Source organism: Limnohabitans sp. TEGF004, assembly GCF_027924965.1.
Lineage (GTDB): Bacteria > Pseudomonadota > Gammaproteobacteria > Burkholderiales > Burkholderiaceae_C > Limnohabitans.
In genome coordinates this window covers 1,982,295-2,036,686 of the sequence record NZ_AP027056.1, presented here as the reverse complement: position 1 = coordinate 2,036,686, position 54,392 = coordinate 1,982,295, and the positions used below count along the sequence as shown (strand labels likewise).

The 54,392-nt window shown below is 55.2% G+C and carries 59 protein-coding genes and 1 tRNA gene (2 of these 60 cut by a window edge); 34 read left to right on the top strand and 26 right to left on the bottom strand.

The features are described 5' to 3' along the window. Together soxB and LINBF2_RS09870 are read left to right on the top strand one after the other, a co-directional pair. Positions 1–1,685, top strand: the 3' portion of a protein-coding gene (gene soxB, locus LINBF2_RS09875; protein ID WP_281888534.1) for a thiosulfohydrolase SoxB. Its footprint begins 52 nt before the window's first position; only the last 1,685 of its 1,737 coding nucleotides appear in the window; the start codon falls outside the window, past its left edge; the stop codon is at positions 1,683–1,685. A gap of 22 nt (positions 1,686–1,707) precedes the next feature. Continuing rightward, positions 1,708–1,935 (top strand): DUF2892 domain-containing protein, encoded by a 228-nt coding sequence (locus tag LINBF2_RS09870; protein WP_281888532.1) that lies wholly within the window; start codon positions 1,708–1,710, stop codon positions 1,933–1,935. A gap of 7 nt (positions 1,936–1,942) precedes the next feature. Here LINBF2_RS09870 and LINBF2_RS09865 read toward each other — a convergent pair whose 3' ends face one another. Genes LINBF2_RS09865 through LINBF2_RS09855 form a run of 3 tightly spaced genes read right to left on the bottom strand, consistent with a single transcriptional unit; the run spans position 1,943 to position 3,903 of the window. Then, positions 1,943–3,004 carry a YeeE/YedE family protein gene (locus LINBF2_RS09865; RefSeq protein ID WP_281888530.1) on the bottom strand — a complete coding sequence of 354 codons (1,062 nt, stop codon included), beginning with the start codon at positions 3,002–3,004 and terminating at the stop codon, positions 1,943–1,945. Between the two features lie 34 nt (positions 3,005–3,038). Then, positions 3,039–3,455 carry a YeeE/YedE family protein gene (locus tag LINBF2_RS09860; protein ID WP_281888528.1) on the bottom strand — a complete coding sequence of 139 codons (417 nt, stop codon included), beginning with the start codon at positions 3,453–3,455 and terminating at the stop codon, positions 3,039–3,041. A gap of 10 nt (positions 3,456–3,465) precedes the next feature. Then, a complete protein-coding gene (locus LINBF2_RS09855) occupies positions 3,466–3,903 on the bottom strand; it encodes a YeeE/YedE thiosulfate transporter family protein (RefSeq protein ID WP_104801408.1) in 438 nt (145 codons plus the stop codon). Positions 3,904–3,964: 61 nt separating this feature from the next. Between LINBF2_RS09855 and LINBF2_RS09850 the strand changes: the two genes are divergently transcribed. The 6 genes from LINBF2_RS09850 to LINBF2_RS09825 all read left to right on the top strand — a co-directional run bounded on the left by LINBF2_RS09850 (position 3,965) and on the right by LINBF2_RS09825 (position 9,927). Continuing rightward, entirely contained in the window at positions 3,965–4,837 is an 873-nt protein-coding gene (locus LINBF2_RS09850; RefSeq protein WP_281888525.1) for an MBL fold metallo-hydrolase, read from the top strand. Positions 4,838–4,950: 113 nt separating this feature from the next. Then, positions 4,951–5,964, top strand: coding sequence for a sulfate ABC transporter substrate-binding protein (locus LINBF2_RS09845; RefSeq protein WP_281888523.1), 1,014 nt, complete (start codon positions 4,951–4,953; stop codon positions 5,962–5,964). A gap of 113 nt (positions 5,965–6,077) precedes the next feature. Further along, the gene (locus tag LINBF2_RS09840; protein ID WP_281888521.1) at positions 6,078–7,070 is read left to right on the top strand and encodes a sulfate ABC transporter substrate-binding protein; all 993 of its coding nucleotides are present in this window, start codon (positions 6,078–6,080) and stop codon (positions 7,068–7,070) included. Between the two features lie 6 nt (positions 7,071–7,076). Beyond that, on the top strand, positions 7,077–7,931 hold the full coding sequence (gene cysT, locus LINBF2_RS09835; RefSeq protein WP_281888519.1) for a sulfate ABC transporter permease subunit CysT: 855 nt from the start codon (positions 7,077–7,079) through the stop codon (positions 7,929–7,931). Then, positions 7,928–8,824: a sulfate ABC transporter permease subunit CysW gene (gene cysW / locus LINBF2_RS09830; RefSeq protein ID WP_281888517.1), complete on the top strand. Its 897-nt coding sequence runs from the start codon at positions 7,928–7,930 to the stop codon at positions 8,822–8,824. Before cysT ends, cysW begins: the two co-directional genes overlap by 4 nt. Positions 8,825–8,841: 17 nt before the next feature. Beyond that, on the top strand, positions 8,842–9,927 hold the full coding sequence (locus tag LINBF2_RS09825) for a sulfate ABC transporter ATP-binding protein (RefSeq protein WP_281888515.1): 1,086 nt from the start codon (positions 8,842–8,844) through the stop codon (positions 9,925–9,927). A 9-nt stretch (positions 9,928–9,936) separates the two neighbouring features. Here LINBF2_RS09825 and LINBF2_RS09820 read toward each other — a convergent pair whose 3' ends face one another. The 5 genes from LINBF2_RS09820 to LINBF2_RS09800 all read right to left on the bottom strand — a co-directional run bounded on the left by LINBF2_RS09820 (position 9,937) and on the right by LINBF2_RS09800 (position 16,497). Continuing rightward, the gene (locus LINBF2_RS09820; RefSeq protein ID WP_281888512.1) at positions 9,937–10,836 is read right to left on the bottom strand and encodes a dienelactone hydrolase family protein; all 900 of its coding nucleotides are present in this window, start codon (positions 10,834–10,836) and stop codon (positions 9,937–9,939) included. Positions 10,837–10,847: 11 nt separating this feature from the next. Next, the gene (locus LINBF2_RS09815; RefSeq protein ID WP_281888510.1) at positions 10,848–11,426 is read right to left on the bottom strand and encodes a rhodanese-like domain-containing protein; all 579 of its coding nucleotides are present in this window, start codon (positions 11,424–11,426) and stop codon (positions 10,848–10,850) included. 75 nt (positions 11,427–11,501) lie between these two features. Next, positions 11,502–11,807: a c-type cytochrome gene (locus LINBF2_RS09810; protein ID WP_281888508.1), complete on the bottom strand. Its 306-nt coding sequence runs from the start codon at positions 11,805–11,807 to the stop codon at positions 11,502–11,504. 119 nt (positions 11,808–11,926) lie between these two features. Continuing rightward, the gene (locus LINBF2_RS09805) at positions 11,927–13,276 is read right to left on the bottom strand and encodes a TolC family protein (RefSeq protein ID WP_281888506.1); all 1,350 of its coding nucleotides are present in this window, start codon (positions 13,274–13,276) and stop codon (positions 11,927–11,929) included. Then, positions 13,273–16,497 carry an efflux RND transporter permease subunit gene (locus LINBF2_RS09800; protein ID WP_281888504.1) on the bottom strand — a complete coding sequence of 1,075 codons (3,225 nt, stop codon included), beginning with the start codon at positions 16,495–16,497 and terminating at the stop codon, positions 13,273–13,275. The genes LINBF2_RS09805 and LINBF2_RS09800 overlap by 4 nt, the downstream gene beginning before the upstream one ends. Positions 16,498–16,581: 84 nt before the next feature. On the opposite strand from LINBF2_RS09800, the gene LINBF2_RS09795 reads away from it, so the two are divergent. Genes LINBF2_RS09795 through LINBF2_RS09775 form a run of 5 tightly spaced genes read left to right on the top strand, consistent with a single transcriptional unit; the run spans position 16,582 to position 19,778 of the window. Further along, complete coding sequence (locus LINBF2_RS09795; RefSeq protein WP_104801441.1) at positions 16,582–16,944, top strand: metalloregulator ArsR/SmtB family transcription factor; 363 nt, start codon at positions 16,582–16,584, stop codon at positions 16,942–16,944. Next, a complete protein-coding gene (locus LINBF2_RS09790; RefSeq protein WP_104801418.1) occupies positions 16,941–17,321 on the top strand; it encodes a rhodanese-like domain-containing protein in 381 nt (126 codons plus the stop codon). Before LINBF2_RS09795 ends, LINBF2_RS09790 begins: the two co-directional genes overlap by 4 nt. A 17-nt stretch (positions 17,322–17,338) precedes the next feature. Continuing rightward, on the top strand, positions 17,339–17,683 hold the full coding sequence (locus LINBF2_RS09785; RefSeq protein ID WP_104801419.1) for a carboxymuconolactone decarboxylase family protein: 345 nt from the start codon (positions 17,339–17,341) through the stop codon (positions 17,681–17,683). Further along, on the top strand, positions 17,662–18,615 hold the full coding sequence (locus LINBF2_RS09780; protein WP_281888501.1) for a prenyltransferase: 954 nt from the start codon (positions 17,662–17,664) through the stop codon (positions 18,613–18,615). The genes LINBF2_RS09785 and LINBF2_RS09780 overlap by 22 nt, the downstream gene beginning before the upstream one ends. Further along, positions 18,612–19,778 (top strand): MFS transporter, encoded by a 1,167-nt coding sequence (locus tag LINBF2_RS09775; protein ID WP_104801420.1) that lies wholly within the window; start codon positions 18,612–18,614, stop codon positions 19,776–19,778. Before LINBF2_RS09780 ends, LINBF2_RS09775 begins: the two co-directional genes overlap by 4 nt. Positions 19,779–19,810: 32 nt before the next feature. Here the strand turns inward: LINBF2_RS09775 and LINBF2_RS09770 are convergent, their stop codons facing one another. The 3 genes from LINBF2_RS09770 to LINBF2_RS09760 all read right to left on the bottom strand — a co-directional run bounded on the left by LINBF2_RS09770 (position 19,811) and on the right by LINBF2_RS09760 (position 21,677). Continuing rightward, entirely contained in the window at positions 19,811–20,023 is a 213-nt protein-coding gene (locus LINBF2_RS09770; protein WP_104801421.1) for a DUF2892 domain-containing protein, read from the bottom strand. Between the two features lie 79 nt (positions 20,024–20,102). Beyond that, the gene (locus tag LINBF2_RS09765) at positions 20,103–21,062 is read right to left on the bottom strand and encodes a tripartite tricarboxylate transporter substrate binding protein (RefSeq protein WP_281888497.1); all 960 of its coding nucleotides are present in this window, start codon (positions 21,060–21,062) and stop codon (positions 20,103–20,105) included. A 27-nt stretch (positions 21,063–21,089) separates the two neighbouring features. Beyond that, positions 21,090–21,677 (bottom strand): carboxymuconolactone decarboxylase family protein, encoded by a 588-nt coding sequence (locus tag LINBF2_RS09760; RefSeq protein WP_281888495.1) that lies wholly within the window; start codon positions 21,675–21,677, stop codon positions 21,090–21,092. 147 nt (positions 21,678–21,824) lie between these two features. Here LINBF2_RS09760 and LINBF2_RS09755 point away from each other — a divergent pair, with 147 nt between their 5' ends. After that, on the top strand, positions 21,825–24,038 hold the full coding sequence (locus LINBF2_RS09755) for a SulP family inorganic anion transporter (protein ID WP_281888493.1): 2,214 nt from the start codon (positions 21,825–21,827) through the stop codon (positions 24,036–24,038). A 10-nt stretch (positions 24,039–24,048) separates the two neighbouring features. On the opposite strand, the gene LINBF2_RS09750 is transcribed toward LINBF2_RS09755, so the two are convergent. The 6 genes from LINBF2_RS09750 to LINBF2_RS09725 form a co-directional block, all read right to left on the bottom strand. Next, on the bottom strand, positions 24,049–24,423 hold the full coding sequence (locus LINBF2_RS09750; RefSeq protein WP_281888491.1) for a VOC family protein: 375 nt from the start codon (positions 24,421–24,423) through the stop codon (positions 24,049–24,051). A 79-nt stretch (positions 24,424–24,502) separates the two neighbouring features. Beyond that, positions 24,503–24,787, bottom strand: coding sequence for an HU family DNA-binding protein (locus tag LINBF2_RS09745; RefSeq protein ID WP_104801425.1), 285 nt, complete (start codon positions 24,785–24,787; stop codon positions 24,503–24,505). Between the two features lie 163 nt (positions 24,788–24,950). Then, positions 24,951–25,025 (bottom strand) — tRNA-Arg (locus LINBF2_RS09740). 22 nt (positions 25,026–25,047) lie between these two features. Then, a complete protein-coding gene (locus LINBF2_RS09735) occupies positions 25,048–26,232 on the bottom strand; it encodes a VWA domain-containing protein (RefSeq protein WP_104801818.1) in 1,185 nt (394 codons plus the stop codon). Between the two features lie 9 nt (positions 26,233–26,241). Then, a complete protein-coding gene (locus tag LINBF2_RS09730) occupies positions 26,242–26,457 on the bottom strand; it encodes a hypothetical protein (protein ID WP_281888487.1) in 216 nt (71 codons plus the stop codon). 12 nt (positions 26,458–26,469) lie between these two features. Further along, entirely contained in the window at positions 26,470–27,324 is an 855-nt protein-coding gene (locus tag LINBF2_RS09725; protein ID WP_281888485.1) for a MoxR family ATPase, read from the bottom strand. Positions 27,325–27,380: 56 nt separating this feature from the next. Here LINBF2_RS09725 and LINBF2_RS09720 point away from each other — a divergent pair, with 56 nt between their 5' ends. Next, on the top strand, positions 27,381–28,043 hold the full coding sequence (locus tag LINBF2_RS09720; RefSeq protein WP_281888483.1) for a c-type cytochrome: 663 nt from the start codon (positions 27,381–27,383) through the stop codon (positions 28,041–28,043). 45 nt (positions 28,044–28,088) lie between these two features. Here LINBF2_RS09720 and LINBF2_RS09715 read toward each other — a convergent pair whose 3' ends face one another. The 7 genes from LINBF2_RS09715 to LINBF2_RS09685 form a co-directional block, all read right to left on the bottom strand. After that, entirely contained in the window at positions 28,089–30,557 is a 2,469-nt protein-coding gene (locus LINBF2_RS09715; protein ID WP_281888481.1) for an ATP-binding protein, read from the bottom strand. 55 nt (positions 30,558–30,612) lie between these two features. Beyond that, positions 30,613–31,785 carry a CoA transferase gene (locus tag LINBF2_RS09710; protein ID WP_281888479.1) on the bottom strand — a complete coding sequence of 391 codons (1,173 nt, stop codon included), beginning with the start codon at positions 31,783–31,785 and terminating at the stop codon, positions 30,613–30,615. A 3-nt stretch (positions 31,786–31,788) separates the two neighbouring features. Beyond that, positions 31,789–32,781 carry a tripartite tricarboxylate transporter substrate binding protein gene (locus LINBF2_RS09705; RefSeq protein WP_281888478.1) on the bottom strand — a complete coding sequence of 331 codons (993 nt, stop codon included), beginning with the start codon at positions 32,779–32,781 and terminating at the stop codon, positions 31,789–31,791. A 47-nt stretch (positions 32,782–32,828) separates the two neighbouring features. Beyond that, on the bottom strand, positions 32,829–33,263 hold the full coding sequence (locus LINBF2_RS09700; protein WP_281888476.1) for a DUF1841 family protein: 435 nt from the start codon (positions 33,261–33,263) through the stop codon (positions 32,829–32,831). Between the two features lie 11 nt (positions 33,264–33,274). Continuing rightward, a complete protein-coding gene (locus LINBF2_RS09695) occupies positions 33,275–34,051 on the bottom strand; it encodes a ferredoxin--NADP reductase (RefSeq protein WP_281888474.1) in 777 nt (258 codons plus the stop codon). A gap of 99 nt (positions 34,052–34,150) precedes the next feature. Then, entirely contained in the window at positions 34,151–34,621 is a 471-nt protein-coding gene (gene trmL / locus LINBF2_RS09690) for a tRNA (uridine(34)/cytosine(34)/5-carboxymethylaminomethyluridine(34)-2'-O)-methyltransferase TrmL (protein WP_281888472.1), read from the bottom strand. Positions 34,622–34,671: 50 nt separating this feature from the next. Beyond that, positions 34,672–35,352, bottom strand: a complete 681-nt coding sequence (locus LINBF2_RS09685) for a ComF family protein (protein ID WP_281888470.1) — start codon at positions 35,350–35,352, stop codon at positions 34,672–34,674. An 85-nt stretch (positions 35,353–35,437) separates the two neighbouring features. Here LINBF2_RS09685 and LINBF2_RS09680 point away from each other — a divergent pair, with 85 nt between their 5' ends. The 7 genes from LINBF2_RS09680 to LINBF2_RS09650 all read left to right on the top strand — a co-directional run bounded on the left by LINBF2_RS09680 (position 35,438) and on the right by LINBF2_RS09650 (position 41,079). Next, positions 35,438–36,352: a class I SAM-dependent methyltransferase gene (locus tag LINBF2_RS09680; protein WP_281888468.1), complete on the top strand. Its 915-nt coding sequence runs from the start codon at positions 35,438–35,440 to the stop codon at positions 36,350–36,352. A gap of 109 nt (positions 36,353–36,461) precedes the next feature. Then, positions 36,462–37,628: a cytochrome c oxidase subunit II gene (gene coxB / locus LINBF2_RS09675; RefSeq protein ID WP_281888466.1), complete on the top strand. Its 1,167-nt coding sequence runs from the start codon at positions 36,462–36,464 to the stop codon at positions 37,626–37,628. 25 nt (positions 37,629–37,653) lie between these two features. Further along, entirely contained in the window at positions 37,654–39,270 is a 1,617-nt protein-coding gene (gene ctaD, locus LINBF2_RS09670) for a cytochrome c oxidase subunit I (RefSeq protein WP_104801808.1), read from the top strand. Between the two features lie 2 nt (positions 39,271–39,272). Continuing rightward, positions 39,273–39,383, top strand: a complete 111-nt coding sequence (locus tag LINBF2_RS09665; RefSeq protein WP_281888463.1) for a cytochrome oxidase small assembly protein — start codon at positions 39,273–39,275, stop codon at positions 39,381–39,383. A 4-nt stretch (positions 39,384–39,387) separates the two neighbouring features. Next, positions 39,388–39,993 (top strand): cytochrome c oxidase assembly protein, encoded by a 606-nt coding sequence (locus tag LINBF2_RS09660; protein WP_104801807.1) that lies wholly within the window; start codon positions 39,388–39,390, stop codon positions 39,991–39,993. Continuing rightward, positions 39,990–40,184: a DUF2970 domain-containing protein gene (locus LINBF2_RS09655; RefSeq protein ID WP_104801806.1), complete on the top strand. Its 195-nt coding sequence runs from the start codon at positions 39,990–39,992 to the stop codon at positions 40,182–40,184. The genes LINBF2_RS09660 and LINBF2_RS09655 overlap by 4 nt, the downstream gene beginning before the upstream one ends. 13 nt (positions 40,185–40,197) lie before the next feature. Then, on the top strand, positions 40,198–41,079 hold the full coding sequence (locus LINBF2_RS09650; protein WP_104801805.1) for a cytochrome c oxidase subunit 3: 882 nt from the start codon (positions 40,198–40,200) through the stop codon (positions 41,077–41,079). A gap of 59 nt (positions 41,080–41,138) precedes the next feature. Here LINBF2_RS09650 and LINBF2_RS09645 read toward each other — a convergent pair whose 3' ends face one another. Further along, positions 41,139–41,360: a twin transmembrane helix small protein gene (locus tag LINBF2_RS09645; RefSeq protein WP_104801804.1), complete on the bottom strand. Its 222-nt coding sequence runs from the start codon at positions 41,358–41,360 to the stop codon at positions 41,139–41,141. On the opposite strand from LINBF2_RS09645, the gene LINBF2_RS09640 reads away from it, so the two are divergent. From LINBF2_RS09640 to LINBF2_RS09620, 5 genes are read left to right on the top strand one after another with little or no spacing between them, the layout of a single operon-like run. Beyond that, complete coding sequence (locus tag LINBF2_RS09640; protein ID WP_281888456.1) at positions 41,359–42,123, top strand: SURF1 family protein; 765 nt, start codon at positions 41,359–41,361, stop codon at positions 42,121–42,123. The two genes, LINBF2_RS09645 and LINBF2_RS09640, sit on opposite strands and share 2 nt — an antisense overlap. Beyond that, positions 42,101–42,793: a hypothetical protein gene (locus tag LINBF2_RS09635; protein ID WP_236658044.1), complete on the top strand. Its 693-nt coding sequence runs from the start codon at positions 42,101–42,103 to the stop codon at positions 42,791–42,793. The genes LINBF2_RS09640 and LINBF2_RS09635 overlap by 23 nt, the downstream gene beginning before the upstream one ends. Before the next feature lie 13 nt (positions 42,794–42,806). Next, positions 42,807–43,931 (top strand): COX15/CtaA family protein, encoded by a 1,125-nt coding sequence (locus LINBF2_RS09630; RefSeq protein ID WP_104801802.1) that lies wholly within the window; start codon positions 42,807–42,809, stop codon positions 43,929–43,931. Between the two features lie 19 nt (positions 43,932–43,950). Next, a complete protein-coding gene (gene cyoE / locus LINBF2_RS09625; RefSeq protein WP_281888453.1) occupies positions 43,951–44,838 on the top strand; it encodes a heme o synthase in 888 nt (295 codons plus the stop codon). Further along, positions 44,838–45,434: an SCO family protein gene (locus LINBF2_RS09620; RefSeq protein WP_281888451.1), complete on the top strand. Its 597-nt coding sequence runs from the start codon at positions 44,838–44,840 to the stop codon at positions 45,432–45,434. Before cyoE ends, LINBF2_RS09620 begins: the two co-directional genes overlap by 1 nt. Before the next feature lie 10 nt (positions 45,435–45,444). On the opposite strand, the gene LINBF2_RS09615 is transcribed toward LINBF2_RS09620, so the two are convergent. Beyond that, the gene (locus LINBF2_RS09615) at positions 45,445–46,344 is read right to left on the bottom strand and encodes a LysR family transcriptional regulator (protein ID WP_104801799.1); all 900 of its coding nucleotides are present in this window, start codon (positions 46,342–46,344) and stop codon (positions 45,445–45,447) included. 103 nt (positions 46,345–46,447) lie between these two features. On the opposite strand from LINBF2_RS09615, the gene LINBF2_RS09610 reads away from it, so the two are divergent. The 7 genes in view from LINBF2_RS09610 to LINBF2_RS09580 are tightly spaced (at most 30 nt apart) and all read left to right on the top strand, a layout consistent with a single transcriptional unit that may run on beyond the window. Then, on the top strand, positions 46,448–48,565 hold the full coding sequence (locus LINBF2_RS09610; protein WP_236658043.1) for a 3-hydroxyacyl-CoA dehydrogenase NAD-binding domain-containing protein: 2,118 nt from the start codon (positions 46,448–46,450) through the stop codon (positions 48,563–48,565). A gap of 24 nt (positions 48,566–48,589) precedes the next feature. Continuing rightward, a complete protein-coding gene (locus LINBF2_RS09605; RefSeq protein ID WP_104801797.1) occupies positions 48,590–49,777 on the top strand; it encodes an acetyl-CoA C-acyltransferase in 1,188 nt (395 codons plus the stop codon). A gap of 13 nt (positions 49,778–49,790) precedes the next feature. Then, positions 49,791–50,978, top strand: coding sequence for an acyl-CoA dehydrogenase family protein (locus tag LINBF2_RS09600; RefSeq protein ID WP_104801796.1), 1,188 nt, complete (start codon positions 49,791–49,793; stop codon positions 50,976–50,978). Positions 50,979–51,008: 30 nt separating this feature from the next. Next, the gene (locus LINBF2_RS09595; RefSeq protein WP_281888447.1) at positions 51,009–52,145 is read left to right on the top strand and encodes an acyl-CoA dehydrogenase family protein; all 1,137 of its coding nucleotides are present in this window, start codon (positions 51,009–51,011) and stop codon (positions 52,143–52,145) included. Positions 52,146–52,157: 12 nt separating this feature from the next. Beyond that, complete coding sequence (locus LINBF2_RS09590) at positions 52,158–52,958, top strand: enoyl-CoA hydratase (RefSeq protein ID WP_104801794.1); 801 nt, start codon at positions 52,158–52,160, stop codon at positions 52,956–52,958. Then, a complete protein-coding gene (locus tag LINBF2_RS09585; RefSeq protein WP_281888444.1) occupies positions 52,955–54,190 on the top strand; it encodes a CoA transferase in 1,236 nt (411 codons plus the stop codon). Before LINBF2_RS09590 ends, LINBF2_RS09585 begins: the two co-directional genes overlap by 4 nt. A 24-nt stretch (positions 54,191–54,214) precedes the next feature. Beyond that, a protein-coding gene (locus LINBF2_RS09580; RefSeq protein ID WP_281888442.1) for a tripartite tricarboxylate transporter substrate binding protein crosses the window boundary here: on the top strand, positions 54,215–54,392 show its start. 821 nt of this gene lie beyond the right edge of the window; the window shows 178 of its 999 coding nt (coding positions 1–178); its start codon is at positions 54,215–54,217; its stop codon lies off the right edge, out of view.

Genomic DNA, 54,392 nt, shown 5'->3' with positions numbered 1-54,392 from the left:
CTGGCCTCAACATGAATGCCTTTGCGCAGGCCGATGCAGGCGTGGCCGCTCGGGGTCTGTATGACATTCCTAAGTTTGGTCAGGTTTCATTCCTGCACATGACCGACTGCCACGCGCAGCTCAAGCCCATTTATTTCCGCGAGCCCAGTGTCAACCTTGGCATTGGCAGTATGAAAGGCCAGTTGCCCCATTTGGTGGGCGAGCATTTGCTAAAAACGGCAGGCGTGCGCCCTGGTAGCGCCGAAGCCTATGGCATGAGCTATTTGAACTTTGAAGTGGCCGCCAAGCGCTACGGTAAAGTGGGTGGCTTCGCGCATTTGGCCACTTTGGTGAAACGTCTCAAAGCCAGCCGCCCCGGTGCGTTGTTGCTCGACGGTGGTGACACATGGCAGGGCTCGGCCACTTCGTTGTGGACCAACGGCCAAGACATGGTCGACGCTTGTAAATTGCTGGGCGTTGACGTGATGACCGGCCACTGGGAATTCACCTACGGCATGGAGCGCGTGCAAGAAATTGTGAACAAAGACTTTGCTGGCAAGGTCGACTTTGTGGCCCAAAACATCAAGACCCAAGATTTTGGCGACCAAGTGTTTAAGCCCTATGTCATTCGCGAAATGAACGGCGTGCCTTGCGCCATCATCGGCCAAGCCTTCCCTTACACACCGATTGCCAACCCACGCTACATGGTGGCCGATTGGGCGTTTGGTATTCAAGACGAAAACATGCAAAAGATGGTGGACGAAGCCCGCGCCAAAGGTGCGCAGGTGGTAGTTGTGTTGTCGCATAACGGCATGGACGTGGATTTGAAGATGGCGAGCCGTGTGAGCGGCATCGACGCCATCATGGGTGGTCACACCCACGATGGCATGCCTGTGGCTACTTTGGTGAACAACAAAGGTGGCAAGACCATCGTCACCAACGCTGGATCGAACGGTAAGTTCTTGGGCGTGCTCGACTTTGAAGTGAAGAACAAAAAGATCACTGACTTCCGTTACAAGCTGCTGCCCATCTTCTCCAATATGTTGCCTGCCGACAAAGAGATGGATGCGCTTATCAACAAGATCCGCGCGCCTTACGAAGCCAAGTTGAACGAGACCTTGGCCATCACCGAAGGTACGCTGTACCGCCGTGGCAACTTCAACGGCACGGGCGATCAACTGTTGCTCGATGCATTGATGGATGTACAAGGCGCAGACATGGCGTTCTCTCCCGGTTTCCGTTGGGGTACATCACTCTTGCCAGGCCAAGCCATCACGCGTGAATGGCTGATGGACATGACTGCGACCACCTACTCGTACGCTACTGTGACTGAGATGACGGGCGAGACCATCAAGACCGTGCTCGAAGACGTGTGCGACAACTTGTTCAACCCCGACCCTTACTACCAACAAGGTGGTGACATGGTGCGCGTGGGTGGCCTCGAATACGTGTGCAAACCCAATGAAAAAATGGGCAGCCGCATCGGTGAGATGCGCCTCAAAGGCAAGCTCATCGACGCCAACAAGAAATACAAAGTGGCAGGCTGGGCCCCCGTGTCAGAAGACGCGAAAAACCAAAACCTCAAGCAAGTGTGGGAAGTGGCTGAGCAATGGCTCAAAGCCAGCGGCGGCAAAGTGTCTAAGCGCAAGCTCAACACGCCCAAGCTCGAAGGCGTGTTGCCTAACCCCGGCTTTGCTGCCGTTTGATTTTTAAATAAGGAGTATTGGAATGACTGTCGAACGTTACATCCGCATCGTTGCGGGCTTGTTCATCATGGTGTCGCTGGCTTTGGGGATTGAGGAAAGCCCCGTGTTTGTGAGCCGTTGGGCCCTGGCCTTCACAGCCTTTGTGGGGCTGAATTTGTTTCAGTTTGGTTTCACCAATTTCTGCCCCATGGCCATCATCTTGCGCAAGCTCGGTGCCAAAGATGGCGAGGCTTGCTGCCCCGCGCAGTAAACGATTTTTAAATGGGGCTGTTGATTGACTTGAGCGCTTTGTAAGTCAATCCAGCCCCCAAGATGATGGACACCAGTGTGAGCCACGCGGTGTTCGAGAAGATGGCACCCCCGCTCATGCCTGAGCCCACGGTGCAACCGCCCGCCATCACAGCGCCAAAGCCCATCAACACGGCGCCTGTCAAATAGTGGCCCAGTTTGTTTTCAGTTTGAAAGCCTTCAAACTTGAATTCACCAAACATCACGCTGGCCACCAACGAACCAATAAACACACCTGGCAACAAACCTGCATCGAAGCCAAAGCTCGGCGCAGTCGCGGTAGACAAGCTGCGCATCAGCCATTCCGCAGAGGGTGAGCTAAAGCTCAGGCTTTGCACCGCAATGGGTTCAAACGACACGCTGGCCACCAGCTGTGTGAAGCCCCAGCCCAAAGCAATGGCCAAGCCCACCAACGCACCGGCCCAGTTCCATGTCTGGCTGTTCTTGTCGTCGTTGACGCGCAAGCGCCAAAGTGCTGTGGCTCCCATCGCAACACCGACAACCAAGCCCATCCATGATGTGGTCAGGTTCAGCAGGTTGCGATCAGTACCGCCTTCCACCATCCACAACGACGTGATCCACTGACGCGCTGGTGCCAATAAGCCCGAGATCGAGGCTTGTACCGTCACAGCAAACACCAAGCCCGAGAGCAGGGCGCGCAAATTACCGTTGGCCGACAAAATCAGCAAACGGCTGGCACAGCCGCGCGTCATGATCATGCCCATGCCAAACATCAGGCCACCCACCACTGCGCCTGAGATGCTCCCTGGTGCGCCCAAATGGCGAGAGCTTTCCGGTTTCAAAAATCCCACCACCACGATGGTTTGCACCGCCAAAATGGCCACGGCAAAGCCCAATAACCAAACGGCCAAACGCGAGCCCAAAGCGCCTTCGCAACATTCAATGACAGCCGCCCGTGCGCAAAACTTGGAGCGTTGAGCAAAAAAACCAAACATCAAACCAATGAGCGCGCCACCCATGGCCAAGACCGAGTGGTCTCCGAAGGTTTCAATCAAGTCGGTCAGATTCACAAAATTCCCCAGTGGTCAGTGGCGGTAAAAGCCTTCAATTGTCTCTTTTTTTGAAACGCTCAAACAATGCCATGCCAGCCATCATGGCCAGCACAAACACCAAGGCTTTGTCGTTGCCCCCAGCCATAGCCACCAGCGCCGGACCTGGGCAAAAGCCCGCCAAGCCCCAGCCAATGCCAAACATCAAACTGCCCAACACCAAGGGGCGGTCGATTTGCGTCATTTCAGGCCACTGAAAAGGTGCGCCCGAGAGGCTGATGCTCTTTTTCTTGGCCAAGCCAAACCCAAGCAAACCCACCAACACACCGCCGCCCATCACAAACGCCAGCGAGGGGTCCCACGCGCCCGCCAAGTCTAAAAAGCCTTGCACTTTGCCGGGGTCGGTCATGCCTGAAATTAACAAGCCGAGGCCAAAGGTGAGACCCAACACAAATTCAATCACGCGTTGCATCGCTGGCTCCTCACAATACATGGCGAATGACGAACACGGTCACAAAGCCTGTGCCCATGAACGACAAGGTTGCCACCAATGAGCGCACAGACAAACGGCTCAAGCCGCAAATGCCATGGCCGCTGGTGCAACCCGCTCCCCAACGTGTGCCAAAACCGACCAACAAGCCCGCCACGATCACCATGGCCCAGTTGGCATCGATGCGAGGGGCATGCAAGAAGTCGGCAGGCAAGATGAGCTTGGCTGCCAAAGGCGCTGCAAGCAGGCCGAGCAGAAAAGCAAAACGCCATGGCGCGTCGTCAGACCTTGGCTTGAGCACGCCTTCCAAAATACCGGTGATGCCCAAGATGCGTCCGCTGTTTAAAAACAGCGCGCCTGCCGCGATACCCAACAGAATGCCGCCCAACAGGGACGACCCAGGTGTGAAATGAAGCCAGTCGATGTGCATGGTTGATGTGTATATCAAAAGTTACCTATATTATTGTGCCCTTATGAACCAGAGCTTTTCTATGTCCGCTGTTTTGAACCCCCTCGTGCATGGCATCTTCGATCCGGCCACTTGGACCGTGACTTATGTGGTGTACGAGAAAGAGGGCAGCGCCTGCGCCATCATTGACTCGGTGCTCGACTACGACCCAAAGTCTGGCCGCACCAGCACCGAGTCGGCTGACAAAGCAATTGCATTTGTGCGTGAGAAAAATCTGCAAGTGCAATGGATACTAGAAACACATGCCCATGCAGATCACCTCACCGCGGCGCCTTATCTCAAAGCGCAGTTGGGTGGACAAACCGCCATTGGCGATCACATCACAGCTGTGCAACGGGTGTTCAAAGGTATTTTCAATTTAGAGGCCAATTTCAAAGAAGACGGCACACAGTTTGACCATCTGCTGCAAGTGGATGAAGCATTTGCCATTGGCAACTTAAGCGCCAAAGCCATGTATGTGCCGGGCCATACGCCCGCATGTGTGGCTTATCAAATAGGCGATGCGGTGTTTGTGGGTGATACCTTGTTCATGCCCGATGTGGGCTCGGCACGTTGTGACTTTCCCGGTGGCTGCGCCAAAACGCTTTACGCCTCCACGCGAAAAATTTTGAGCTTGCCAGACAACACGCGTTTGTTCATGTGCCACGACTACCCACCTGAAGGCCGTGTCGTGCGCTTTGAAACCACGGTGGCTGAACAACGGGCCCACAACATCCATTTGCACGACGGCATCGACGAGGCTGAGTTTGTGCGCATGCGCACCGCGCGTGACGCCACCTTGGCCATGCCCGTGCTGATCTTGCCTGCGGTGCAAATCAACATCCGTGCGGGGGAGTTTCCGCCCAAGGACGACAACGGTGTTTCCTACCTCAAAATTCCTTTGAACGCCCTTTGACATTGGCTTAGATGTTTCGGTAATTAACAACCAACTACTCTGTCGTTCCCTTTCCGCGCTGCTGCGCTAAGAATCCATCCATCGCAAATTTAGATGGATTCAAAGGGAACACAATGATTCAACGCAAACAATTCCTCAAAACTCTGGTGGCCACAGCCTTGGTGGCTGTGAGCGGTTTGGTAGCTGCACAAACCGCCCCTGTTACCTTGCTCAATGTTTCGTATGACCCGACCCGAGAGCTGTACTCAGAGTTCAATGCCGCCTTCGCCAAACACTGGAAAGTACAAACCGGCCAAGACGTGACCATCAAGCAGTCGCATGGTGGCTCGGGTAAACAAGCCCGCTCGGTCATTGACGGCATTGATGCAGACGTGGTCACCTTGGCTTTGGCCGGTGATATTGATGCCTTGTACAAACACGGTGGCCTCATCCCTCAAGATTGGCAAAAGCGTTTGCCACACAACTCGTCGCCTTACACCTCCACCATCGTGTTGGTGGTGCGCCAAGGCAACCCCAAGGGAATCAAAGACTGGGATGACTTGGTCAAGCCCGGCATCAGCGTCATCACGCCCAACCCCAAAACCTCGGGCGGTGCACGTTGGAACTATTTGGCCGCTTGGGAATTTGCCAAACGAAAATACGGCGGTGAAGCCAAAGCCAAAGAGTTTGTGAAAAAACTATACGAGAACGTGCCTGTTCTCGACACCGGTGCACGCGGCTCATCGGTCACGTTTGCACAACGCAACCAAGGCGATGTGTTCATCTCTTGGGAAAACGAAGCGCACTTGCTAGAAAAAGAATTCGGCAACAAGGTGGACATTGTTTACCCCTCCATCAGCATCTTGGCTGAGCCGCCTGTCACGGTGGTGGATAAAAACGTCGAGCGCAAAGGCACGCGCAAGGTGGCAGAGGCCTATCTGAACTACCTCTACACCGACGAAGGCCAAGACATTGCGGGCAAAAACTTTTACCGCCCCATCTCGGCGAAAGCCCAAGACAAGTATGTGAAGCAATTGCCCAAGTTGCCTTTGTTCACCATTGACCAAGCCTTTGGTGGCTGGGCCAAGGCCGACAAAGACCACTTTGCCGACGGCGCACAGTTTGATCAGATTTACCTCAAGAAGTGAGCCACGTTTCTATATGCAGATGCGTTATTTACTAACAAATTAAAAGTCGTTTGAGTTTGCAGAGAGGCCACCCACAATCGCAGCCAAACCATTCAGATGAGGAATTGACCGCCATGAAAAAATTGCTACACACCACCTTGGCCGCTGCGTTGTTGACCCTCAGCACGTTGGCGTCTGCGCAAACTTTGCTGAACGTGTCGTATGACGTGGCTCGCGAGTTTTACAAAGACTACAACCAAGCCTTTGTGGCCCACTACAAAAAGACCACGGGCAAAGACATCAAGGTTGACCAAGCCCACGGTGGCTCAAGCGCACAAGCTCGTGCAGTGAATGACGGCTTAGAAGCTGATGTGGTGACCATGAACACCACCACCGACATTGAGTTCTTGGCCAGCACAGGCGTGGTCGCCAAAGACTGGGCGAAGAAGTTTCCCAACAATGCATCGCCCACCACCTCGACCATGTTGTTCCTCACGCGCAATGGCAACCCCAAGGGCATCAAGGACTGGGACGACCTGACCAAGCCTGGTGTGCAAGTCATCATCGTCAACCCCAAAACCGGTGGCAATGGCCGCATGGCGTATTTGGCTGCATGGTCTTATGCCCGCAAAAAGGGCATGAATGACGCAGGCGCTGCTGAGTTTGTGGCCAAGATTTTCAAGAACGTGCCCGTGCTCGCCAAAGGAGGCCGTGATGCCACCACCATCTTCTTGCAACGCAACATCGGCGATGTGCTGGTGACGTTTGAATCAGAAGTGGTGTCGGTGGACCGCGAATTTGGCGAAGGCAAGGTCGATGCGGTGCATCCATCGGTCAGCATCATTGCTGAGAACCCAGTGGCGGTGGTGGAACGCACCGTGAATAAAAAAGGCACAGGCGAATTGGCCAAGGCTTATTTGAACTACCTGTACTCCGATGAAGCACAAGAAATTGCCGCCAAGCACGCCTTGCGCCCACGTTCACCTGCGCTGCTGAAGAAATATGCGGCCACTTTCAAGCCTGTTCAGTTGGTGCCTGTGAGCGAGTATTTCGGCTCACTCAGCGAAGCACAAAAAGTCCACTTCAATGACGGTGGTCAGTTCGACAAGATTTACACGGTGAAGTAATTTTTCATGGCATTGTTCTCTCTGGCGCGCAGCCACAAGGCTGCGCGTGTGCTTCCCGGCTTCAACATCACGCTAGGTTTCACGCTCACCTATTTGAGCTTGATTGTGTTGATTCCACTCTCCGCTTTGGTGTTCAAAACCTTCACCCTCACGTGGGACCAGTTTTGGGCGGCCGTCACCGGCCCGCGCGTGATGGCGTCTTATCGCCTCACGTTTGGTGCGTCGTTCATTGCAGCCTTGGTGAACGTGGTGTTTGGCTTGCTCGTGGCTTGGGTGCTGGTGCGTTACGACTTCTTCGGCAAGAAGGTGGTCGATGCCTTGGTGGACTTGCCCTTTGCTTTGCCCACAGCTGTGGCTGGTATTTCACTCACGGCTTTGTTGGCGGGCAATGGTTGGATCGGCCAGTACCTAGAGCCTATGGGTATTCAACTCGCGTTCAACCCCAATGGTGTGGTGATTGCACTCATCTTCATTGGCTTGCCATTTGTGGTGCGCACGGTGCAACCGGTGTTGGAAGACGCAGAGAAAGAACTTGAAGAAGCGGCCACCTGTTTGGGTGCTACACGTTGGCAAACTTTTAGCCGTGTCATTTTTCCGAGCATCGCACCTGCGTTGCTCACAGGTTTTGCCATGGCGTTCGCGCGTGCGATTGGCGAATATGGCTCGGTCATTTTCATTGCGGGCAATATGCCCATGGTGTCTGAAATCACACCGCTCATCATCATTGGCAAGCTAGAGCAATACGACTACGCAGGTGCCACCGCAGTGGCTGTGGTGATGTTGGTCATTTCGTTCATCTTGCTGTTGGTGATCAACGCCCTGCAAGCGTGGCAGCGTCGCCACACAGGAGCCCCAGCATGAGTACCGCCGCAATCAATCCTTCCGCGCGTAGGGCGCAAGCGGGCACCACCGAACCCGCATGGGTGCGTTACAGCCTGATTGGCGTGGCGCTCACGTTTATGTTTTTCTTTTTGGTCTTGCCTTTGGCAGCAGTGTTCACCGAAGCTTTGCGCAAAGGCTTGGAAGCGTATTGGGTGGCTTTGCAAGAGCCCGATGCGTGGTCGGCTATTTACCTGACCTTCATCACCGCACTCATTGCCGTGCCGTTGAACTTGGTGTTTGGCGTGGCGGCTGCGTGGGCCATTGCCAAGTATGAGTTCACAGGAAAAGCGTTTTTAACAACGCTGGTCGACTTGCCTTTCTCGGTGTCGCCCGTGGTTGCTGGTTTGATTTATGTGTTGATGTTTGGCGCGCAAGGTTGGTTTGGTCCTTGGTTGCAAGCCCACGACATCAAAATCGTTTTTGCAGTGCCCGGCATTGTGTTGGCCACTGTGTTCGTCACGTTTCCCTTCATCGCACGCGAGTTGATTCCGCTCATGCAAGCGCAGGGCAATGACGAAGAGCAAGCGGCCATCGTGTTGGGTGCTACAGGCTGGCAAACCTTTTGGTTTGTGACGCTGCCCAACATCAAGTGGGGTTTGATTTACGGTGTGATCTTGTGTAACGCCCGTGCCATGGGTGAGTTTGGTGCGGTGTCGGTGGTGTCTGGCCACATCCGCGGGCAAACCAACACCATGCCCTTGCATGTGGAAATTTTGTACAACGAATACCAATCGGTGGCGGCGTTTGCCGTGGCCTCACTCTTGGCTTTGTTGGCCTTGGTGACCTTGGCCATCAAGTCCACGGTGGAGTGGCGTCATGCACGTGAGCTCAAAGCCGCGGCTGATTTGCCGCCTGAACGACCACAAGCATAAATACGAGTAAAAGAATCATGAGCATCGAAATCAGAAACATCCACAAACAGTTTGGCGACTTCCAAGCGCTGGGCGATGTGAGCCTAGACATTCACTCTGGCGAGTTGATCGCTTTGTTGGGCCCATCGGGCTGCGGCAAAACCACCTTGCTGCGCATCATCGCGGGTTTAGAAAACGCAGATGCGGGCGCCATCTTGTTCAGTGGTGAAGACACGACGCACGTGCATGTGCGCGAGCGTCAAGTGGGTTTTGTGTTTCAACACTACGCCTTGTTCCGCCATATGACGGTGTTTGAAAACGTGGCCTTTGGCCTGCGCGTGAAGCCACGCAACGAACGCCCCAGCGAAGAACAAATCAAAAAGAAGGTTCACGATTTGCTGAGCCTTGTGCAGCTCGATTGGTTGGCCGATCGTTACCCATCACAACTCTCAGGCGGTCAACGCCAACGCATTGCCTTGGCTCGCGCTTTGGCGGTTGAGCCCAAAGTGTTGTTGCTGGACGAACCGTTTGGTGCTTTGGACGCCAAGGTGCGCAAAGAGCTGCGCCGCTGGTTGCGCCGCTTGCACGATGACTTGAATGTGACCACCATCTTTGTGACGCATGACCAAGAGGAAGCCCTCGAAGTGGCCGACCGTGTGGTGGTGATGAACAAGGGCAATGTCGAGCAAGTGGGCAGCCCGCAAGAGGTGTGGGAGCACCCCGCCAGCCCATTTGTGTATGGCTTCTTGGGCGATGTGAACTTGTTTCATGGTCGTGCCCACGAAGGCGAAATGCACATCGGTGTGGAAGATCAAACCGTGCGCGTGGCAAGCCCTGAGCACCATGACACACAAGATGCCAAAGCATTTGCGTATGTGCGTCCGCATGACTTGGATGTGCGCCGCTACACATCCGGTGATGAAGGCATCGTGGCCCAACTGACCCGTGCCATCGTCGTGGGGCCGATTGCGCGCTTAGAGCTGGTGGCCGCAGAGGGCGACGGGCCCTCAGATCAGCAGATCATTGAAGCGCAAATCCCTGCATCGCAGTTTTACGAGCAGGGATTTACAGAGGGTGAGACCTTGGTGCTCACACCGCGCAAAGCGCGGGTGTTTGTGGCCTAAGCCTTGCGCTTAGACGTATTGCTTGAACCAAGCAAGCGCTCGGTTCCAGCCATCGGTTGCAGGTGCGGCGCGGTAGCTGGGGCGATAGTCTGCATGGAAGGCGTGCGGTGCGTCTGGGTACAACACAAACTCTGAGGCCTTTGCCGCTGCGTTGCCTTTGACGGCAGCTTGTGCCAAGGCTTCTTTCATGTTGTTCACGGATGTCACAGGAATGCCTGTGTCAGCACCGCCATACAAACCCAGCACGGGGGCTTTCAGGGTAGCGGCCAAGTCGACCGGATGCTTGGGGTTGTTGGCATTGGTTTGGCCTTCCATGCGACCGTACCAAGCCACACCAGCTTTGACCTTCGGGTTGTGCTCGGCATACAGCCACGTGATGCGTCCACCCCAGCAAAAACCGGTGATGGCTGCGCGGTTGGCGTTGCCACCGTTTTTGCTGGCCCACTGCAAAGTGGCGTCCAGATCGCCCATGACTTGGGCGTCTGGCACTTTAGAGATGACCTCAGCGATCAGCTTGCCCATTTCGCCATACGAGCTGGGGTCGCCTTGGCGAACAAACAACTCAGGTGCAATGGCCAAGTAGCCTGCTTTGGCAAAGCGACGCGTCACGTCGGCAATGTATTCATGCACACCAAAAATTTCAGAAATCACCAAGACCACGGGCAAATTGGTTTTGCCTTTGGGGGCCGAGCGGTAGGCTGGCATTTTGAAACCGTTGACATCAATCACCACTTCGCCTTCGATCAAGCCTTCGCTAGATGTTTTGACGGCGGTTTGTGCCATCAACGGTGCGGCCGATGCGGCATAACCCAAACCCAATGCGGTTTGCAGCGCCAAGCGACGTGTGGGGACTGATTCATCCTTGCTGTTGAGCAGGGCCTGTGTGTCTTGGATCCAATTGGTGTGCATGAAGTGCCTCTTTAGAAATCGCCTTTGAGAACTGGGAAGCCCAATGCTGACCAGTCCAACATACCACCGCGATAGTAATAAATTTTGGACGCTGGGAAGCCATCGCGCGTCATAGCCAGAATGGCGCTGGGGCTTTGCGGGCACACGGGGCCATTGCAGAACGCAAACACTTTCTTGGCGCCTGCGCAGTCCCAGCCCTTGGCGGTCTTCTTGCAACCCAGTTCGTCCATGCGTGCCGACACCTCTGTGTAGACGATGTGGTGTGAGCCGGGGATGGTGCCATTGGCACGGTCTTCAGGTTCACGCATGTCGACCAACATCGCGTCGCGGTCGTTCATGGCGTTGAGCATTTCAATTTCGCCCACAGGCGTCACGCCAGCCACGGGCACCATGGGTTGCAACCAACCTTTGTTTTTGGCGCATGGTGTCATGACGCGTTTGATTTCGCGCTCTTCGCCTTTGGCGTTTTTCACCACGAACTTGGTGTCCGTGCCAATGATGCGCAGGTATTCAGGCTCAGCGGCTACGCTGTTGAGGCTCAAGGCGGCCAAGCCGAGGGCGGCGAGGAGGTGGGTGATGTTGAGTTTCAACTTCTTCTTTCTATGCAAGGTGCTAAAAAAAGAGCTTCCCGAGGGAAGCTCATCAAGGTACGTGTATCTGTCGTATTACTTAGCGTCGGCCAAGACCCATGCAGCAAGGGCCTTCGCGTCCGCATCGCTCAGTTGAGCTTGTGCGGGCATTGGGATAGGGCCCCATTTGCCGCTGCCGCCAGCTTTGATGGATTTGGCCAATGTGGCCTCGGCATCTGCTTGACCCGCGTATTTCTTGGCCACGTCTTGGTAGGCTGGGCCGACAATTTTTTTATCGACTGCATGGCAAGCCAGACAGTTATTTTTCTTAGCTAAGTCAGCGTTGGCCCAGGCGCCTGTTGAGACAAAAGCGATGAACGCGACGGCGGCTATTTTTTTCATGTCTATCCTCTGAAATTGGTAATTCACTAGTTGCTTATGTATAAATTCTAGCAACCCCGACTTGTCAGAGTCTCAAGGGATTTCCCTGCTGTGAGTGACCCAGCACGCAGCAAGCGTATTTATTTCAGCCAAGCATTCACTTGGCGTAGCTGGGCTTCGCCCAATTCACCACTGGCGGCAGATAAGCGCAGCTGCTCCATCGCAGTTTGAATGCGCAGTTGCACCACGGCCAGTTCGGCCTGTGCCGCATCGTGCTCAGCGCCCAGCAGTTCATTGGTGGTGCGCGCACCGGTGCGGTGTGCTTGACGGGTGGAGGTCAGACGCGCCATGCTGGCTTGCTCGGATTGGCTCAAGGCTTGCAGGCGGGCTTGCGCGGTGCTCAGGCTTTGCCACGCGTCGCGCACCTGTTGCTCGACTTGCTGCTCAACCGCCTCTTGGTCGTAGCGCAGTTTTTCGACTTGCTTCAAGGCTTCGCGTTCGCGCGACTCCACCATACCGCCTGTGCTGAGGGGGGCATTGAGCTGAATGCCCACCATGTATTGCGCCGTTTGGTTGCTGGCACTGCCATACATGCCTTGACCGGATAGACGGTCCATTTGCGCTTGAGCCACCCAGTCCACTGTCATGGCATTGCCTGCTTTGATGCGTTTGGCTTCTTGGCCTTGGATGGCCTGTTGCAAGCCCATCATTTGGAGGCTGGGGGATTGTTGTTTGGCGCGAAGCACCCAAGTGTTGGCATCAGCCAAGTTGGCGGGCGTGAGATTGATGTTGCCGATGGGCAGCAATTGCGTGGGCTCTTGACCTGTCAATTGGCGATAGGCCACCTTCTTGTTGGCCAAGTTGTTTTCGTGTGTGAGCACATGGGCGCGAATTTCAGACACACGGGCGTTGGCCTCTTGCACGTCCATCACACTGGCGTCGCCCACGGATTGACGCTTGCTGATTTCAGCTGCAGCTTGCTGCATGGCTTTTTGCTGGCGTTGCAACACGCTGAGAGTTTGTTCAGCGCCCACCACATCAAAGTAGCGTTGCGCCGTGCGCATGATGAGGGCTTGCTGGGCTAGTTGCCATTGGATTTGCGCAATTTGTGCGGACATTTCGAGCTGCTTGCTTTGCGCTTCGCGCTCTGGGCTGATCCATGCTTTTTGTGCGCCGATGCTGGCACGTGTCAAAGCGCCTGCATTCACATTTGTTTTGAATGTCACATCGCTTTGGCCCATGGCCTCTGCACCCTTGGTGCGGCTGTCTGCGCCGCCTATGCCCACAGCACCACCAGCGGACACCATGGGGGCCCACAAGGCTTTGGCTTGTTCTTGTCTGAACGTGGCCTGCTCGTGCAAGGCACGTGCGGCTGCGATTTCTGGATCACGGGCAAGCGCTGCTTGCCATGCGCCCATCAAATCGGCGGCTTGTGCAGCAGAGGTGATGCCAGCCAAGGCGAGTGCGGCAATGAGGGGCAAGCGTTTCATGCGTGTTCTCCAGAAATGACAGAAGCAGGCTTGTTCTTGAAAGCCATGAAATAGAGCAACGGAATCACCAACAAGGTGAGTGCGGTCGAGACAAAAATACCGAAGATGAGCGAGATGGCCAAGCCGTTGAAGATCGGGTCATCCAAGATAAAGAACGCACCCATCATCGCGGCCAAACCAGTCAACACAATCGGTTGCGCGCGGGTAATGGCCGAGGCCACCACCGCGTCTTTCAGCGCCACACCTTGCGAGACTTGCAAGCGGATGAAGTCCACCAACAAGATCGAGTTGCGCACGATGATGCCGGCCAAAGCGATCATGCCAATCATCGAGGTAGCCGTGTACGGTGCACCAAATAAAGCGTGGCCTGGCATCACACCAATGATGGTGAGCGGGATAGGTGCCATGATGATGAGCGGCACGAGGTAAGAGCCAAACTGCGCCACCACCAGCAAGTAAATGAGCACCAAGCCCACGGCATAGGCAGCACCCATGTCACGGAAGGTTTCATACGTCATTTGCCATTCACCATCCCACTTCACGGCGTAGTGTTGATACGGGTCGGCCGGTTGTTGGATGAAGTACTCATCCACAGGTTTGCCATTGGGTGCTTGAATTTGGTTCAAGCCACTGCGCATGCCAAACATGCCGTACAGCGGGCTGTCGACCTTGCCAGCCATGTCGCCCACCACATAGGTGACGGGCAGCAAGTCTTTGTGATAAATGGGCTGTTCGCGTTGGGTGTCACTGATGGTGACGAGCTGTCGAATGGGCACGATTTCGCGCTGCGAGTTACGCACGCCAAGGCTGAGTAGTTTGTCTAACGAGTCTTGCTCGCTCTTGGCTAAGCGAATAACGATAGCGCCTGCGTATTTGTTTTGGTCATGTGCGTAGACGGTTGACTCACCCGCCAAAGCCGCACGTAAGGTGCTGACAATGGCTTGTTGCGACACGCCCATTTGCGCGGCCTTTTGGCGGTTGATCAACAGCACTTGGCGAGGTGCTGCGCTGATGGTGCTGTCGTCCACATCCACCACGCCTTGTTGTGCGCTGAACATCGCGCGCACAGATTTGGCCACTTGATTGCGGCCTTCGTCTGTGGGGCCATACACCTCAGCCACGATGGGGGCCAACACGGGTGGGCCTGGTGGCACTTCAATCACTTTGACATTGGCGTTGAACTGTTTGCCGATTGCTTGCAGGGCAGGGCGCTCGCGCATGGCGATGATATGGCTTTGCGCTTTACGCAAGTGCTTGTCTTGCAAGTTGACTTGGATGTCACCCACGTTGCCGCCGCTGCGCAAATAGTATTGACGCACCAAGCCGTTGAAGTTGATCGGGGCACTCAAGCCCGCGTAGGCTTGGTAGTGCGTCACCTCTGGCACGGTGGCTAAATGAGCACCCAAGGCACGCAATACTTTTTCAGTTTCTTCCACGCGGGTGCCTGCAGGCATGTCGACCACGATTTGGAATTCAGATTTGTTGTCAAACGGCAGCATCTTCAAGGCAACCAAGCCAGCCACTGGCAAGGCTATCGACACCACGATGGCACCGAGCACGGCTGCGCCTAGGCTCCAACGGTTGCGCTGGCCAGACTTGTCATTCAAGAAAGGTGTGAACACGCCATTGAAAAAACGCTTGAGCCATTGTTTGAATGCGCTGTCATCCTCAGCACCGTGTGCTGGTGAGGCTTTCATCCAAATGCGTGCCAACCAAGGCGTCACCACAAAGGCCACAGCCAGCGACAACAACATGCCCATGCTGGCATTGATTGGGATGGGGCTCATGTAGGGCCCCATCAAACCAGTCACAAACGCCATGGGCAACAAAGCTGCAATGACGGTGAAGGTGGCAAGGATGGTGGGTGCGCCTACTTCATCAACCGCGCCTGGGATGATTTGTGTGAGGGTTTTGTGAGGGAACAAACCTTGGTGACGGTGGATGTTCTCCACCACCACGATGGCGTCGTCCACCAAGATGCCAATCGAGAAAATCAGCGCAAACAGCGACACGCGGTTGAGCGTGAAGCCCCAAGCCCACGAGGCAAACAGAGTGACCGTCAAGGTCAAGATCACAGCAGTACCCACAATGGCAGCTTCTCGGCGGCCCAAAGCAATGAACACCAAAGCCACCACAGAGGCTGTGGCGAACAGCAGCTTTTGAATCAGCTTCTTGGCTTTGTCATTCGCGGTTTCGCCGTAGTTGCGCGTGGTGGTGACTTCCACGTTTTGTGGAATCTTGCTTTGCTTGAGTGTGGCCACTTGTGCCAACACAGCATCAGCCACCTCAATGGCGTTTTCGCCTGGCTTCTTGGTGATGGCAATGGTCACTGCGGTGCGTTCGCTAGGCTTGGCGCCTGCCACACCGTGCCACACGGCGGTGTTGGCTTGTGCACCGCCATCGCGCACTTGGGCAATGTCATGCACGTGCAAAGGTGTACCCGCACGCACGCCCACCACCAAGCTGGCCACATCTTTGGCGCTGCTCAAAAACGGACCGGATTCAATCGCAATGGCTTGTTGGCCGACCAACAAATCACCCACCGGTGCGCCCAAATGCGCCGCTTGCAAAGCCATGCGCAGCTCGGGCACAGTGATGCCAGCTGCCTGCATGCGTGCAGGGTCGATGTCAATTTGAATGGCGCGTGATGGGCCGCCCACGGTGGTGACCTCTCGTGTGCCTTTGACGCGTTTCAAATCGATCTCAATGTTTTGCGCAATGCGCTCAAGTTCAAAAGCACTTGGGTCGGTATCCTTGCCGTGCAAGGTGAGCGACACGATGGGCACATCGTCAATGCCTTTGGGTTTGATGAGCGGCTGCAACACGCCCAAGCCTTTGGGTAGCCAATCAGCATGTGAGTTGACCGTGTCATACAAACGAACCAAGGCTTCGGTGCGAGGCACGCCCACCTTGTATTGCACGGTCACCACTGACATGCCGGGTTGCGAGACTGACATGACATGTTCGACACCTGCAATTTGCGACAGCACTTGCTCGGCAGGGCCAGACACCATTTGCTCCACATCCTTCACCGATGCGCCCGGGAAGGGGATCAGCACATTGGCCATGGTCACGTTGATTTGGGGTTCCTCTTCACGTGGCGTCACCATGACGGCAAAGACACCGAGCAGAAAGCACACCAAAGCCAGCAGCGGTGTGATTTGCGCGCTTTGGAACAAACGGGCCAAACGGCCAGAGATGCGAAGGTTTGAATCAGTCATGGTGCTCATTCTATAAATAATTCATCAATTATTTAACCAAACAATTAAATAATCAATCGCTGAATTATGTCTACAATCGAAAACATGAACCAACTTCCAGAACAAGCCATTGACCGTGTGGCCAGCTACTTCCAAGCCTTGGCAGAGCCCACACGGTTACGCATCTTGAATTTGCTGCGCGAAGCCGAGCACAACGTAGGTGAACTGGCCGAGGCTTGTGGCTACACCGCAGCCAATATGTCGCGCCATTTGGCGGTGTTGATGCAACAAGGCTTCGTCAAGCGTGAAGGCCGTGGCACCAGCGTGTATTACCAAATTGCAGATCCCACCATTTACGCCTTGTGCGATTTGGTGTGTGATCGCATCACCCAGCAGCATTTAGCGCAAGCCTGGCCTTTGGCCACGGTTGCCAAAAAACGTTCCACCACAGCAAGGAGAGTCGCATGAAAACAGCCCACGATTTGGTGATTGAAGCTAAAAAATCAGTTGAAGAAATTTCTGTGGATCAAGCTGTTGAAGCGATTCAAGCTTGTGATGTTTTGATTGATGTACGTGAAGCGGATGAATACGCTGCCGGTCATTTGCCCGGTGCCATGCACATGTCACGTGGCATGTTGGAGTTCAAGATGGCGGGTAATCCCAAGTTGCAATCGCGTGACTTGACCATCGTGTTGTATTGCAAAACCAGTGGTCGTGCTGCTCTGTGTGCACAGTCTTTGGCGCAGATGGGCTACACCCATATCCAATCCATCGCAGGTGGCATTGATGCGTGGCAGGCTGCAGGCCATGACGTGTTCAAGCCCGCACAGCCTTCCTTTGAATAAACGCAACGAGAGTCACCATGAGCACGTTTGACCATCCCACCCTCATCAAGAACATCAGCCAATCGATGACTGAGTTGCGCAAGGCGCAACCCGAGGCCATGCAAGGCTTTGGTCAATTGGCCAAAGCGGCCATGGCCACCGGTGCTGTGAGCGAGAAACACAAAGAGTTGATGGCCTTGGCCATTGGCATCACACAGCACTGCTCGGGCTGCATTGGTTTTCATGTGAAAGCTTTGCATCGCGTGGGTTGCACACGTGAAGAGTTGGAAGAAACTTTGGCCGTGTGTGTCTACATGGGCGGCGGCCCTGCGTTGATGTATGCCTCGGAGGCGTTGAAGGCATGGGAAACCATGGCGCCATGACCGATCAGAAGTCCTTGCCCTGGCGCACGCTGGTGCAGATGACGCGCCCCGGCTTCTTGGTGATCACAGCCGTGGCGTGTGTGTTGGGTGCCTCTGTGGCTGCGGCTTGCGGACACGGCCCCAACGTGTGGACCGCTTTGGCCACTTTGGTGTTGGCTGTGCTCATGCATGCGGCGGCCAATGTGCTGAACGATTACCACGATGCCCTCAATGGTGCGGACGATGCCAACAGTCAAGGTTTATTTCCGTTCACGGGTGGTGCACGCCTCATTCAAAACGGACATGTGACCACGCAAGACACCCACAACTTGGCAGGCGCCTTGATCACGGTGTTGATTCCCTGCGGCTTGTTGCTGGCGGTGAAGACGGGTGGTGGCCTGGTGTGGTTAGGGCTGGCAGGTTTGTTTTTGGGGTGGGCTTACTCTGCGCCGCCTTTGGTTTTGATGAAGCGAGGTTTGGGCGAGCTGACGGTGGCCCTGACGTGGGGTTTGGTGGTGGTTGGCGCTGACTATGTGCAGCGCGGCCAATTCTTTGTCATTCCTGCGGCGGTGGCGCTGAGCTTTGCTTTGTTGGTAGGCAACATCTTGGTCATCAACGGTTTCCCAGATGCACAGGCTGATGCACAAGTGGGTAAGCGGACTTTGGTGGTTCGCTTCGGTCCACGCCGTGTTGCTTGGATGTATCTTGCGTTTGCCTGTTTGGCGTATGCATGGTTGTTGGTCGGGGTGCGGCTGTTCATCCATCCTGAGCCTGCGTTGTGGGGCTTGGTGTCTATGCCCCTGTCGCTGGCGGCATTTGTGATGCTTCTAAAGAATGCAGAGCAACCTGCACGTTTGGCACCTGCCATTGTTTTGACGATTGCAGCGGCTGTGTTGCATGGTTTGGCCATGTCGGCTGGCTTGTTTTCTCTTTCATTGTTTGGGTCGTTATGAACCGTCATCTCGTTTTGCTGTCTATCGCGCAGGGTTTGTTCCTGACCAACAACGTCACCTTCATTGCCATCAATGGTTTGGTGGGGCTGAGTTTGGCGCCCGAGGCGTGGATGGCCACATTGCCCGTGATGGGCTATGTGGTGGGCGGCGCGTTGAGCACGGGCTTGGTCGCCAAATCGCAGCAACGTTTTGGCCGCAAAGGTTCGTTTCAATTGGGCTTGTTGGTGGCTTTGCTATCAGCTGCTTTGGGTGCGTTCGCAGTGCTGTCGCAATCCTTTTGGTTGTTGGTCACGGCTACGGTGGTGGCCGGTTACTACAGCGCCAATGGCCAGCTGTATCGCTTTGCAGCCGCTGAGCTGTGCAAGCCCGACTACCGCGAGAAGGCCGTGTCGTTGGTGATGGCGGGTGGTTTGATTGGCGCTGTGATTGGCCCGAACCTCGCCATTCAAACCAAGAGTTTGTTTGGCATGCCGTTCGCAGGTGCGTATGTGGCGTTGATGGGGGTGGCCGTGCTGTCGATGGCGGTGATGAGCTTCATCCACTTTCCACCCGCACCCGTTGTGAAAGCGGATGACACGGGTGGTCGTCCATTGGGCGAAATCATGCGTCAGCCTGTGTTCTTTGTGGCGGCCTTGGCGGCTGCTCTGGGTTACGGCGTGATGAACTTGTTGATGGCAGCTACACCGCTGGCCATGCAAGTGTGTGGTTTCCCGTTTGAAGACACCGCGTGGGTGTTGCAGTGGCATGTGATTGGTATGTTTGCACCGGGCTTTGTGACGGGGCATCTGATCAAACGCTTTGGCGTGTTGCCCATCATGGGCGTGGGCGTGTTGCTCAACATCGCTTGTATTGCCATTGCCCTCTCAGGCGTGGACTTGCACCAGTTCTTGGTGGCTTTGTTTTTGTTGGGTGTGGGTTGGAACTTTTTATTCACGGGCAGCACCACGTTGTCGATGCAAGCCTACACACCGCAAGAGAAAAACCGCGCCCAAGCCGCCATTAACTTTTGCGTGTTCGCCACCATGGCTTTCACCTCGTTTGCCTCGGGTGCGTTGGTGACCACGCAAGGTTGGGCTTGGCTCAACTGGGGTTCGTTGGTGCCTGTCCTCATCACGGGTGCAGGGTTGCTGTGGTTGGCGCGTAAAAAAGCCTCAGCCGCTTGAAGGCGCTGAGGCTGGTGTGAAGCGATAGCCTTTTACTTGGCTGGCTCTTCTTGTGCAGGCTTCATGGGGCAAGTGTTCAGCCCTAGCAAGGTGTACGCGCCGCAAAAGCGGAACACACCCGTGGCCAACACGATGACGCCCAAATAACCCCAAGCACCCACCACACCCGTGGCGGCCAATGCGATGAGGACCAAGCCCGCGACGATGCGCAGAATGCGGTCAATGCCGCCAACGTTTGCTGTCATATGTTTCTCCTAAGTGATGATGCATTAGACACTCGTATCGTCTATTCGTGCTTGATGTAGGTCAACGCGTCTTTTGCAATCACTCAGGTTTGATGTTGCCGTCTTTCACCACTTTGGTCCATTGCGTCAGTTCTTGCTTCAGCAATGCATCCAGTTCACCAGTGCTCGAGCTAGTGGCTTGCATGCCTAGCTTGTTGAAGCGTTCTTTGACATCGGGGCGCTGCATGATGCTGCGCAGGTCTTGGTTCATTTTGTCGACGATGGCTGTGGGTGTTTTAGCTGGTAAGAAGAAGGCCAGCCAAATCGTGGTGGCATAGCCTGGCACGCCTTGCTCGCTGATGGTGGGCAGGTCGGGTAACTCGGGGTGACGTTTGGCGCTGGCGATGCCCAATGCTTTGACCCGACCCGACTTGATGTTGGGCACAGCCGAATTGAAGGCATCAAACATGATTTGAATGTGGCCAGCTAACAAGTCTTGTGCGGCGGGGCCTTGTCCTTTGTAGGGTGCATGACCCAGTTGTGTCTTGGTCATGTTGGCAAACATTTCAGAACCCAAGTGGTAGGTACTGCCAATGCCGGATGAGCCGTAGAACAACTTGCCCGGATTGTCTTTGGCATAGCGCACCAACTCTTGCACGTTGTTGGCTGGCACCGATGGGTGGACCACCAAAATGTTTTCAATCGTGGCCACTGTGCTGACCGCTGCGAAGTCACGCACGGGGTCATACGAGAGTTTTTGCATGAGCGCGGGGTTGGCCGCCATGATGCTGCTCGTGCCAAACAAAATCGTGTTGCCGTCAGCCGGTGCACGCGCCACAAACTCTGCGCCAATTGCCCCGGTCGCTCCTACACGGTTGTCCACGATGACCGTCTTGCCCATGGCATCTGACAACAAGGGTGCAATCACGCGTGCGGCAATGTCAGTGGGGCCGCCGGTGGAAAAAGGCACCACCAAACGCACGGTGTTGTTTTGTGCGAAGGTGGCGAAGGATGTCAAAAGAATGCTGGCAGCAACCGCGATGTGACGGCGTGAAATCATAGAAATCTCCTGATGGATAAAACCAATTTAAGCCAACAACCGCTGGCGAATGTCGAGCGGTGAGAACACCTCTAAGGGCTCAGTACCTCCGTTGGGGATGCCCACTTGTGTGGCGTTGAGCAACATCGACACCATCACATAGGTGCCAGAGAGCACGGTGAGATCGACCACGGCTTGCTCACCCATTTCAGCGACGGCCTTTTGCCACAGCGCATCGGGCACGCGGTGGTTGAGGGTGAGCTGGATGCAAAAGTCATACACCAAGGCTTCGTCTTCTTGCATGCCTTCTGGGCGTTTGCATTGGCGCAGCTGTTCAATGATGTGTGTGGACAGACCTGCACGTTGCGCGATGGGGTCATGCGCCCACCACTCGTATTGCGCGTTGGCAATGCGGGCTTGAATCAGGATGGCAAATTCATTGAGGCGTTTGCTGACCGATGTTCTAAAGCGCAGGTAATCTAAGAAATCAAAACAACGACGCGCCATGTCAGGGCTGCGCAGCAAGGCGTTGTAGGGGCCGCCTAAAGCGGCGCTTGAAACTTTCAAAATATCGTCGGCCAGTGGGCGCACCTCAGGTGCCAACTCTTCATAGGTGATTTGTTTGAACCGTTCCATCTATCGTGTCTTTCAAGTGAGGGGGTTGCGCGCCTAAAGGCGTGATGCATATGGTGCCTGTGTTGTGACAACTGACTTGCGTGATTACCCGCAAGCAGTCTTCTGTGCGACTGAAAAGTGCTTGATGGATGGTGATAACCTTGAGGAATGACTACCGCTCAATTGAAACTATCGCGCGCCAATTTATCTGGCGATATTTGGGGCGGCTTTGCTGCCATGTTGGTGGCGCTGCCATCGGCCATTGCGTTTGGTGTGACCATCTTCTCGCCGCTGGGTGCCGAGTTTGGTGCCAAGGGGGCGTTGGCAGGCATGCTGGGTGTGACCGCACTGGGCTTGATTGCCGCCACCTTTGGTGGTACGCAACGGCTCATCTCGGCACCTTGTGCACCAGCAGCTGCAGTGCTTTCTGCACTGACCATTCAAATGACGCAGCAGGGTAGCGGTGTGGGTGCGGTGGTGCTCACTTTGTTCTTGGTGGCTTTCGTCAGCAGCTTGGTACAAATTTCGTTTGGCTTGCTGCGCATCGGTGAGCTCATCAAGTACATGCCGTTTCCTGTGGTGAGCGGTTACCTCAGCGGTGTGGGCCTGATCATCATCATGAGCCAGTTGCCCAAGTGGATGGCCCTGCCCAAAGGCATGAACTGGTGGCAGGGTTTGCACGCGATGGAGCTGTGGCAAACGCCGAGCTTGATCGTGGGTGCGGCCACAGCCGCGTTGATGTTGTTGGCACCACGCATCTCCACCAAAGTACCGGCCGTGATCGTGGGTTTGTTGGGTGGCATGGCTTCGTATTGGTTGTTGGCGTTCAGCGCATGGCCTGAGTTGCGCAACTTGCATGACAACCCGTTCATCATTGGCCCATTGGCGGTGGGGGGCGAAGGCTTCTTTGAGTCCTTGCTCGACCCCTTCCGTAGCTTGAGCGAATCTGGTTTCCCACATTGGACACAGATTGCATTTCCTGCCATCACGCTGGCCGTGTTGCTGTCCATCGACACACTCAAAACCTGCGTGGTACTCGATGCCATGACTGGCTCACGCCACGATTCCAACAAAGAACTCATTGGCCAAGGTTTGGGCAACTTGGCCTCGTCCCTTATTGGCGGCGCACCCGGTGCTGGCACCATGGGCGCGACTTTGGTGAACAAGGCCAGTGGTGGCACCACTTATTTGTCTGGTGTGTTCCAAGGCGTGTGGTCGCTGTTAGCCATCTTGTTATTGACCTCGCTCATTGCGTGGGTGCCTGTGGCGGCTTTGGCTGCGCTGCTGATCGTCATCGGTTTCAAGATGATCGACTGGCATTCGCTGCAACTGCTCAAAGCCAAAGACACCATGCTCGACTTCGCGGTCATCTTGATTGTGGTCATCGTGGCCAACACCGTGAGTTTGATTGCCGCTTCAGGCGTGGGCGTGGCCATGGCCATCATGCTGTTCTTGCGTGAGCAAATTCATACCACCACAATTCGCCGCAAATCGTTTGGCAACACCATGTACTCGTCACGTGTACGTGGCCAGCGTGAGCGTGACGTGTTGGCCGAGACGGGCAGCCACACGGTGATTTTTGAATTGCAAGGCAGCTTGTTCTTTGGCACCACCGATCAGCTCTACACCGCGATCGAGCCGGAGCTGAGTAAGGCCAAGTTTGTGGTGCTCGACTTCATGCGCGTGCAGTCCATGGACATGACCGCAGGCCACATGATTGAGCGCATTCGCAACATGCTGTCTGAGCGTCATGCGCGTTTGGTGCTGACCCGTGTGCCCGAGCGTTTGCCCAGTGGGCGCGACTTGCGTTCGTATGTGGACCACATCGGTTTGTTGTCTGACAGTACGGCCAAGATTTTTGATGAGTTTGACGAAGCGCTGGAATGGATTGAAGACGAAACCTTGGCGCTGGCCGGTCACGCCCATGTGTCTAAAGAGGGCATCCCCTTGGGCAAGTTTGAACTCTTCCATGGCTTAAACGATGACGAAATTGCCGCGCTGGAGCGTTGTGCCCAACACCATGTGTTTGAGGCGGGTGAGTTGATCTTTGGCGCAGACTCAACGGGCCATGAGCTGATGCTGATCAGCCGAGGCGAGGTGAAGGTGAGCTTGCCATTGGCCAATGGCAAAACCATTCACTTGACCACCTTCAGTCGTGGTCAGTTCTTTGGTGAGATGTCGTTCTTAGATGGCCGCGCCCACTCGGCCGATGTGTATGCCACGCGCGAGACCGAGCTGATTGCCATCGACCGCAAAGCCTTTGCCACCGTGGCGGCAGGCGATCCGGTGATGAGCATCAGCGTCATGCGTGCGGTGGCCTTGGCCATTGCCGACCGATTGCGCCATGCCAACGCAGAGCTGCGGGAGATGCGTCAGGCTTGATGCGATTGATTTAGCTACGGCACATCGCGCAAATCTTGTTGCCCGATGGGTCACGCAAGTAAGCGATGTAGTAGCTAAACGCGGGGTTGGTGCGCAGGCCTGGTGGGTCTTCGCAGGTCACGCCGCCATTGGCCACGCCTGCGGCATGAAATGCGTCTACTTCGGCGGGTGACTTGGCCGCAAAACCAAACGTGCTGCCATTGCCAAAGCTGGCTGGCTCGCCGTTGATGGGGGTGGTGATGCCAAAGGTGCCCGTGGGTGTGCGGTACACGTAACGGCTGCCTGCACCTGCGCCTGGCGCGTGGCCCAGCGCGCCGAGGGCTGCGTCATAAAACTTACGTGAGGCTTCGAGGTCTTGAGCACCTAAAAAAACGTGTGTGAACATGTTTGTCTTTTGATTCATTTGGAAAAAGAAAAAAGCGGCTCGGTTGCCCGATGCCGCTTTTGTGCGTGAACGCGAAGAATTACTTCTTCTTGGTGTTCACAGCAGCTTTGAACGCTGCGCCAGCAGTGAAGCGAGGCACCACAGCAGCTGCGATTTTCAAAGCTTCGCCAGTGCGTGGGTTTTTGCCAGTGCGTGCAGCGCGAGCGGCAGCTTTGAACGTGCCGAAGCCGATCAATTGCACGTCGTCTTTTTTGGCCACAGCGTGTGTGATCACTTCGAGAATGGCATTGACAGCGCGGCCAGCGTCGGCCTTTGTCAATTCGGTGTGTGCTGCCACTGCTTCGATCAATTCAGTTTTGTTCATGTCATTTCCTTATTAAAACGGGTGCATTGTGCCAGTTTTGCTCAGTGTTTTCGAGGTTGTCGCGATTGCTTTTTTGCAAACGATGCCTAGGAAATTCCCTGATCGTGCACCATATAGAGACACAGGCTACAAAATGAATTCTGTTTAGTTACAAATTGGAACTTGGTGCCCCCGACAGGAATCGAACCTGTATCACTCCCTTAGGAGGGGAGAGTTCTATCCATTGAACTACGGTGGCAATCCGCGTGTATTTTAGGGTGCTACTTGCTCAGCATTCGCATGGCTTCTTCCAAGCCTTTGAGCGTGAGCGGATACATGCGGTTGCTGACGATTTGTTGAATCATGGCAATGCTTTGCCGGTATTGCCACACGCCTTGAGGTTCGGGATTGATCCACGCAAATTTGGGGAAGGCGTGAAGCAGGCGTTGCAACCACTCGGCACCTGCTTCTTCGTTGTTGTATTCCACGCTGCCACCGGGTTGCACAATTTCGTACGGGCTCATGGTGGCGTCGCCAATGAAGATGAGCTTGTAGTCTTTGTTGTATTTGCGAATGATGTCCCAGGTTTCAAACTTCTCAGCGTAGCGACGTTTGTTGTTGCGCCACATGAAGTCGTACACGCAGTTGTGGAAGTAATAAAACTCCAAGTGCTTGAACTCAGCTTTGGCTGCGCTGAACAATTCTTCGACGCGGGCGATGTGATCGTCCATGGTGCCGCCCACATCCATGAGCAACAACACCTTCACATTGTTGTGGCGCTCGGGGCGCATCAAGATGTCTAAAAAGCCTGCATTGGCTGCGGTCTTATGAATCGTGCCGTCAAGGTCCAGCTCTTCGGCCGAGCCTTCGCGTGCAAAGCGACGCAAGCGACGCAAGGCCACTTTGATGTTGCGTGTGCCCAGCTCTTGGGTGTCGTCGTAGTCGCGGTAGGCGCGTTGGTCCCATACTTTCACGGCGCTGCGGTTACCGCCTTTACCGCCAATGCGAATGCCTTGTGGGTTGTAGCCACCATTGCCAAAAGGCGATGTGCCACCTGTGCCAATCCATTTGTTGCCACCTTCGTGGCGTTCTTTTTGTTCTTCGAGACGTTTTTTCAAAGTTTCCATCAACTCGTCCCAGCCCATTTTTTCGATGGCGGCTTTTTGTTCAGGGGTGAGTTCTTTTTGAAGGATTTTTTCTAACCAATCCAACGGTACTTCTTTGGTGAAGTCGGTCAGCAGCTCCACGCCTTTGAAGTACGCACCGAACGCGCGGTCAAACTTGTCGTAATGCTTTTCATCTTTGACCAAGATGAGGCGGCTCAACACATAAAAGTCATCCATGCTGCAGGCATCGCTACCAGGCCCCACCACTTGCTTTTGCAGCGCCTCCAGCAGCGTGAGGTACTCCTTCACCGAAACCGGCAGCTTGGCCGCGCGTAGGGTGTAGAAGAAGTCGATCAGCATGGCGTGGGTTTATTCGGCGTCTGACTTGGGAGCACGAAAGTGGCGTGCTGCTTGCAAGCCCATGCCGCCACCAATGCCGACCAGCAAGATCGCAATGATGCTGCCCGTGCCATAGCCTTCGGCAAACAAATTCAAGCCAAATGCCACGCCTAAGCCATAGCCGAGCAATGCGCCTACGACGAAACCAATGGCGTCGGTCAGGCCTTCGATGAGGGATGCAAACATGGTGATCTCTTCTTAACGGTTACGGCTTTGCATGAACACCAGCTTTTCAAACAGCGTGGTATCTTGCTCGTTTTTCAGCAGCGCGCCCACGAGTGGTGGAATGGATACTTTGTCGTCTGCGGTTTGCATGGCTTCAATCGGGATGTCTTCGGCCACCAGCAACTTGAGCCAGTCAATCAACTCACTGGTCGATGGTTTTTTCTTCAATCCGGGCAAGTTGCGAATGTCAAAGAAGGTCTTCATCGCCACGCTCAACAAGTCTTGCTTGATGGTGGGGAAGTGCACCTGCACGATGTGGCGCATGGTGTCAGCGTCTGGGAACTTGATGTAGTGAAAGAAGCAGCGGCGCAAAAACGCATCTGGCAGCTCTTTCTCGTTGTTCGAGGTGATGAACACCAAGGGGCGAGTTTTCGCTTTGATGAGCTGGCGTGTTTCGTAGCAATAAAACTCCATGCGGTCGAGCTCGCGCAACAAATCGTTGGGGAACTCGATGTCGGCTTTGTCGATCTCGTCGATCAACAAGGCCACGGGTTGCTCGGAGGTGAACGCTTGCCACAACACGCCTTTGAGGATGTAGTTGTTGATGTCTTTGACGCGTTCTGCGCTCTCGGTATCAGCCATCTGGCTGTCGCGCAAACGGCTCACGGCATCGTATTCATACAGTCCTTGTTGGGCCTTGGTCGTGGATTTGATGTGCCATTGCAACAGGGGTAAACCCAGGGATTGGGCCACCTCTTCTGCAAGCATAGTCTTGCCTGTGCCTGGTTCGCCCTTGACCAGCAAGGGTCGCTTGAGTGCGATGGCCGCGTTGACCGCGAGCATCAGGTCTTGGGTTGCAACGTAGGTGTCAGTGCCTTTGAATTTCATGGGTCGTTCCGTCTATTATTTGGGTTACATCAACCTCTAGGGATTGTGGTTTGCATATGAAAAAGTTTGTCTCGTTCGCGTTTGCTCTGACTGTATCTGCTGTGTCGTCGCTCTCATTGGCCCAAGACGTCAAAGGCGATGCTAACGCAGGTGAAAAGAAAATCGCGATGTGTATCGGTTGCCACGGCATCACAGGCTATCAAGCCAGTTTTCCTGAAGTTTACAAAGTACCCAAAATTTCAGGCCAAAGCGAAAAGTACATCACCACGGTGCTGAACGCCTATAAAAAAGGCGAGCGCAAACACCCCACCATGCGCGGCATTGCCGACAGTTTGAGTGACCAAGACATGGCCGATATTTCTGCCTACTACGCCAACCATGGCAAGGTTGCTGGTGCAGAGTTGCCAGCCAAGGCGACTGAGCCCAACGCCAAAGTGGCCGCTTTGCTTACCAAAGGTGCATGTGCTTCATGCCATGGTGAAAACTTTGCCAAACCCATCGACCCCAGCTATCCAAAAATTGCAGGTCAACATCCAGACTACTTGTTTGTGGCTTTGAAGTCTTACAAGGTAGAGGGCACTGCAACTTGGGGCCGAAGCAATGGGGTGATGGGTGGCGTGGCCAAACAATTCAGCAACGCCGAACTGAAAGAGCTGGCCAACTACGTTGCTTCTCAGCAAGGCGATCTTAAAACGGTGCCTCAGAGCAAGTTCCGTTAAAGCAACGGTTTGCCTGAGCGGAAGCCCCACGCAGTGGGGCTTTTTTTATTTGCCGTCGAGTTGCTTTTGAAATTTGTGGCTCATGTGCCGCACGCTTTGTGCGGGCTCTTTGTGGCAGGCACGTCGGTAGGCTTGTAGCGTTTTATCGGCCAAGGCCAAGATGCTTTGCGCTTCATAGCTGCCTCCTTTGAGCTCTTTGCCAAAGACGGTGCCCATCAAGAGCTCAGCCCCTTCGCTGGCATGCTCTGCGGTGTAAATGTGAAATTGTCCTTGTGCGACAGCATCCACCACGTCTTGGCTGAGCATCAAATGATGACGGTTGCGACTGGGAATCAAGGCGCCTTGTGTGCCGTCCAAGCCTTGGGCTTTGCAGGTGCGAAAGAAGCCTTCGATTTTTTCGTTCACGCCACCCACGGGCAAAATTTCGCCGTTTTGATTGACCGCACCCGTGACCGCAATATTTTGTTTGATTGGCAAGCCTGACAGAGAAGACAGCAGGGCATACAGCTCGGCACACGACGCAGAGTCTCCCTCGACGCCGCTGTACTCTTGCTCAAACACCACTGAGGCGTTGAAGGCCAAAGGTGCGATGTGCGAAAACAGCGCTGACAAATAGCTGTGCAAGATGAGCACACCCTTGTCGTGAATCGGGCCTGACAACTTCACTTCGCGTTCGATGTTGACCAATCCCTCGTTGCCCGCATAAGTGCGTGCCGTGACACGCACAGGAAAGCCAAAGGCATGGTCGCCCAGCTCGATGACGGTGAGGCCATTGAGTTGGCCTATTTGTTCGCCTTGCAAAGAAATCAGCCGTTCGCCATCGGTGATGGATTCTTGCAAACGCTGCTCGATGTAGCCGTTTCTGAAATTGCGTGCCGCGATAGCGGCATCCACATCGGCAGCTTGCACCTTGTCTGCGCTGCGTTGGCGAGCGTGACTGGCGCTTTCAATGATGAGTGATTCGGTGTGCGAGAACAACGCGCTTTGACGCGTCTGGTCATCCACCTCGCGGTGCGTGCATTCGATCAAGCGGGCCACTGCATCGGCGTTGAAATGTGGCAAACCTAGGCGCTGGCAACTGTGTGCCACAAAGATGGCGGAGGCGCGGTGCGTGCCTGCATTGGCTGTAAAGCTTTCGGAAAATTCCACTTTGCACATGAAGCGACGGAAGAACTCAGGCGCGCCTTCTTGCAACACGTAGTACTCCTCGACGGTGCCAATCAGCACAATCTTCACGTCGATGTGCACGGCCTCGGGTTCGAGTGCCACCGAGGCAATGGGCGAGAGGTGCAAGCCTGATTCTTCAATCTGCAAACGACCACTGCGCAAAAAGCGTGAGAGCTTTTCCCACACCAAAGCATCGGTCAGTAAGTCGCGCACATGCAGCATCAAAAATCCACCGTGTGCCTTGAGCAAGCTGCCCGCGCGGATGCGCGAGAAGTCGGTCATCAACACATCGTCTTCGGTTTGGTATTCCACGCTGCCAAACAAGGTGCGAAACACGGGGTTGTCTTCGACCAACACGGGCGCGCCGTGTGTGTCGTGGTTGTCCACGGCCACGTTCACGCGGTAGCGCAGCAGCAAGGTGTTGAGGGCTTCGAGGCGTGTTTCTTCTTCGTCATCGTCGCGGGGCTCAAACAGTTCGATGTGTTCCAGCACATCCGCCATGACTTTTTGAAAGTAATGCGCGAGCTTGGCGTTGTCTTGGCTGGGTTTGGACAAGGCTTGTTGGATGTGCGCTAACTCTTGCTCCAACATGGGCTTGATGGTTTGGCGACGCAAGGCGGCCAAGCCTTCGTTTTTGACACGGTCAATCGGGCGTGTTTTGTCGAGGAAGTTGGCAATCTCGGCGCGCAGCTCCACCTCGGCTTGGTCGATGGCGGTGCGTCGCTCTTTTGGCAAAGCCAGTGCTTCGGCTTCTGTCAATGGCACGCCTTTTTCATCGCGCAGGGTGAACACCAAATGCCCGCCTTCGCGAAACAGCGAAAAACTGCGCGCTTCAGCAAACGCATCCAGTACGGCGTAGGCGCGGTCTTCTTCTTGTTTGTAGGTTTTCTCGATGTGCTCGCTCTCCACTTTGAAGTCTTGGGCGGTCAAGCGTTTGGGAATTTCAGCGAGCAGTGTTTTGGTGAGCTGAGCCATGTGCACGCGCAGCTTGCGGCCTTCGCCTGCGGGAATGTGCACCGCGTGCGGATGCTCTGGTGTGTCGAAGTTGTGCAAGTAGCACAGGTCAGGTGGTACAGCTCGGGTGGCCGCGACGCTGTGCATCATTTGTCGAAGCAAGGTTGAGCGACCGCTGCCGACTTCACCCAACACAAACAAGTTGTAGTTGGCTTGCGTCATTTCCAAGCCAAAGCGCGCGGCGGTCTCGGCGCGCTCTTGGCCAATCCACGGCAGGGCGTGTGACACCAATTCGGAGGTGTCGCTAAAGCCCAGCTCTGTGGGTTGGATGGTCAGTCGCAAATCTGCTGCTGAAACGGTTTGGGCACCGAGTGGTTGAGAGGGGGTGTGCATGTGCTTTTCCATTTGCGACGGCAGTGTCTTGGCAGTTGTAGCACAGACCTTAGCTTCAAGTTTTGAGGCTGCTCAGCACTTCGTCGGTATGTTCACCCAAACGCGGTGCGGGGCGCCACACGCCTGTCGGTGTGCCGCTCATGCGCACGGGTGGACGCAGTTGACGCAACATACCTTCAAACGGATGCGGCACATCTAGCCAGCCTTGCGTGGCGGCCAAGTGTGGGTCGGTCAGCAAATCGTCGAGTTTCATCATGGGCATGACGGGGATGTCATGCGCGGTGAAGTCTTTCATCCACTCGGCACTGGTGCGCGTGCGCATGTGTTCGCCAACCACACCATACAGCGCATCGATGTTCTTGAGTCGATCTGCATGCGTGGCAAAGCGTGCGTCGGTTTGAAACAAATCAGGCTGGCCCACCAGTTTCAAAAAATCACGCCAATGTGTGTCGTTGTACATGAGGGCGCAGATGTGGCCGTCTTGAGTGGCGTAGGGTTTGCGATTGACAGCAAGCAAACGTGCATAGCCCATGCCGCCCAGCGACGGCTTCCATGTTTCGCCACACAAGTGATCGCCCAGCACAAACTGCAACAAGCATTCAAACATCGGCACTTCCACATGCTGGCCCATACCTGTGCGGTAGCGCGCAATGATGGCGGCCATCACCGCGTGCACCATGTTGAGCCCCGTCACGCGGTCGGCAAAGGTGGTGGGCGCGTAGCGGGGTTCGTGGCTGCCGCTTTGCGTCATCAACCATGGCATACCCACGGCGCCTTGAATCAGGTCGTCATACGCGGGCCAGTCTGAGTAGGGGCCACCTTCGCTGTATCCGTACGCGCCACACACCACCAAGCGTGGGTTGACGGTGCGCAATGTGTCATACGACAAACCTAAGCGCGCCATGGCGGCAGGGCGAATGTTGTAGGTCAGTACATCGGCGGTTTTGCACAAGGCCAGCAGCTGCTCGCGTTGTTCGGGCTTTTTTAAGTCCAGCACGACCGAGCGTTTGTTGCGGTTGGCGTTGATGAAGATGTGGCCCATGCCCGGGTGCTTCATGGGGCCAGCGTGGCGCATGATGTCGCCGCTGGGCGGCTCGATCTTGATGACGTCAGCTCCGTAGTCGCCCAAGATTTGCGTGGCGTAGGGGCCTAGCACCACGCCCGTCAAATCAATCACGCGCAAACCTGCGAGTGCGCCTTGCAGGCTTGCGTTGTCAGTCAGGTTCATGGCTTATTCAGGTGTGATGCCAGCGGTCTTGACCCAACCGCCCCATTTTTTGATTTCGGCGTCGATGGTTTTGGCGAGTGTGGCGGAGTCTTCCACGTCGAGGTCAATGCCCACGCCTTGAATTTTTTCGCGCACTTCGGGCTTGGCCAGCACTGCCATCAAAGTGGCTGTGGCTTTCTTTTGTACATCAGCGGGCATGCCAGCTGGGGCCATGAGACCGAACCACGCGCTCACGTTGTAGTCTTTCACGGTGTCGCCAATGGGCGGCACGTTGGGCGCTTTGCCTGCGCGTTTTTTGGTGGTCACACCTAGGCCACGCATGCGGCCACCGTTCATTTGCGACACAGCATTCCCGGTGTCGGCGAACGCGAATTGAATTTGGCCACCGAGCAAATCGGTCAATGCAGGTGGAATGCTTTTGTAGGGCACGTTGACGGTTTGAAGGCCTGCCAATTCGGTGAGCATGGCGGCCGACACAAGTGAGCCCGATGAACCATGGCCAAACGCGAGCTTGCCTGGGTTGGCCTTGGCGTAGCTCACAAACTCTTTCATGTCTTTGGCGGGGAAGTCGGTGTTGACCATCAAGATAAAGCCGGTCTCACCAATCTTGCCGATGGGCGTGAAGTCTTTCACGGGGTCGTACGGCAGCTTGCGGTACAGGTGCACGTTCGCGGCTTGTGTGGTGCTGGTGGTGACCAAGAAGGTGTAGCCGTCGGCTGGCGCGCCTTTGACCATTTCAGCACCCAAGATGCCGTTGGCACCTGCTTTGTTTTCTACTGTGATGGTTTGGCCCATCGCCTCGCCCATGGCTTGCGCCAAGATACGGCCCACGTTGTCGGTGGCGCTGCCTGCACTGAAAGGCACGACAAACTTGATGGGTTTGTTGGGGTAGGTTTGTGCGTGTGCGGCGGGCAGGCCAATGGCACTGAGCGCTGCGATGGCGATGCCGGCACACAAGGTGCGGCGAGAGTTGGACTTAATTGAGAAGTGGCGCATGGTTTGTCTCCTGTTTGTATTTTGGGAGATCTTAATGCGCCTTTGCTTCAGTCTTTGGTGGCTCGGCGTTGCACCGCGTCAATGTAGGCATGGCCATCGGGTGGGCGGCCGCTGCGTTGGCTTTCCCAAATCATTTGGCCCAGTGCATCCATGGTTTCATGGTGTGCATCGTGCAGTGAGTCACGTTTGGCGGTGAGCAACTCCACCGCTTGGCGAATGCCGCGCGGTTGGTCGATCGAGCATTGCTCGCTCACCGACAAGTGCATGGACAAATGCAAGAAGGGATTGGTCTTGCCGTCTTTCACCTCGTACATGCGCTCGAGTGCGGCATCTACGTCTGAAAAGTCGGCGTGGTACTCGGGGTGCTCGGCCACCCATTGGCTGGCCAAGGTTTCCAGCGCATCCATGGGCTGCCCCTCACGCCACTTGGCGTAGACGGAGCAGAAGAAGCGCCGGACGTCGGCTTGGCTAGGTTCAAACATGATGGATGAGATTACTGTTCAACGAACGCACGTTCCACCACAAAGTCGCCAGGGGTGGTGGTGGAGCCTTCTTTGAAGCCACGCTCTTCGAGCAAGCTGCGCATGTCTTTGTTCAGGCCCGGGCTGCCGCAAATCATGATGCGGTCGTTGGCTGGGTCAAGGTTGGGCAAGCCCAAGTCTTGTGTCAGTTTGTTGGACGTGAGCAAGTCGGTCACGCGACCTTGGTTTTTATAAGGCTCGCGGGTGACGGTGGGGTAGTACAGCATTTGGTTGCTGACCATCTCGCCCAAGAACTCGTGCTTGGGCAGCTCTTGGGTCAAGTAGTCGTGGTAGGCCAGTTCTTTGACTTCACGCACGCCGTGGACCAAGATGACTTTCTCAAAACGCTCATACGTATCAGGGTCACGCACGATGCTGAGGAATGGGGCCAAGCCCGTGCCTGTGCCGATGAGGTACAGGTTTTTGGCGGGCAGCAAATAGTCGATTAACAAAGTGCCGGTGGGCTTTTTGCCGACCACAATTTTGTCGCCCACTTTGATGTGTTGCAGCTTGGAGGTGAGGGGACCGTCTTGCACCTTGATGCTCAGGAATTCCAAGTGTTCTTCGTAGTTGGCGCTGACGATGCTGTAGGCGCGCAACAAGGGTTTGCCGTTTTCGCCGCGCAAGCCAATCATGGTGAAGTGGCCGTTGGAAAAACGCAGCGATGTGTCGCGTGTGGTGGTGAAGCTGAACAGGCGGTCGGTCCAGTGGTGGACGGACAAAACTTCTTCGTCTAGGAATGCACTCATGACAGGAATAAATCTATATAAATCAAGCCCTCTAGTGTAGGCGAGGGCTTAAAACCTAAGGCTATATGGTGCTTTGCAGAACGCCATAAGGCTTGACGCTTAAGCCTTGCCCACAAACCCGTTTTGTCGCCAAGCTTCGTAGGTGATGACGGCTACCGAGTTTGACAGGTTCAAGCTGCGCTGGTCGGCACGCATGGGCAGGCGCAGGCGCTGGCTGAGTGGAAAGCTTTCGCGTATGTCCACAGGCAAGCCGCTGGTCTCAGACCCAAATACAAACCAATCGCCAGGCTGAAAAGCGGTGTTGTGCGCGGTGCTGGAGCCTTTGGTGGTCATCGCAAACATGCGGGCGGGGTCGGGTTTGGCGTCGTTCAAAAACGTGGACCAGTCGGCGTGGCGCAGCACGGGCGCGTACTCGTGGTAGTCCAAGCCCGCGCGGCGCATGTGCTTGTCTTCCATCGAGAAGCCCAAAGGCTCAATCAAATGCAATGTGCAACCGGTGTTGGCTGCCAAGCGGATGACGTTGCCGGTGTTGGGCGGGATTTCGGGGTGGACGAGGACGATGTGGAACATGCGCTTATTGTCTTGCATGCGCGAGGTGCTGCTAGGCTGATTGGAGAGCATTAGTGATGCGCTTCGCGTTCTTCTGTGCGTGCGAGGACCAGCCCAGTGATGTGAACCGCACCCGCAGCCTTCAACACTCGCGCCGCCTCGTACATGGATGCTCCCGTGGTCATCACATCGTCTACCAGCACCACACGCTGACTGCGCACGGCAGACACACGGTCGGGCGATACCCAAAACGCATCCCGCACATGCTCTAGCCGTTCGTGACGTGGGGCCCCAACTTGATGAGCACTGTCGCCACGGCGCAGTAAGGTGTGGGCGTTGGTTTTGTGTGGGGCCAAGTGGCGAGCCAGTTCGAGGGCTTGGTTAAAGCCGCGTTCGCGCAGGCGGGAGTGGGAGAGGGGCATAGGCACCACGAGGGTGGCCTCATCTAACGCGGGCTCAACCCATGGGGCGTGACGCATGAGGTGGGCCAAGGCGTAGGCGAGGCTGGGGTCGGCTTGAAACTTAAAGCGTGCAATGCAGCCTGCCCATGGAAAGGTGTAGCTCACGGCGGCCACGCAGGCGTCTAGCGGGCTTGGGTGCTGGGCGCAGTTGCGGCAGCTTGCGTGTGTGAGGGTGAGGGCGCAGGTGGGGCAGCGCAGCGTGGGCTGGGCAAAGCGCTCGACACAGGGCGCGCATAAAGGCTGGCTGGGCCAGCGATGGCAGATATGACAAACACTTGGAAGCTTCAACATGCCCCGCATTGGAAAGACATTGCGCTGGTTTGGGTTGAAGCACAGCGCAATGTTTGCGAAGGACACGGTGTCGATAATAGGGACCATGTCTGCACCGTCTTCGCCTGATACACCTCCCTCACTTGACCCTGTGGCCAGTGCCCGTTGGGCCGCATGGCCACATGCGGCTTCGCCTTGGCTGAACGAGGAAATTGGCCGACGCATGGAAGACCGTTTGCAGTGGATTCGCTTACAACCCAAATTTTGGGTGGATTGGGCACCTGTGAGTGGCGGCCTGCAAACGCACGCCAAGCTAAGTGCACGTTACCCGCAGGCGCATTGCCAAGTGTTGGAAACCAGTGTTGAACGTGAACAGTTGGCGCGCCAGACACTGCAAGCGCCTTGGTGGCGGCGCTGGTTGAAGCAGGATGCTTTGACATTTGGTGCATCAGAGCCAGGCAGCGCCGATATGTTGTGGGCCAATATGGCGTTGCACACGAGCGAAGATCCGCAAACTTTGTTGCGGAAATGGCACCAACTGTTAGCTGTGGATGGCTTTTTGATGTTCTCGTGTCTCGGACCGGACACGCTGCGCGAGCTGGCTGAGGTGTACCAAAATCAAGGTTGGCCGCCTGCATGCCACAGTTTCACCGACATGCATGACTGGGGTGACATGCTGGTGCAAGCTGGATTTGCAGAGCCCGTGATGGACATGGAGCGCATCACGTTGACCTATGCATCGACGCAGAGCTTGATTGCAGACTTTCGCTTGCTGGGCCGCAACTTACACCGTGATCGCTTTGCTGGTCTGCGTGGCAAACAGTGGTTGGCGCGGTTTGAGAATGCGCTGTTATTGTTGGCTAAACCACAGCAAGATGGGCGTTTGACATTGACGGTTGAAGTTATTTATGGCCATGCTTTGAAGCCATTGCCACGCCTGAAAGTAGAGCAGCACAGTTCGGTGTCGTTGCAAGACATGCGAACCCTACTAGGGCAATCCCCTAGTGCTCGCTCTGTATGATTTTGAGTGGAAGCTTGTAGCGCAAATCCCACCAAGACAGCTTGAGTTAACTCAATGTTTGGCGGCGTTTGTAGTCCTAAAGATAAAAAACATTGAGGCAATCAAAGTGATGAAGAACAATCTTTTACAAAAGTTGACTTCAGGTGTGTTGTTTCTCGCCGCATGGGCGAGCACAGCGGCTTGGGCAGTGAACGATTTGCCAGGTGGCCCTGGCGTTCGACAACTGAACCTCCAACCTGGCGCGACCAAAATTGCCATTGAGCAAGGCTGGTTACATTGGTTCATGCTCATCATCTGTACCGTCATTTTTGTGGCGGTGTTCGGTGTGATGTTCTATTCCATCTGGAAGCACCGCAAATCGGTGGGGCACAAGTCGGCCAGCTTTCACGAATCGGTCAAGGTCGAAATTGCATGGACCGTCATTCCTTTCATCATCGTGATCTTGATGGCCTTACCTGCCACCAAAGCGGTGGTGGCTCAAAAGGACACATCCAATGCTGACCTCACCATCAAAGCCACGGGTTACCAGTGGAAATGGGGCTACGACTACATCAAAGGCCAAGGCGAGGGCATTGCTTTCATTTCGACGCTCGACAACGAGCAGCGCGAAATGTCAAACAACGGCGCCAAGGGCGTGGACATCGACAACTACCTGTTGAAAGTGGATAACCCACTGGTGGTGCCCGTCAACAAAAAGGTGCGCATCATCACCACCGCCAATGACGTGATTCACGCGTTTGCTGTGCCGTCCCTCGGCGTCAAGCAAGATGCGATTCCCGGCTTTGTGCGTGATACATGGTTCCGTGCAGAAGCTGTGGGCGACTACTACGGCCAGTGCCAAGAGTTGTGTGGCAAAGAGCACGCCTACATGCCGATTCATGTGAAGGTGCTCAGTGCCGCTGACTACAGTGCCTGGGTTGCTACAGAGCAAAAGAAGATGGCCGCCAAGATGGACGACCCTGCCAAGGTTTGGAATTTGGCCGATTTGTCTAAGCGTGGTGAGAAGGTGTATGCGGCTAACTGTGCCGCTTGCCACCAACCCAATGGCAAGGGCGCTGGCCCGATCAAACCACTCGACGGTGCTGCCGTGGTGTTGGATGCTGACAAGAATAAGCAGATCAAAGTGTTGTTGAACGGCCAAAACAATTTGACTATGCCTGCTTGGAAGCAACTCAGTGACACAGACATTGCCGCTGTGATTACTTTCACGAAAAACAATTGGTCCAACAAGACCGGCCAGCTGGTTCAGCCTGCCGATGTCAAGGCCGCCCGTTAAAACTAGCGTTTAGAAGGAACACATCATGAGCGCAGTACTCGATTCTCACGGCCACGGTCACGATGACCACCACGGCGCGCCTCACGGCTGGCGTCGTTGGGTGTACGCCACCAACCACAAAGACATTGGTACTTTGTACCTGTTGTTCGCTTTCACCATGCTGATCATCGGTGGCGTCTTGGCGCTGTTGATTCGCGCTGAGCTGTTCCAGCCCGGCTTGCAGTTGGTCAACCCCGAGTTGTTCAACCAGCTCACCACCATGCATGGACTCATCATGGTGTTCGGCGCCATCATGCCCGCCTTCGTGGGTTTTGCGAACTGGATGATTCCGTTGCAAATCGGCGCGTCTGACATGGCCTTTGCCCGCATGAACAACTTCAGCTTCTGGTTGATGATTCCTGCGGCTGCCATGTTGGCGGGCTCGTTCTTTATGCCAGGTGGTGCACCCGCTGCGGGTTGGACGCTTTATGCACCGCTGACCCTGCAAATGGGCCCCTCCATGGACGCTGGTATTTTTGCCATGCACGTGTTGGGTGCGTCGTCCATCATGGGTTCCATCAACATCATCGTGACCGTGCTGAATATGCGCGCGCCAGGCATGACCTTGATGAAGATGCCGATGTTTGTCTGGACTTGGTTGATCACGGCTTACTTGTTGATCGCTGTCATGCCCGTGTTGGCTGGCGCGATCACCATGACGCTGACAGACCGCCACTTTGGCACGACCTTCTTCAACCCCGCTGGCGGCGGTGACCCCATCATGTACCAGCACATCTTCTGGTTCTTCGGTCACCCAGAGGTGTACATCATGATCTTGCCGGCCTTCGGCATCATCAGCCACATCGTGCCCGCATTTGCTCGCAAGAAATTGTTTGGTTATGCCTCCATGGTGTATGCCACATCGTCGATCGCGATTTTGTCGTTCATCGTTTGGGCACACCACATGTATGCCACAGGCATGCCTGTGACCGGCCAGTTGTTCTTCATGTACGCCACGATGTTGATCTCTGTGCCCACAGGCGTGAAGGTGTTCAACTGGATTGCCACCATGTGGCGCGGCTCCATGACGTTTGAAACACCCATGTTGTTTGCTGTGGGCTTCATCTTTGTGTTCACCATGGGTGGTTTCACGGGCCTGATCCTGTCGATGGCGCCGATTGATACGCAGGTGCAAGACACCTACTACGTGGTGGCTCACTTCCACTATGTGCTGGTGGCGGGTTCGTTGTTTGCCATGTTCGCTGGCTTCTACTACTGGTGCCCCAAGTGGACCGGCGTGATGTACAACGAAACGCGCGGTCAGATTCACTTCTGGTGGACCTTGATTTCGTTCAACGTCACGTTCTTCCCGATGCACTTCTTGGGTCTGGCTGGCATGCCTCGTCGCTACGCTGACTACCCCATGCAGTTTGCTGACTTCAATGCAGTGGCATCGATCGGTGCGTTCTTCTTCGGTTTTGCGCAGGTGTACTTCTTCTTGTTTGTGGTGTTGCCAGCGATGCGCGGTCACGGCGAGAAAGCGGCTGCCAAGCCTTGGGAAGCGGCTGAAGGTTTGGAATGGGAAGTGCCTTCACCTGCACCTTTCCACACCTTTGAGACCCCACCCAAGCTGGATGCCACAGCAACTCGCGTGATTGGTTGAACATGACGCAAGATCAACGCAAAAACAACCTCCGCTTGGGCCTGATTTTGGCCTCTGTGGCGGTGGTGTTCTTTGTCGGATTTTTTGTCAAAGTCATGTTGTTGAACCGCTGAAGCCATGGCCTCACCTCGTCATAACTTGTTGATGTTCAAAAAGCTCGTCGTCGTGGCGGCTGGCATGTTTGCATTTGGTTATGCCTTGGTGCCCATGTACAAAGCGATCTGTGAGTTCACAGGCATCAACATCTTGGCTTTGGGCGAGCGCGAAATTCCAGGCTCTGGCAACGCACGTGCCAAAGCGAAAAACACGCAAGTGGACACGAGCCGCACCATCACGGTCGAGTTCGATGCCAATGCACGCGGCCCTTGGAAGTTCAAGCCTGCGCAAAGCTCTTTGCAAGTGCACCCCGGCGAGATGATGACGGTCATGTACGAGTTTGAAAACGTGCAAGACCGCGTCATGTCTGCCCAAGCCATTCCGAGTTATGCGCCACGCCAAGCGGCAGCGCATTTCAATAAATTGGAATGTTTCTGTTTCAACCAATACACCTTGGCACCTGGCGAGAAAAAGCAGTGGCCTGTGGTGTTTGTGATTGACCCCAAGTTAGCCAAAGATGTGACCACCATTACCTTGTCGTATACCTTTTTTGAAGTCGGCTCTAAAACCCCAGCAGCGCCTACCGCTGCTTTGGATGAGCCGCGCCAAGTCAAGGTGGGCGTATGAGTAACAAAACCTCGCTCATGCGTTCGGTCAAGGCGGTGGCATGGTCATTTTTGGGAATTCGTAAAAGTAGCGAGTTCCAAGAAGATATCGACAAGATCACGCCCTTGCATGTGCTGGGTGTGGGCTTGGTTGCAGTTTTTGTGTTTGTCATCAGCTTGATCGTTTTGGTCAATCTGGTCGTTGCGAAATAATGAAGGAGTGGATATGAGTAGCACCTCACACGGCTCAACGCCTTACTACTACGTACCTGGTGAGTCACGCCATCCGGCGATGGCTGCTTTGGGACTGTTTTTTGTGATCCTTGGCGCAGGCCAATGGATCAATGGGGCAGAGTGGGGCAAGTACTGCCTGTTCTTTGGCCTTGCATTTTGGCTGGGTGTGTTGTACCAATGGTTCGGCGATGCCATTTCCGAGAGCGAAGGCGGTCAATACGGTCACAAAATCGATTTGTCATTCCGCTGGAGCATGAGCTGGTTCATCTTCTCTGAAGTGATGTTCTTTGGTGCTTTCTTTTCTGCCTTGTGGTGGGCTCGCTCGCACTCTGTGCCGATGTTGGGTAGCTTGGACAACGCCTTGCTATGGCCTGATTTCAAAGCCGTGTGGCCCACAGCTGCGGCAGGCATGACAGCTTCACCTGCAGGAATCATTGAGCCCTTCCAAGTGATGACACCGTTCTGGTTGCCCACCATCAACACCGCCTTGTTGTTGACATCGGGCGTGACGCTGACGATCGCGCACCACGCGTTGATTCAAAACAAGCGCGACACCACGATCAAGTTCATGTGGCTCACGGTGTTGTTGGGCGTGGTGTTCTTGTTTGTGCAAGGCTATGAATACGCCCATGCCTACAGCGACATGAACCTCAAGCTCACCTCGGGTGTGTATGGTTCGACGTTTTACATGCTCACAGGTTTTCACGGTTTTCACGTGTTCTTGGGTATGTTGATGTTGTTGGTGATCACCTTGCGTTTGCAAAAAGGCCACTTCACAGCGGACAAGCATTTCGGCTTTGAAGGTGCCGCTTGGTACTGGCACTTTGTAGACGTGGTCTGGTTGGGCTTGTACATCTTGGTGTACTGGCTGTAAGACAACACCCAGACGTGACAAAGGCCGCATGCGCGGCCTTTGTTTTTGTTTGCTGAAATTTATTGGCCCGCAGCAATGCCGGTGGGTTGTATGTAACCCAGCTGCCAGCCAATCAACACACAAATAAACAAGACGATTGAAATACCGACCCTGAGCCCCAAGGCTTTCACCATCTGACCCGATTTGGTCTCACCGCTGCGCCCATTGCGCATCATGAAGACCAAGGCGGAGCCCAAGCTGGCGAGGATGGCTAAGAAGGCGAGTGCAACAATGAATTTCATGGCCACCATTATCTCTGTTCCACGTCACCGTGCTTTTGCTTGGGTGACACTGGCTATGTTGGTCGGTGTGGTGTTGACGACGCGATTGGGATTTTGGCAGCTCTCGCGTGCTGCCGAAAAAGAGCAACGCCATGCGGCCATCATGGCTCAAATGGCGGAGCCTATTCTGAACACGGCCGCTGTGTTGGGCCAGCCTTCGTACTTCAAATCGCTGCATCAACGCGTGGTGTTGCAAGGTGAATGGCTGCCTGAGCACACCCTCTATTTGGACAATCGGGCCATGAACGGTCGCGCTGGTTTTTGGGTCCTCACCCCTTTGCAGCTGGATGCCTCGACGCGTGTGCTGGTGCAGCGTGGCTGGGTGCCACGTCATCAGTTGGACCGAACGCTGCTGCCCGCGATTCAAACACCAGGTGGTTGGGTGCAAGTGAATGGCCGTATAGCCCCGCCGCCTTCTCGCTTGATGGCATTGAGTCAAGAGCCGCAAGCAACAAGCACAGCATCAGGGGTATCTAAGATTCGGCAAAATCTGGATTTAGATACTTATGCCTCTGACACCGGTGGTGCGCTCGCCGCTGTGGTTTTACAAACCGACGCTGCTTCCGATGGTCTGCTGCGTGAGTGGCCTGAGATCACGGCGGGTGTTGAAAAAAACTTAGCCTATGCCTTTCAATGGTTTGCACTCGCTGCACTGCAGCTGATGCTCTACATTTGGTTCCAATTCATTCAACCTTATCGACATGCAAGACGTTCCTCGCTCTAAATCTCAGCAGCCCTTGGGCATGACGGTGTATGACTTGCCTTCACCCGCCGATGCCTTGCACACCGACGCCAAGCGCACAGCCATGGGCCGTTTACGAATGATCTTGGTGTTGCTCGTGTGTGCAGCACCTGTGGTGGCTTCATATTTCACGTATTACGTGGTGCGCCCCGAGGGGCGTCGCAATTTTGGCGATTTGATTGAACCCGTACGCGCCTTGCCTGATGTGACAGCGCGAGCACTGAATGGCGATGGTGTGCAGTTGCCATCGCTCAAAGGCCAATGGCTTTTGATCAGCGTGAATGGTGGCAATTGCCAAGCCGATTGCCAACAGCAGCTGTATTTGCAGCGTCAAATTTTGGCGGGCCTTGGTAAAGACCGTGCGCGTACCGATTGGGTGTGGTTGATCCATGACAACGCAGACATTCCCAGCAGCATCACACCAGGCCTGAAAGAAGCCACGGTGCTGCGTGTGAACGAAGAGGCGTTGGCGCAATGGCTGCAACCCGCACAAGGACAAGCTTTGCAAGACCATTTGTATTTGGTCGACCCGCACGGCCAATGGATGATGCGCTTTCCAGCGAAACTCAGCCCTGAAGCAGCTTTGAAAACCAAGCGTGACATTGAGCGCTTGTTACGCGCTGCCGCCTCGTGGGACGAGGCGGGACGCTAAATCAGACAGAGCTATGACTGAGAGCCTCTACAACCTCACGCCTTTGTTGCACTTGCTCATCATGGGCGCCTTGGTCGCCATGGTGCCGCTGTGTTGGGTGTGGCTGCGCAATCCGCAGGCGTCCACGGCACGCCGCGTGCAAGCGCTGACTTTGATCACTTTGTTCATCACCTTTGATTTGGTGTTGTTTGGTGCGTTCACGCGCTTGACCGATTCAGGTCTGGGCTGCCCCGACTGGCCGGGTTGTTATGGCCACGCCAGCCCGGTCGGCGCTCAGTCTGCGATTGCCCTAGAGCAGAGCCAAATGCCTGATGGTCCTGTGACGCACACCAAAGCTTGGATTGAAATGATTCATCGGTACATGGCCATGGCCGTGGGTGGTTTGATCTTGACTTTGGCTGCCTTCGCATGGGTGCGCCGCAGGCGTGGCGATGAAACCTCTGGCGTTCTGTGGCCCACGTTCACTTTGGTTTGGGTGGGAGTGCAAGGCGCGTTTGGCGCTTTGACTGTCACCATGAAACTGTTTCCGCTCATCGTCACCTTGCACTTGATGGGCGGCTTGGTGCTACTCGCTTTGCTCACCCTACAGGTGCAACGCCAACGTTTGGACAGTGCGCGTACTCAGTCCATTTTGTTGCGTCCTGCGCTATTTGGTGCCACGCTGCTGGGTTTGTTGTTGTTGACGGTGCAGGTTTTGTTGGGCGGTTGGGTCAGCACTAACTACGCTGTGCTGGCATGCAACACATTTCCACTCTGTCAAAACAGTTGGTGGCCACTGATGAATTTTGAGCAGGGCTTTACCTTGTGGCGACACTTAGGTCTTGACGCATCGGGTCAGCCGTTGGTGTTTGAGTCGCTCACGGCCATTCACTATGTGCATCGTTTGGCTGCCTATGTGGTGTTGGTTTATCTGACGGGCTTGGCCTTGTCTTTGCGCCGAGTGTTGGCCCTGAAGACCGCCGCGCATGTGTTGCTTGCTTGCTTGTTGCTGCAACTGCTCACGGGCTTGTCGAACGTCGTCTTCGATTGGCCCTTGGTGGCTGCTGTGTTGCACACCGGTGGCGCTGCGGCGCTGGTGGTGGTGTTGATGTGGATTTTGACCGGTGCGCGTGCCTCGCGCAGCACGGTGTTGAATTGATTGTGAAGAGACCCCGTTTATGAGCCTCGCTTTTCCCTTGATGTCTCGCTTGCGCCAGTTCAATGCGCTGACCAAACCGCGTGTGATTCAACTCATTGTGTTTTGTGCCCTGATCGGCATGGTGTTGGCTGTGCCTGGTGTGCCGTCTTGGCCCGAGATGCAATTGGCGTTGTGGGCATGTTTGGGCATTTGGTTTGTGGCTGGAGCCGCAGCCGCGTTCAATTGCTTGGTGGAGAAAGGCATTGATTCACGCATGAAACGCACGGCCTGGCGACCCACTGCCAAAGGCGAGTTGAGTGACCGCGAAACCTTGCTTTTTTCCACGCTCATGTGCGCGGTAGGTTCGCTGATTTTGTATGTGTGGGTGAACCCACTCACCATGTGGCTGACGTTCGCTACCTTTGTGGGCTATGCGGTGGTTTACACCGTGATCTTGAAGCCTTTGACACCGCAAAACATTGTGATTGGTGGTGCATCTGGTGCAATGCCACCTGTACTCGGCTGGGCTGCGATGTCGGGTGAGGTGAGCCCAGAGGCCTTGATTTTGTTCCTCATTATTTTCTTGTGGACCCCGCCACACTTTTGGGCTTTGGCCTTGTATCGCGTGGAAGACTATCGCAAAGCAGGGCTGCCTATGTTGCCTGTGACGCACGGCAATGAGTTCACGCGTTTGCAAATTTTGCTCTACACCTTTGTGTTGTTTGCCGCCTGCTTGATGCCCTTTGTGTATCGCATGAGTGGCTGGCTGTATTTGGTCAGCGCTGTGATTTTGAGCCTTGGCTTTTGTGGTTACGCGTGGGCGTTGTGGCGCAACTACTCGGACGAGTTGTCACGTAAAACCTTCCGTTTTTCATTGATTCACCTCAGCCTGCTGTTTGCAGCGCTTTTGATTGACCATTACCTCTGATGCTGACACACACACGCCGATATTTCTTGTCTGCCTTGGCTGTGCTTGCCTTGGCGGCGTGCAGCCCTGACAAGCCAAAGTTCAATGCCATTGACATCACGGGCGCTGACTACGCCAAGGGCTTCACTCTGACCGACCACAACGGCCAAAGTCGCAGCCTTTCTGATTTCAAAGGCAAAGTGGTTGTGCTGTTTTTTGGTTACACGCAATGCCCCGATGTGTGCCCTACCTCAATGCTGGAGCTGGCTGAAGTCAAGCGCTTGATGGGTGCTGATGGCGACAAACTTCAAGGTGTGTTTGTCACGGTAGACCCTGTGCGTGACACCGCTGAGTTGCTCAAGGCCTACATGGCCAACTTCGATCCCACGTTTGTGGCGTTCATTCCCACGCCTGAGCAATTGGCGGTGGTCGCCAAGGACTACAAGATTTATTACAAAAAGGTGGAGGGGCAAACGCCCACCAGTTACACCATGGACCACTCTGCTGGTAGCTATGTGTATGACACGCAAGGTAACTTGCGTCTTTACAGCCGCTATGGTGTAGGCCCCCAAGTGTTGGCGCAAGACATCCAGACCTTGCTCAAAACAACACCCTGATTTCCCCTTGCTACGATTCGTGCGTGTTGGCTTTCTTGACCAAGAAGTCGATGCAAGTTTTGATCGCACGGGTGCGATGACGCGATGGCAGGTAAAGCAGATACATGTTTGTGCCAAAGATGCTCAGGCGGTGATCATCTAGGCTGGTCACTACTTCGCCATTGGCAATCACATCGGCCACCATGTAGTCGGGCATCAAGCCAATGCCCAAGCCGCCCAGAATGACTTCTTTCAAAAACGGGTAGTGGTCTGAAATCAGGGTGGGCGTCAGCATCACCTCTTGGCGCTCTTCCCCTCGGTACGCACGCAACGACAGTTGGCGCCCCACCACGTTAGCGGTGATGATGGGTTGTGTGCGCAGTTGCGACAGCTCGGTGGGCATGCCGTGTTGTTGGGCAAATGCCTTTGACGCACAGGCCAAGTAACGCACCGTGCCCATGTCTTTGGCCACCATGGTTTCTGGGGGTTGGGGCAGCACGCGAATGGCAATGTCTACGTCGTCACGCAAGTTGTCGATTCGGTTCTCAAACACCACATCTAGCACCACGCCGGGGTAGAGCTTTTTGAACTCAACCAACCAAGGCGTCATCACGATGTGGCCATAGCCACTGGGCACGCTGATACCCACACGACCCTGCAGGCCTTGGCCCAAGTTGGTGACGGTTTCGTGGGCGCTGGCCATTTCGTTGCGAATGGCGCGCCCGTGTTCGCACAGCCGCCAGCCCAGTTCGGTGGGTTCCATGCGTCGGCTGGTGCGTCGTATCAGCTCGGCACCCATGGTTTTTTCAAGCTGGCGCAGGTGGTAGCTCACATTGGCGCGGGTCATCTTCAGCTTGCTGGCGGCCTTGCTGAGATTGCCCGCGTCAATGATGTCGACCAAAAGCGTGAGAGAGGCGAAATCGACGGTCATTAGTAAATATTCTTTGACATAGCGTCAATAAAGTTTGATATTGTCAAGAAATATTATCTGCCAAACTAGCGTATCAAAGACAAAAACAATGAGGAGACTCCGTTTGACTACCCATTCTGAAACGACCGTTGTTCGCACAGCCAAAGATGGCGACTTGCTGGTCGTCACGATTGACCACCCTCCCGTCAATGCCATCAGCGTGGATGTGCGCCGTGGTTTGATGGCTGCGATGGACGAGGCCGAAGCGGATGACGGTGTCAAAGGCTTGCTGCTGTTGGGCGCGGGCCGAGCATTCATTGCGGGGGCGGATATTCGTGAGTTTGGTCGCCCGCCCATGCATCCCATCTTGCCCGAGGTATGTAATCGAATCGAAGCGTGCACCAAGCCTGTGGTGGCTGTTATTCACGGCCCCGCATTGGGTGGTGGTTTAGAAGTGGCCATGGCCGCTCACTACCGTTTGGCTATGCCCGATGCCAAGCTGGGTTTGCCTGAAGTTCAACTGGGTTTGCTGCCAGGCTCAGGCGGTACGCAACGCGCACCTCGCTTGATGGGCGTGGAAGCCGCAGTGGAGTTGATGCTCAGTGGCCGACACATGAAAGCCCAAGAAGCTGTGGACTGCAAACTGGTTGACCAGTTGGGCGAAGGTGCGGATGTGCTGCAAGCGGGCCTGAGCTTTGCACGCGCGTTGCTGGCCGACGGTGCGCCTGTTCGACGCACGCGCGATTTGGATGCGTTCAAAGTGGGATACGACCATCAGTTGGAAGTGCTCGCAAAAATCCAAAAAGATGTCGAAAAGAAATCGCGTGGTTTGTTCTCGCCACTCAAGGTGATTGAGGCGGTGCGTGCAGGCCTACAAATGCCGTTTGACGACGCACTGACCAACGAGCGCCAATTGTTTTTGCAATGCATTGACAGCCCACAGCGTGCAGGTTTGATTCATGCCTTCTTTGCAGAGCGTGAAGTGGTGAAAGTGCCAGAAGTGAAAAGCGTAGCCCCTCGTCCAGTGGCGAGTGTGGGGGTGATTGGTGGCGGCACGATGGGTGCGGGCATCGCGGTGTCGGTGTTGGATGCAGGTTTGCCTGTGACCATGATTGAGCGCGACGACGAAGCTGTGGCCAGAGGCCGACACAACGTCGAGAAGGTCTACAACGGCTTGATCACCAAGGGTCGCATGACCGAGCAAGCCAAATCGCAAGTGATGGCGCGTTTCAGCACCAGCACACACTACGACGCTTTGGCGCAAACCGATTTGGTGATTGAAGCGGTGTTTGAAGAAATGTCGGTCAAGAAGGCTGTGTTTGCAGAGCTTGACCGCGTGTGCAAACCCAATGCGGTGATTGCGACCAACACCTCGTATTTGGACATCAATGAAATCGCTGGCAGTATTTCGCGCCCGCAAGATGTGATTGGCCTGCACTTTTTCTCACCCGCCAACATCATGAAGTTGCTTGAAATCGTGGTGCCAGAAAAGGTGAGCGCAGACGTGGTGGCCACGGCGTTTAGTTTGGCCACGCAACTCAAGAAAGTACCGGTGCGTGCGGGTGTGTGCGATGGCTTCATTGGTAACCGCATCTTGGCGGTGTACCGCGCTGCGGCAGACCACATGATGGAAGACGGCTGCTCACCCTATGAGATTGATGCAGCCATGCGCGAGTTTGGTTACCCCATGGGGCCATTCCAAGTGTCAGATTTGGCAGGCGGTGATATTGGCTGGGCCACGCGCAAACGACGTGCCGCCACGCGCGACCCGAAGGCACGTTATGTGCAAATTGCCGATCGCATTTGCGAGCGAGGCTGGTTTGGTCAGAAAACGGGGCGCGGTTATTACCTCTACCCCGAAGGCTCACGCACAGGTGTGCCAGACCCCGAGGTGCTGCACATCATTGATGCTGAGCGTGTGCGCGCCAACATCCAACCGCGTGCGTTGACGCCAGAGTTGATTGTTCGCAAATACATGGCGGCCATGGTCAACGAGGGCGCGAATGTGGTGCACCAAGGCATTGCGCTGCGTCCCTTGGATGTAGACGTCACGTTTGTGCATGGCTACGGGTTCCCGCGTTATCGCGGTGGCCCTATGAAGTACGCCGACATGGTGGGCTTAGAAAAAATCTTGGCAGACATTCATGAGTTTGCCAAGCAAGACCCCTTGTTTTGGCAAGCATCGCCATTGCTGGTGCAGTTGGTGAAAGACGGCAAAAACTTTGACAGCTTGAACCGCTGATCAGACATTACTTGAAGGATTTGTATGCGTGAAGCGGTCATTGTTTCCACGGCTCGTACACCACTGACGAAGTCGCACCGTGGTGAGTTCAACGCCATCTCTGGTGCAGAGTTGGCTTCGCATGCAGTGAAAGCCGCTGTGCAACGATCTGGTGTTGAGGCCCAGTTGATTGAAGATGTGATTCTGGGCTGCGGTTATCCAGAGGGACGCACGGGCCGCAACGTGGCACGCGCCAGTGTGCTGCGTGCGGGTTTGCCTTTGCAAATTGCAGGTGCCACCGTGAGCCGTTTCTGCGCATCGGGTTTGCAAGCCATTGCCACGGCAGCCGGGCGCATCGTGGTGGACGGTGCACCCGTGATGGTGGCCGGTGGCTTAGAAAGCATTTCAGGTTTGCGCCGAGGCCCCGGAACCTCGGTGGACGATGGCATTGACCCTTGGATGACGCAGCACAAGCCTGACTTGTATTTGCCCATGATTGAGACCGCAGACATTGTGGCCAAGCGCTACAACATCAGCCGCGAAGACCAAGACCATTTCTCAGTCGAGAGCCAACGCAAAACAGCAGAGGCACAGGCAGCCGGTCGTTACAAGGAAGAAATCATTTCCGTCACCACCACCATGGCCGTGACCAACAAAGACACCAAAGAAGTGTCTTACCAAGAAGTGACGGTCGACCACGACACGAGCAACCGTCCAGGTACCAGCTATGAGTCGTTGGCTAAGTTGCCGCCCGTGCGTGGTGAAGGGCAATTCATCACAGCGGGCAATGCATCGCAACTGTCAGATGGTGCATCTGCCTGCGTGATGATGGATGCGAAGCTGGCTTCGCAATTGGGCTTGCAGCCCTTGGGCGCATTTCGTGGCATGGCGCTGGCCGGCTGTGAACCTGACGAGATGGGCATTGGCCCCGTGTTTGCCGTGCCAAAGCTGTTGGCACGTCATGGCTTGACGGTGGACGACATTGATTTGTGGGAACTCAACGAAGCCTTTGCCTCGCAATCCATTTACTGCCAAAAGACCTTGGGTATTCCAGATGAACGGCTGAATGTGAATGGCGGCGCGATTTCTTTAGGTCATCCGTTTGGCATGACGGGCGCACGTTTGGCGGGGCACATTTTGTTAGAAGGCAAGCGTCGTAAAGCCAAGTGGGGCGTGGTCACCATGTGTATCGCGGGTGGCATGGGCGCTGCTGGCTTGTTCGAAATATTCTGACCAAGGGACTGACATGAATTTGAACTTTACCCCTCAAGAAGAAGCGTTCCGCGAAGAAGTGCGTGCCTTTTTGGCACAGAACCTGTCGCCTGCGTTGTCTGCCAAAGTGGCTGCGGGCCAACATTTGTCTAAGGCCGAGATGGAGGGCTGGCACGCCAAGCTCCATGCGCGTGGTTGGTTGGCCAACCATTGGCCCGAAGAGTGGGGCGGCCCAGGTTGGCATGCTGTTGAGAAATTCATTTTTGAAAACGAATGCGCTTTGGCGCATGCACCGCGCATCGTGCCGTTTGGTGTGAGCATGCTCGGGCCGGTGTTGATGAAATACGGTAGCGAAGCGCAAAAAGCACATTGGCTGCCACGCATCTTGGATGGTTCGGACTGGTGGTGCCAAGGCTACTCTGAGCCAGGATCGGGTTCTGATTTGGCGTCGGTCAAAACATCCGCGGTGCGTGATGGCGATCACTACATCGTCAATGGCCAAAAGACATGGACCACGCTGGGTCAATACGCCAATATGATTTTTTGCCTCGTGCGCACAGACCGCGAAGCCAAGTCGCAATCGGGCATTAGCTTTTTGCTGGTGGACATGACATCGCCCGGTATCGAAATACGCCCCATCATCACCTTGGATGGCGCGCATGAAGTGAACGAAGTGTTTTTCACCGACGTCAAAGTGCCAGTGGCTAACTTGGTGGGTGAGGAAAACAAAGGCTGGACGTACGCCAAATATTTGCTCACCTACGAGCGCACCAATATTGCAGGTGTGGGCTTCTCCGTGGCGGGCTTAGAAAAGTTGAAGCTGGTGGCCGACCGCGTGCATTGCAATGGCAAGCCTTTGTCGCAAGACCCCTTGTTTGCTGCACGCATGGCCAAGGTGGAGATTGACCTCGAGAACATGAAGACCACCAACATGCGCGTCATTGCGGCAGTGGCGGGTGGGGGGGCGCCAGGCGCTGAAAGCTCGATGCTAAAAATTCGAGGTACAGAGATTCGCCAAGAAATTTTGTCGTTGACGCGTCGTGCCATGGGGCCTTATGCCGCACCTTATTTGCAAGACGTGTCCGATGCTGAATCACCTTTGGGTGATGAGGCTTCAGCGAAGGCTGCATCGTCTTATTTCAACAACCGCAAGTTGTCGATCTTTGGTGGTTCGAATGAGATTCAGAAAAACATCATTTCCAAAATGATCTTGGGCCTTTGATGGCTGGCTGCGTGTGAAAGGAATAACAAAATGAATTTTGAACATACCGAAGATCGCCGCATGCTGATGGACAGCCTGAACCGTTTTGTGTCAGAGCAATACGGCGCAGACGTACGCACCCAGATTGCCTATGGCGCTGAAGGGCACAGCCCCAAGTTGTACGCACAGCTGGCCGAGTTGGGAACCATCGGCGCGTTATTTCCAGAAGAGGTGGGCGGCTTTGCGGGCGCAGGCTTTGACATCAGTGTGGTGTTTGAATGCTTGGGCCGAGGCATCGTGCCCGAACCCTTGTTGGGCGCTTTGTTGGTGGGGCGTGCCTTGATGCTGGCGGGCAGTGATGCCCAAAAAGAACAGCTGCAGAGTTTGATGGACGGCACAGCCATTGCCGCTTTGGCGCATGACGAACCAGGCGCGCACCATGAGTTGAACCATGTGGCCACCACCGCCAAACGTGAGGGCACGCATTGGGTGCTCAACGGTGTGAAGGGCTTGGTGAGTTTTGGGGAGAAGGCCGATTGCTTGTTGGTGTCTGCGCGCACCTCGGGTGAGACTGGCAGTGAAGCAGGCATCAGCTTGTTCCTCGTGTCGGGTCAGACGGCTGGCATCTCACGCCGATCGTTCAACCGCATTGATGGCGGCCGTGCTTCGGAGTTGGTGTTTGATCATGTTCAAGTACCTGCCGATGCATTGGTGGGATCAGAGGGCGCAGGCTATGCAGTGCTTGAACGTGTGCGCGGCTATGCATTGCTCGCCTTGTGCGCCGAAGCCTTGGGCGCTATGGATGTGGCCAAAGACCAAACCTTGGAATACCTGCGCACACGCAAACAGTTTGGAGCGCCCATTGGTAGCTTTCAGGCTTTACAGCACCGCATGGTCGATGTGCTGCTGGAGGTGGAGCAAGCGCGTTCGGCCGTTATCAATGCAGCGGCCGCCATTGATGAGGATGGTCGCGTGATGCGAGAGAAAGCTTTATCTGCTGCGAAGTACAGCATTGGTCGCATTGGCACGCTGGTGGCAGAGGAAAGCATTCAGTTGCACGGCGGCATTGGCATGACTTGGGAATTACCCCTGTCCCACTATGCCAAGCGATTGGTGATGATTGACCATGAGTTTGGTGACGAGGACCATCACTTGGCGCGTTTCATCGCTTTGAGCCAAACACACTGAGTTAGGAAATCCATGTCGCAAGTTTTAGTCACCCGTCGCGAAGGCGCTGTTTTGGTTTTATCCAATAACAACGTGGCTGCTCGCAATGCCTTGAGCTTTGAGTTCTACACCGCTGTGACCGATGCGTTGCGTGATGCAGCCAGTGACTCATCGGTGGGGGCCATCGTGCTCACAGGCGAGGGCGGCCACTTTTGTTCTGGCGGGGACTTGCGTCAATTGGCCAAACGTCGTGAGTTGCCTCTGCAGGAGCGTCGTGTGCGACTTGAAGGCTTGCATGATTTGATTCGTGCAGTGCGTGATTGCCCCAAGCCGGTGGTTGCAGCCGTAGAAGGTGCAGCCGCAGGAGCAGGGCTTTCGTTGGCCATGGCATGCGACATGTTGGTGGTTGCCAAAGATGCGAAGTTCACCGTGGCCTATGTGAAGGTGGGCCTCACGCCTGATGGTGGTGCAACCGCTTTCTTGGCTGAGTTTGTGTCTCGTCAAGTCTTGACCGAGTTGTGTTTGACCGGTGCCCCCCTCAGTGGTGAGCAGATGCACGCCTTGGGTGCTGTCAATCGACTGGTGGAGTCTGGCCAGGCCCTGGCAGCGGCTACGGCTTTGGCGACTGACATTTCAAAAGGTCCACAAAAGGCGATGAGCCGCATCAAAAACTTGTGCCGCCACGCCATGCGTAATTCTTTAGAAGATCAGCTTGAGCTCGAAGCGCAGTCCATGGTCGAGGCCATGGGTGGCGATGAGGCTTTGGAAGGTATCAACGCCTTTCTGAATAAGCGATCACCCAACTACACCCCATTACGTCAGGTCAGCGAATGAGCACATCTACTTCACATCCAGAACACGATTTGCCTTTAGCGGGCATTCGTGTGCTGGATCTCTCGCGTGTGTTTGCTGGCCCCATGTGTGGCATGGTCTTGGGTGACTTTGGTGCGGAGGTGATCAAGGTAGAGCACCCAGGTCGCGGCGACGATACGCGCGATTGGGGTATTCGCATTGGCAAGACCGAGACGACTTACTACAACAGCATGAACCGCAACAAGCGGTCCATCACTGTGGATCTTCAATCCCCCGAAGGTTTGAAAATCATCCATGCCTTGCTGCCGCAGTGCGATGTGGTGATTCACAACTTCAAAACAGGCGGGGCTGAAAAACTTGGCATTGGTTACGAGCAGCTCAAAGCCATCAAGCCCGATTTGATTTACTGCGCAGTAGCCGGTTACGACACCAGTGGCCCCGAAGCGCGTCGACCCGGCTACGACTTAGTGATTCAAGCCGAGGCTGGCTTAATGGCCCTCAATGGCGATGCGCATATGCCACCCTTGAAGTTTGGCGTAGCTGTGGTCGATTTGATGACGGGCATGTATTCGGCTCAAGCAATTTTGGCGGCACTGTTGCGTCGTGAACGTCGTGGTGTAGGCCAACTCATTGAGATGGCCTTGTATGACTGCGGTTTGTCTGTCTCGGGCTATTACGGCTTAGATGCCTTGCATCTCGGGCGCGACCCTGAGCGCTATGGCAACGCGCATCCCTCGATCGTGCCCTATGGCATGTACGAAGCAGCAGATGGCCCGCTGATCATTGCTGTGGGCAACAACGCGCAGTTCGATAAGTTTTGTCGCCAAGTCATCTTGCGTCCAGACATCGTGGAGAACCCGCTGTTTGCCACCAACGTCGAGCGGGCCAAAAACCGCAAAGAGTTGGGGCCCATGCTCAAAGCCTTGATTCAGTCGTTCCCGCGAGAGGTGTTGTTAGAGCGCCTGACGGCAGCTGGTATTCCCTGCGGCAAAGTGGCTGGCTTGCATGAGGCACTGACAAGCGAGCGTTCACGCCGTGGCCGCATGGTGCAAGACATGCCGCATCCAGAGGTGGGCACCACGCCCGTGTTTGCACCACCTTACCGTTTGGATGGCCAACGCTTGCCGATACGCAGCGCGCCACCCACCTTGGGTGAAGGTACACGCGCTGTGCTGCAAGAGCTTTTGGCGATGAGCGATGGTCAGCTTGAGGCCTTGCAGGCCGCAGGCGTATTGACGCTGCCAAACACCTGATGAACCCATTTTTTGGAGATGCCTATGTTTTCTAAACACTCGATGAGTTGCATGTTTCGCTGGGTCTTGATGGGGGCTCTGTTAAGTGGGCATGCCATTGGTGTGCAGGCGCAGCAGGGCAGTGCGCCTGATAAAACCATCAAACTGGTGGTGCCATTTCCAGCAGGTGGACCTACAGACACCGCCTCTCGCATCGTGGGCC

Bases quoted from the DNA above. Each gene is read 5' to 3' on its own strand.
- LINBF2_RS09870 (WP_281888532.1), top strand. From the start codon at position 1,708: ATGACTGTCGAACGTTACATCCGCATCGTTGCGGGCTTGTTCATCATG.
- LINBF2_RS09860 (WP_281888528.1), bottom strand. From the start codon at position 3,455: ATGCAACGCGTGATTGAATTTGTGTTGGGTCTCACCTTTGGCCTCGGC.
- LINBF2_RS09855 (WP_104801408.1), bottom strand. From the start codon at position 3,903: ATGCACATCGACTGGCTTCATTTCACACCTGGGTCGTCCCTGTTGGGC.
- LINBF2_RS09850 (WP_281888525.1), top strand. From the start codon at position 3,965: ATGTCCGCTGTTTTGAACCCCCTCGTGCATGGCATCTTCGATCCGGCC.
- LINBF2_RS09845 (WP_281888523.1), top strand. From the start codon at position 4,951: ATGATTCAACGCAAACAATTCCTCAAAACTCTGGTGGCCACAGCCTTG.
- LINBF2_RS09840 (WP_281888521.1), top strand. From the start codon at position 6,078: ATGAAAAAATTGCTACACACCACCTTGGCCGCTGCGTTGTTGACCCTC.
- cysT (WP_281888519.1), top strand. From the start codon at position 7,077: ATGGCATTGTTCTCTCTGGCGCGCAGCCACAAGGCTGCGCGTGTGCTT.
- cysW (WP_281888517.1), top strand. From the start codon at position 7,928: ATGAGTACCGCCGCAATCAATCCTTCCGCGCGTAGGGCGCAAGCGGGC.
- LINBF2_RS09825 (WP_281888515.1), top strand. From the start codon at position 8,842: ATGAGCATCGAAATCAGAAACATCCACAAACAGTTTGGCGACTTCCAA.
- LINBF2_RS09820 (WP_281888512.1), bottom strand. From the start codon at position 10,836: ATGCACACCAATTGGATCCAAGACACACAGGCCCTGCTCAACAGCAAG.
- LINBF2_RS09810 (WP_281888508.1), bottom strand. From the start codon at position 11,807: ATGAAAAAAATAGCCGCCGTCGCGTTCATCGCTTTTGTCTCAACAGGC.
- LINBF2_RS09805 (WP_281888506.1), bottom strand. From the start codon at position 13,276: ATGAAACGCTTGCCCCTCATTGCCGCACTCGCCTTGGCTGGCATCACC.
- LINBF2_RS09800 (WP_281888504.1), bottom strand. From the start codon at position 16,497: ATGACTGATTCAAACCTTCGCATCTCTGGCCGTTTGGCCCGTTTGTTC.
- LINBF2_RS09795 (WP_104801441.1), top strand. From the start codon at position 16,582: ATGAACCAACTTCCAGAACAAGCCATTGACCGTGTGGCCAGCTACTTC.
- LINBF2_RS09790 (WP_104801418.1), top strand. From the start codon at position 16,941: ATGAAAACAGCCCACGATTTGGTGATTGAAGCTAAAAAATCAGTTGAA.
- LINBF2_RS09785 (WP_104801419.1), top strand. From the start codon at position 17,339: ATGAGCACGTTTGACCATCCCACCCTCATCAAGAACATCAGCCAATCG.
- LINBF2_RS09780 (WP_281888501.1), top strand. From the start codon at position 17,662: ATGGGAAACCATGGCGCCATGACCGATCAGAAGTCCTTGCCCTGGCGC.
- LINBF2_RS09775 (WP_104801420.1), top strand. From the start codon at position 18,612: ATGAACCGTCATCTCGTTTTGCTGTCTATCGCGCAGGGTTTGTTCCTG.
- LINBF2_RS09770 (WP_104801421.1), bottom strand. From the start codon at position 20,023: ATGACAGCAAACGTTGGCGGCATTGACCGCATTCTGCGCATCGTCGCG.
- LINBF2_RS09765 (WP_281888497.1), bottom strand. From the start codon at position 21,062: ATGATTTCACGCCGTCACATCGCGGTTGCTGCCAGCATTCTTTTGACA.
- LINBF2_RS09760 (WP_281888495.1), bottom strand. From the start codon at position 21,677: ATGGAACGGTTCAAACAAATCACCTATGAAGAGTTGGCACCTGAGGTG.
- LINBF2_RS09755 (WP_281888493.1), top strand. From the start codon at position 21,825: ATGACTACCGCTCAATTGAAACTATCGCGCGCCAATTTATCTGGCGAT.
- LINBF2_RS09750 (WP_281888491.1), bottom strand. From the start codon at position 24,423: ATGTTCACACACGTTTTTTTAGGTGCTCAAGACCTCGAAGCCTCACGT.
- LINBF2_RS09745 (WP_104801425.1), bottom strand. From the start codon at position 24,787: ATGAACAAAACTGAATTGATCGAAGCAGTGGCAGCACACACCGAATTG.
- LINBF2_RS09735 (WP_104801818.1), bottom strand. From the start codon at position 26,232: ATGCTGATCGACTTCTTCTACACCCTACGCGCGGCCAAGCTGCCGGTT.
- LINBF2_RS09730 (WP_281888487.1), bottom strand. From the start codon at position 26,457: ATGTTTGCATCCCTCATCGAAGGCCTGACCGACGCCATTGGTTTCGTC.
- LINBF2_RS09725 (WP_281888485.1), bottom strand. From the start codon at position 27,324: ATGAAATTCAAAGGCACTGACACCTACGTTGCAACCCAAGACCTGATG.
- LINBF2_RS09720 (WP_281888483.1), top strand. From the start codon at position 27,381: ATGAAAAAGTTTGTCTCGTTCGCGTTTGCTCTGACTGTATCTGCTGTG.
- LINBF2_RS09715 (WP_281888481.1), bottom strand. From the start codon at position 30,557: ATGCACACCCCCTCTCAACCACTCGGTGCCCAAACCGTTTCAGCAGCA.
- LINBF2_RS09710 (WP_281888479.1), bottom strand. From the start codon at position 31,785: ATGAACCTGACTGACAACGCAAGCCTGCAAGGCGCACTCGCAGGTTTG.
- LINBF2_RS09705 (WP_281888478.1), bottom strand. From the start codon at position 32,781: ATGCGCCACTTCTCAATTAAGTCCAACTCTCGCCGCACCTTGTGTGCC.
- LINBF2_RS09700 (WP_281888476.1), bottom strand. From the start codon at position 33,263: ATGTTTGAACCTAGCCAAGCCGACGTCCGGCGCTTCTTCTGCTCCGTC.
- LINBF2_RS09695 (WP_281888474.1), bottom strand. From the start codon at position 34,051: ATGAGTGCATTCCTAGACGAAGAAGTTTTGTCCGTCCACCACTGGACC.
- trmL (WP_281888472.1), bottom strand. From the start codon at position 34,621: ATGTTCCACATCGTCCTCGTCCACCCCGAAATCCCGCCCAACACCGGC.
- LINBF2_RS09685 (WP_281888470.1), bottom strand. From the start codon at position 35,352: ATGTTGAAGCTTCCAAGTGTTTGTCATATCTGCCATCGCTGGCCCAGC.
- LINBF2_RS09680 (WP_281888468.1), top strand. From the start codon at position 35,438: ATGTCTGCACCGTCTTCGCCTGATACACCTCCCTCACTTGACCCTGTG.
- coxB (WP_281888466.1), top strand. From the start codon at position 36,462: ATGAAGAACAATCTTTTACAAAAGTTGACTTCAGGTGTGTTGTTTCTC.
- ctaD (WP_104801808.1), top strand. From the start codon at position 37,654: ATGAGCGCAGTACTCGATTCTCACGGCCACGGTCACGATGACCACCAC.
- LINBF2_RS09665 (WP_281888463.1), top strand. From the start codon at position 39,273: ATGACGCAAGATCAACGCAAAAACAACCTCCGCTTGGGCCTGATTTTG.
- LINBF2_RS09660 (WP_104801807.1), top strand. From the start codon at position 39,388: ATGGCCTCACCTCGTCATAACTTGTTGATGTTCAAAAAGCTCGTCGTC.
- LINBF2_RS09655 (WP_104801806.1), top strand. From the start codon at position 39,990: ATGAGTAACAAAACCTCGCTCATGCGTTCGGTCAAGGCGGTGGCATGG.
- LINBF2_RS09650 (WP_104801805.1), top strand. From the start codon at position 40,198: ATGAGTAGCACCTCACACGGCTCAACGCCTTACTACTACGTACCTGGT.
- LINBF2_RS09640 (WP_281888456.1), top strand. From the start codon at position 41,359: ATGGCCACCATTATCTCTGTTCCACGTCACCGTGCTTTTGCTTGGGTG.
- LINBF2_RS09645 (WP_104801804.1), bottom strand. From the start codon at position 41,360: ATGAAATTCATTGTTGCACTCGCCTTCTTAGCCATCCTCGCCAGCTTG.
- LINBF2_RS09635 (WP_236658044.1), top strand. From the start codon at position 42,101: ATGCAAGACGTTCCTCGCTCTAAATCTCAGCAGCCCTTGGGCATGACG.
- LINBF2_RS09630 (WP_104801802.1), top strand. From the start codon at position 42,807: ATGACTGAGAGCCTCTACAACCTCACGCCTTTGTTGCACTTGCTCATC.
- cyoE (WP_281888453.1), top strand. From the start codon at position 43,951: ATGAGCCTCGCTTTTCCCTTGATGTCTCGCTTGCGCCAGTTCAATGCG.
- LINBF2_RS09620 (WP_281888451.1), top strand. From the start codon at position 44,838: ATGCTGACACACACACGCCGATATTTCTTGTCTGCCTTGGCTGTGCTT.
- LINBF2_RS09615 (WP_104801799.1), bottom strand. From the start codon at position 46,344: ATGACCGTCGATTTCGCCTCTCTCACGCTTTTGGTCGACATCATTGAC.
- LINBF2_RS09605 (WP_104801797.1), top strand. From the start codon at position 48,590: ATGCGTGAAGCGGTCATTGTTTCCACGGCTCGTACACCACTGACGAAG.
- LINBF2_RS09600 (WP_104801796.1), top strand. From the start codon at position 49,791: ATGAATTTGAACTTTACCCCTCAAGAAGAAGCGTTCCGCGAAGAAGTG.
- LINBF2_RS09595 (WP_281888447.1), top strand. From the start codon at position 51,009: ATGAATTTTGAACATACCGAAGATCGCCGCATGCTGATGGACAGCCTG.
- LINBF2_RS09590 (WP_104801794.1), top strand. From the start codon at position 52,158: ATGTCGCAAGTTTTAGTCACCCGTCGCGAAGGCGCTGTTTTGGTTTTA.
- LINBF2_RS09585 (WP_281888444.1), top strand. From the start codon at position 52,955: ATGAGCACATCTACTTCACATCCAGAACACGATTTGCCTTTAGCGGGC.